We start from the raw sequence: 57022 nt of genomic DNA on the forward strand, positions 1-57022 counted from the left end.
CTGAGCCAGGATCAAACTCTCATAAAAAGTGTTTGAAACAATCTTGCGATTGTTAAGCTCAATTTTAAAAATTGACTTGCTAGCATATTGCTTGCTATGTTTTGTTTGTTTCTATTAAAAGAAACGCCCTACACATTTGGTTTGTTTTATTCGTTCAGTTTTCAAAGGTCTACATTGTTTGTTGCTTTGTTTCAGCAACTTTTATATCTTAACAGATTTAAAAGTTAATGTCAACAACTATTTTGAAGTTTTTTTAATTTCAAAAGTCATTGTTCGGTTTTTGCTGCATCAGCAACGTTTATTAATTTACCATGTTATTAATGATTGGTCAATAGTTTTTTTCATAAAAAAAAGAACTTATTTTCATAAGCTCTTTTCTTAATGATTATTCAAATAAAGGTACGCCCTCAATTTCAATAGTTCCAAGAATCTTCCGAACGCTTTCGGGACTTTCCCATGCAAATCCTTCTGGCAATTCGGTTGCTTCTGAACTAACCATTTCAAAAACGTATAAAGGTAAATTACTTCCTTGTGACTGAGTATTTGTTAACTCAACCAAGCGGATGTCGTTTACATCGATATGCAATGTACTCTTTAAAAAATTTAAAAAACTAGCTAAAACTGTATTCTCTGCTTTAGTATCAGTGCGAGCAAATTCTCTCTCATTTCCAATTTCGTGAACTAAAAAACGTTTTGATCCATCTTCTAAGTGCAACATGATTGTTCCAGATACTTGTTTTGTCACAATTTTCACCTCTGCAAAAAGCTAATCATAAATCGCCATCATTGTATCATGTTTTCTGAAAAAAAGATATTTTTTGCATAAAACCTATATTAATTTTCCACTCGTTCTTTCAATAAATAATCAATCGCATCTTCTGTCCAAATAGGCATATTCTTTTCAATCGAACGAAAACCAATATTTTTATTACGGTTGGTAAAGTACCGTTTACGATGATAAGGTATCTCTGTTTTATGATCCGCTAATGTACGCAAGGACAAACTGATTTTTTTCGTATATTCATCAATATCAATAATCTGTACTTTGATCGTTTGACCAATTTCTAAAAAGCTGTGGATGTTCTTAGTAAATCCTGATTGAATCTCCGAAACATGAATCAGTCCTTGAGTCTGCTCATCTAGCGAAATGAATGCGCCATATGGCTGGATACCTGTTACACGTCCTTCAATAATATCTCCAATTTTATATCCCATTCGTTTCCCTCTTTTCGTATGATTCATTATACTGTACTTAGTAATAAAATAGAAGTTTAGACATTGGAGGAAGATGTATGACTAATTTTGATCAGCCAATTGATCGTTTAGGAACCAACAGTATCAAATGGGACACCATTTTAAAAACCTATAATGAAAAAGAGCTTCTACCTTTATGGATCGCTGATATGGATTTCAAAACGCCGCCCGCTGTTTTGGAAGCTTATCAAAAATTATTAAACGATGGTGTTCTTGGCTATAGCGATATTTCAGACAGTCTCTATCAAAAAATCATCGCTTGGGAAAATAGACAGCATGAATTGAATCTCAATAAGGAAGAAATTCTCTTTTTCTCCGGTGTATTGGCAGGGATTACTACTGCTATCCAAGCATTGACAAAACCAAATGATGCCATTCTGATTCATGATCCTGTTTATCCACCTTTTGCTACGATCATTACTAATAACCGGAGAAAATTAGTTCGCAGTCGTTTGATTGAAAAAAATCACCGATTCGTCATTGATTTTGGTGATTTAGAAGAAAAATTCAATAAGCAACAAGTAAAACTGATGATCCTATGCAATCCGCATAATCCTGGAGGTCGTGTCTGGTCTGAAACGGAATTGAATCAGCTAGGAAAACTATGTAAAAAATATAATGTTCTTGTATTAAGCGATGAGATCCACCAAGATCTAGTCTTTGCACCTAAACGTATGACTTCATTTTTTAATGCCGGAGAAAATTTTAGTGATTTTAGTATTCAATTTACTTCAATGACCAAGACATTTAATTTGGCTGGAATAAAAAACTCACTGGCTTTTGTTAAAAATAAAAAGCTGCGTGACTTACTATTAAATAAGCAACAAGAAAATTTCCAACAAGAAATCAATACATTTGGGTTAGTTGGTATGGAAGCAGCTTATCAAGCTGGCGAGCCATGGTTAAATGACTTATTGAGCTACCTCCAATCAAATATAGCTTTTACTTTAGAATATTTCCGTATACATTTACCGAAAGCAATAGTAATGGAGCCTGAAGCTACGTACTTATTATGGATTGATTTTTCAGCGTATGGTTTTTCAGATAGTGAATTGGAAGAACGTTTCGTCCATAAAGGAAAAGTCGTATTAAATACTGGTGTCAGTTATGGATCTGGTGGTAAACAACATATGCGATTAAACGTCGCTTGTCCACGTTCTATTTTGGAAGAAGGATTAAAACGAATCGTTTTGGCTTTAAACTAAAAAAAAGAACGGCCGCTTGGCCGTTCTTTTTTTAGTCAGAGATTTCGATTGATTCGATTACGATATCATGTACTGGTTTGTCTTGAGCACCGCGTTTAGCATTGCCGATACTATCAACAACATCCATACCTTCTGTCACTTGTCCGAAAACTGTATGACGGAAGTCTAGCCAAGGAGTTCCTCCTTGTTTATATGTTTCGATGATTTCACCTGGAAAACCGGCTTCTTCTAATTGAGCCATCATGTTGGCTGGAACATTTTGGTTGTTTACGATGAAGAACTGGCTGCCATTTGTATTAGGACCAGCATTCGCCATTGATAAAGCACCGCGTAAATTGAATAGGTTACGTGAAAATTCATCTTCAAATTTTTCACCATAAATACTTTCACCACCCATGCCTGTACCGGTTGGATCGCCACCTTGAATCATGAAATCCGGAATCACACGGTGGAAAATCACGCCATCGTAATAACCCTTCTTCGCCAATTGTACAAAGTTTTCAACTGTTTTTGGTGCTTCTTCAGGGAATAGTTGAACAGTAATATCTCCCATATTTGTTTTGATTGTCGCTTTTGGACCTTTTTCTTCTGTTAGGTTTAATTGTGGAAATTGAGACACTTCAAATTCCTCCTTTATTTTTTGCTCCATCTATCATAACAAACTTTTACCGTTTTGCCACCTCCTTAAGCTAAGCGGTTCTTTCTATTTAAATTATTTGTTACAATTGAGTAGGAAAGAAAGGGTGAGGATATGGAAATTTTTGATATAACCATTGTAGGCGCAGGCCCCGTTGGGATGTTTGCTGCCTTTTATGCAGGGATACGTCAAGCAAAAACAAAGCTGATCGACAGCTTACCGCAACTTGGCGGACAGTTGACAACACTTTACCCTGAGAAAAATATTTATGATATTCCTGGGTTTCCCATTGTTAAAGCGGCAGACCTGGTCAGCAATTTAGAAAAACAACTACGGACCTTCTCACATACGTATTGTTTGGATGAAGAAGTACTAGAATTAAAGCAACATGATGATTATTTAGAGTTGATTACTAATAAAGAGAGTCATTATACCAAAGCCGTCGTGTTAGCGATCGGTAATGGCTCGTTCCAACCTAGACGCTTACAAATCGAACAAGCAGACAAATTCGAAAATCATGGGATAGATTATTATATCAACGACTTGATGAAATATGCCGGCAAAAAAGTGGCAATTGCAGGCGGCGGGGATTCTGCGATTGATTGGGCCTTGATGTTAGAACCGATAGCCGATGAAGTCTCACTGATCCATCGTCGCGATCAATTCCGCGGTCATGAACACAGTGTTGAAAAGTTGAAAACTTCTTCCGTCAACATTTATACACCATATATTTTGACAGAATTGAACGGTGAGCAAGAATTAGATCGTTTAACTTTGCAAAAAACGAAGAGCGATGAGACAATTAATCTGAATATTGATTACTTGATTGTTAATTATGGGTTTTCTTCTTCACTTGAACATTTACGTTCTTGGGGACTCGAAAGTACTCGTCAAGCAATCCTAGTGGAACCAGATATGCGTACTTCTATCCCTGGGGTCTATGCGTGCGGCGATATCGCAACCTATGATGGAAAAGTAAAATTGATTGCGACTGGTATGGGCGAAGCTCCTACAGCTGTTAACAATGCTCTCCATTACATCAACCCGAAAAACCGGACACAACCAGGACACAGTACCAGTCTATTTCCACAAAAATAGATTTGATGGAGGCAAAAGAATGGTCTACGAAACAACCACATTAGAACAAAACGCCCGTGACTTATTGGAAGAACGCGGTGTAACGATTAAAGATATCGCTGAATTGGTTTTCTTTTTACAAAAAGATTATATTTCTGAATTGGATATCCAAGTATGCATGGACAGTGTTGATCGTGTATTAACTAAACGTGAGGTTCATAACGCAATCATCACTGGGATCGCATTGGATAAATTAGCTGAACAAAAAAAATTAGATGATCCATTGCAAAAAATTCTTGAAGAAGACGAAGGGTTATACGGTATCGATGAAATCATGGCACTATCGATCGTCAATGTTTACGGTTCGATCGGCTTTACTAACTATGGGTATATCGACAAGGTAAAACCTGGAATCCTAAAAAAATTAAATGAACATGATGGTATACATGTTCATACTTTTTTAGATGATTTAGTCGGGGCAATTGCAGCTTCAGCTGCTAGTCGTTTAGCACATGAAGATCCGGGCAAGTTGGATTCTATCGTCAAATAAGAGCATTAAAAAAAGAGCTTACTGCTCTTTTTTTAATGCTCTTTTTCCAAAATAAATTGGTAGAAAGTAAAAAGTTTCTAACAAAATAAAAAATAAGATAAAACAGTGTAAGAAAAAAGTCTCCGGTAAAACATTGATAATTGGATCGGTTGCAGGATTAAAGATCCACGCATCATTATTAAAGAACAATCCATGAAATGTTATAAAGAATTGATCAAAATTAACTGCCATTAAAAAAGCGATAACGATTGGTACGACCATCGCCAATTTAAACGGCTGAATCAATGTCCAAAGTCGCTTTTGCTTAATGAGTCTTCTTACATAAAAAACGCTTGGAACAACCGTCACAATCAAAAGACCATAATTCAAAAGAAACAACCTTTTGACTTCATAGAAATGCAAAGCTCCACTCGCTGAAACTGGAAAATCATCCAGCTTCAAGTTATGGATCCAAGGCATGTTCAAATACTGCATCAACTGATCAAAATTATGCAATAACTCCTTGTCCGATAGCGTCGTATAATCTAATAAGTTTAAGTGCATGATATCAAACTGATACAACCAACGGGCATTGATCGTCAACGTGATCGCCAGTGTTAATAAAGCTACAATCAGACAAACCAACCCAACTTTATCGAACCATTTATTTTTCATCAAAGCTCCACTCGTCTAATGAATCGACTAAATGAGTCGGTTGCACTGGCAGATCAGGTACTTCTTCTTTTTGCGTAAAGCCGGATAAAACTAATAAAGAATCGATTCCATTATTGATACCCGCAAGAATATCCGTCGTATAATTATCGCCCACCATCAACACTTCTGATTTAGCTAATCCTAGTATTTCTAAGCCTTTTTCCATGATAATCGCTTCAGGTTTACCGATATAAATTGCTGATCGCTGTGTAGAAGCTTCGATCAAAGCGATCACCGAGCCAGCACCAGGTAATAATCCTCGTTCTGTCGGAATATTTTTATCGGGATTGGTTCCGATAAAAGTCGCTCCCTTTTGAATTGCTAACGTTGCTGTCACAAATTTTTCGTAGGTGACTTCCGTGTCTAAGCCCACGACAACATAGTCTGGATTTTCAGTGTCCCATTCATAACCAGCAGCTAAAATTGGATCGATCAAACCCGGTTCACCAATCACGAATACTTTTTTACCTTTGTCTGCATCGTTCATATAATCAATCGTTGCCAAAGTCGCCGTATAAACAGTCTCTGGGCTAACATAGATTGAAAATTCATTTGCTAAACGATCTGCTACCGTTTGCGGTGTCTTTGTCGTATTGTTCGTCAAAAACAAAAAAGGAATTTGACGTGCTTGAAGCCGCTCGACAAACCGACGTCCTGCAGGGATTGGTTCGCTTCCACGATAGATCGTTCCGTCTAAATCAATTAAATATCCTTTATACATATATCTACTCTTCTCTTTGACGAATCACAAAGCGTTCATCTTTTTCTTTGGTTTTCGCTGGAGCGGCTTTTTTCGGTTGACGATTTTTGATCACAGGTTTCTTTTTCTGTGTTTCCGAAACAGTCGCTTTTTTCTCTTCTACAAATGCTTGCGGTTTATCTTTACGTTTTCGTTTTCGTTTTTTACGATTTTGCTGACGTTTGCCGTCCGTCCGTTCCAATACAAAATACGCACAACCAAAATTGCAATATTCATATAAATAATCTTCTAAAGCATCGATCCGTTGCTCAGGCATGCTCTTTCGATCATCTTCTCGGAAAAAGCCCTTCAAACGTAATTGGTCATATCCCCAATCTCCTACAACATAATCATAGCGCGTCAAGACCTCACTAAAGCGTTCACCTAAACGTTCGGCATCAAAGCCCTCACGGTAATTTCTAACTAAACGATATTGGCGTTCGCCAATTAAAAGATTGCTGTCATCTACAAAAATGACATGCTCACCTTTTTTCTTTTCTTCAGCGGGCGTCTCGACGATTTCATCTAAGACTTCAGTCATTTCTTGTGTAACTGTTTTTTCAGTTGTTTGTTGCTGCTCTTTTTGGTCTTTTTTTTCTCTTGTCATCGTCTCACCACCTGTTTGTTATTATACCTTGTTTTTATTTGATTGGATAGTGAGTATACAGATAGTCACCCACAACTGTCCGAATAAAAGCCGGAAATAAAAATTCATACCGACCAGCAATTTCGATCGTCGGAAAGAAGGGAACAAACATGAAATGATCCACTGTTGCAATCGTATATTCTAACTCAGGATCAACTAATTCCCCGAGCCAACGAACTTGATGATTGATAGCATCGTATTCAATTCCGTCATATACGAGATGGCCAAAAACTTTTCCACGAAAGCCCATCCCCATAACTGGGAAATTAATCAAAAAGTGGCGGTTTTTTTCCATTTCTAAAACCAACCGAATCAAATCATTTCCTGTCAAGGTTACTTTGATCAAATGCATCGGATGTGGCAAGGCAGTATGCAGTTGATCTTGATTGATCACCCCCGCCGGAATATCTGTTAAAAATAGACCCGAATTCAGAACAGCCGCTTCAGTCCCCGCAGCTTCTTTAACGGCCTTTAAGGCGTAGTTGATCATTGGGTGTGCAGAAGCGATATCTGTTTCTAAAACAAAAGGTAGTTGCGCTACTTTTTTTTCCGATAATAAGCGATGGCCTTCGTCTAGATAGCCTGCGATCTCCGCTCGATCCTCTGGGATATCCAACATTTTTTCTGTTGCAAACGTTCGAGCAACAGTTTTTTGGATCTGATGATTCTCATCTATCATCACTTGTACTTCACCAACGTAATAACCATATTTACCGGCAGCAGCTAGTTGAACGTCACCGATTTTTTCCCCGTTTTCAAATAAATGATGGGTATGGGACCCTAAAATCACATCGATCTCAGGCAGTTCTTTAGCGATCAAGCGGTCAGCACTGATACCTAAATGACTCATCAATACGACAACATCTACTTTAGATCGCAGGTTAGAAATCAACTCGGGTAAAATATCCATTACTTGACGGATATCCCAACCATTGGGATTGTACGTTAAAGGAAATGGTGCTGTAAATGCTACTAATCCAATTTTTGTTCCTAATTCAGTCGTGATGATTTTACAAGGTTGGGACCAAGCTGGCGGCTGCAATGTTTTTTTATCAAATAAATTATCTAGCACGATATCAAAATTAGCTTGATCGTATAAATGGTTCAATTCCTCTTTAGAATTTCCTACACCTTCATTATTTCCGATCGTTGCTGCATCGTAATGAATCTGATTCATCAGCTCGATATTGGCTTGACCATTCGTTGCTTCGGTCAACGGATGCCAACGATCGACAAAATCGCCTAAGTCGATCGTGATCACAGTTTGATCAGCCGTTTCCTCTTGTTTACGTTCTGTTAAAAAACGACGAATCTTAGGCCAATTTTCTAAGTGGGAATGTAGATCATTGGTATGTAAAAGGATAATTTTTTCCATTGTTCTACCTCTTTTCGACTCTTTACGTTCCATCTATAGTACCATAGAGCTACACTAGAAGCGTTGACAGAAGTATTCAACTTCTGCTTTTGTCATCTCCAATCTAAAAAAGTAGGTGGGTACATGAAGTTCGAATCTTCCCTGGGCACTATTTGGTTAAATGCTGATCCACATTTTTTGACTCAGATTTCTTATACACCAATCGATGAACATCCTTTAGCAAATCAGACTCTTTTGCTCCAAGCACAAACACAAATCTTAGAATATCTAAATGGCGAACGAAAAGCATTTGATCTTCCCTATGCATTTGAACATGGTACAGTTTTTCAACAAGCAGTTTGGCACGCGCTGGCAAAAATACCTTATGGATCAACTTGCAGTTATCAAGCAGTAGCTGAAAGTATCCAACGACCAAAGGCGGTACGAGCATTAGGTCAAGCCAATCGTAAGAATCCGTTGCCGATTTTGATCCCTTGCCATCGGGTGATTGGAAAAAGCGGTCAATTGGTCGGTTATTCTGGCTCAAGTGCAGAAGGGTTAAAAATCAAACAACAATTATTAGCTCTTGAAAATCCCGAATTTAAAATAAACGACTAATCGATCACAAAAAAAGCACCGCAACTTTAATCAGTTGCAGTGCTTTTTTAATCTGAAGATGACGAGGCATTAGAATTTTCGTCATCTTTCACACAGTCGATCGCGATGACTAGCGAAACAATCAATTCCTCTAATGAATCATTTAAAATCGTGATCTCATAAGAATCGCCCCACGAAATCCAGCGCTTATGAATTTCAGCAACTTTGCGGCCTTTTTGGGAAACCTCAAAATCCATATCCCACCAATTGCCTTCTACTTTGATGTCTTCTGCTGAAATGACATATTTCGCCTTGAAGACACTCAAATGTTTTGAAATTTCAATCGCGTCTTTACCATCTATTTCAACAGTAAATTTAGGTAGAAGACTAATCACTTTCTTAGTGATTTTACTGACTTCGTTACCTTTTTCATCTTCAATCCGAAAAGTTTTAGGAATCTTCAAAAAGCTGCCTTTGACAAAGTATCGAGGGTGTTGGTCCTCATCTACAACGGTAAATTTTTCACCAATACTAAAGACTTTTTGTTTGATGTACAGTTTTTCCATTTAGGTTCCTCCTTATTATTTTTCAGACAAATCGCCTGTATTGATCACAGGTTGTGTTCCTTTATCCGTGATAATAGAAACAAGCAGATTATTGATCAATTGGACTTTTCGATCATCTGTAAAGTGAATATCTTGCCCGTTTTCAATTTGTTCCAGAGCCATTTGAGTCATCGTAACGGCCCCTTCTACAATTGTTTGACGAGCTGATAAAATAGCTCTTGCTTGTTGTCGTTGCAACATTGCATTAGCTATTTCAGTTGCATAAGCTAAATGATTCAAACGAGTCTCGATCACTTCTACTCCTGCCATCGCTAGGCGTTCTTGTAATTCTTTTGCTAACTCTTCCGACACTTCTGCGGTATTGCCTCGCAACGTCAAATCATCTTCGTTGAAAGTATCATATGAATATTGCGTAGCGATATGGCGAATCGCCGTTTCACTTTGGATCTCAACAAAATCCAAATAATAATCAACATCGAACAAGGCTTTAGCTGTATCGACTACCTTAAAAACGACAACTGCTGAAATCTCTACTGGGTTCCCATCGGCATCATTTACTTTGAGTAACGAGCTGTTAAAGTTTCGAACCTTCAAGGATATAGGGATTTTCCGAGTCAAAGGAGTCGTAATAAACAAACCATTCTCTTTGATCGTTCCTAAATATTTACCAAAAAACAAAACAGCTTTTGCGTTGTTGGGTCCTACGATCGTCAATGAACTAAGAAATAGTGCAGCGATGATCCACAATAGAATACCTATAATGATCAGACCAAAACTAGCTCGGTTATCTCCGGTTGCTACACACCATAGACCAGCTAATAAAACGAGGATCAATCCAACTAAACCAAGATACCCATTGATATGAAATGCGTTTTTCTCTTTCATCCTTAACACCTCCAGGATTTGCTAGCTTTAGTTTACGCTTTATTTAAAATCGCTTCAATTAATTACGTTCAATACTAAATAAACATCGTTGAAATTTTAGGTAAAAAAAAAGCAGGCGCTCAGCCTACCATTATCGTCTCTATAACAGACACATGCCGGATCCTGCTTAGTGCTGCTTCCTTCCGGATCTGACACAATTCACAAGCCCGACATTGTCCTGCCTTTCGGCAAGAATTAGTATAACAAATTCTATTCTTTTTGACTAGTCTTTTTTTTGCGAGCTCGCAGTTGCCGGAAAAAATTAGTCAATAATGCTCCGCATTCAGCCTCCAAGATTCCGCCTTCCACATACGCTCGATGATTAAAACGCTCGTCTGTCAACAGATTCATCAACGTACCCGCAGTTCCACCTTTAGGGTCATACGCCCCAAAATAGACTTCTTCAACTCGTGATAAAATCATGCCGCCGCTGCACATCGGGCATGGCTCTAACGTCACAAAAATTTGACACTTTTCCAACCGCCAATTATCTAATTTTTTACATGCTTCTCGAATTGCAAACATTTCCGCATGACTCGTAGCATCTTGACTGTGCTCTCTCAGGTTATGTCCTCGTCCGATGATTTCTCCATGGTAAACAACGACAGCACCAATCGGAACCTCAGCAAGTGCTTCCGCTTTTTTCGCTTCCTCGATCGCAGCCTGCATAAAAAAATTTTTTTCTTCTTCGGTTAGTTGACTTTCACGTTCCATGTCTTTCCTCGCTCACTTTTTTAACTTAAATCGTCTTTTTACTCTATCATAATTACCACGACAAAAAAACTACCCATTGTCACCAATAAGTAGTTTGAAGTGCGAAAATAGCAGACTTACAGAAAGTACCGCTATATTTTTACATTACTTTATCAACAAAATCCATCAATTTACTTCTTAGATCTTCGGTCGTATCTTTGATGGAATCACCATAGACCGATACGCGCTTTTTTCCGCTTTTAATTTTATCCAAAATATTCATCATATTGTCTAGATCGTCATCAGATAATTTATCAACGATCGATAACAACGTTTCACTACCATCAAATTTATCATTCACAAAACGTTTTACTTTATGACGATTCGTAGCATGACGCGCCTTCTCGATTAGCTGTCCGGAAATAACCACGGCGGTTGCTGTACTGGCTGCAAAAATAACTCCTACTCCAATTTTTACTTTAGTTGATTTTTTCATGGTATCAGCTCCTTTTCTTCATGATAACACACTCTTAAAATTTAAAATAATCAAGTGCATCCTACTAACGAAAGCGTCATCATCAAATTGGTCAGAAATAAAAAAAAGAACCGACAACTGTCGATTCTTTAATCACGATTGCGATTTCCGCCGAATAATAAAACTAGTCGCAATAACTGTAAAAAGGTTGCTAAGGCAGCCGCTACATAAGTCAGAGCTGCGGCTACTAATACTTTACGAGCTGCCGCAAGCTCATCTTCTTGCAACAGACCACCTTCTCTTAGAATAGCTAATGCTCTGCGAGAGGCATCAAATTCTACTGGCAAAGTCACTAATTGAAAGATCAAGGCTAATGAGAAAGCCAAAATCCCAATATTAATCAAAGTTTGGTTCCAACTCATAAATACCCCGATCATAATCAATGGGAAAGATAATGTTGAACCAATATTTGCTACTGGGACGATGGCTGCTCGCAAACGCAAAGGTAAATAATTTTTAGCATCTTGAACCGCATGCCCACATTCGTGAGCTGCTACTCCGATCGCAGCTACCGATGTAGATTGTGCTGTCGCTTCTGATAAACTGAGCATCTTATTCCCGCTATTATAATTATCCGTTAGATTCCCTGAAATCTGCTGAACACCGACATCCGTGATGCCTTGACTACGCAAGATATATTCAGCAGCAGAAGTTCCAGTCACACCTTTACTGCTACGGAATTCATCATATTTGCGAAACGTTGAATTTACATAAGCAGAGGCTAAGCCAGAAATGACTAATCCTGCGATCACTAATAAAAATGTGGGGTCAAAAAAATTGTAATAGGATCCGTACATAAACATTCTCCTCTGATCAAGAAATTTTACTGTTCACTAAATCAGAACAGCTTCTTAATATAAGTGTAGCACGAAAGATGTATTTTTTTATGAATGTCTTGCTAAATTTTGCTCTCTTTTAAAGCTTCTTAACGAATTCTGATTTTAATTTCATCGGGCCAAAGCCATCGACTTTACAATCGATGTTATGATCGCCTTCGACCAACCGAATATTTCTGACTTTTGTTCCTTGTTTGATCGCACCTGAAGCCCCTTTGACTTTCAAATCCTTGATTACTGTCACGCTGTCTCCATCTTGCAAAATATTTCCATTACTATCTTTAACAATTAGTCCTTCTTCGATTGTTTCACTTTCAGACCACTCATGACCGCATTCCGGACAAACAAATAATCCACGATCTTCATATGTATACTCTGATTGACACATTGGGCAGTTTGGCATGCTCTTCCTCCAATAAACTATTTTTATGAATATTTAGTTTAACGGAAATCAACGTGCTTGAAAAGCCTTTCTCAATAAAAAAGACTGTACAAAGGTCTTTTTACCTTTTATACAGTCTCATTTCATATTATTTATTTTCTTGATAATCCGCACACAGTACTTGAATTTTTTGATAAATTTCTTGGCACATTGCTTGGTCTTTAGCATTCGCTCCACTAGCTAACGGATGCCCCCCACCGTGATATTGCTTAGCTAATTCATTGATTACCGGGCCTTTAGATCGCAAGCGAACTCGATAATAACCTTCTGGTTGTTCAACAAAAACAGCCCACGCTAATACAGTATCGATCGTCCCTGGTAATGGAACCAACGCGGCTGTATCAGAATCTTTGATCCCATACTTATTTAAGATTGCTTGATCCAAAATCACATAACCCGCGCCCTGCTCATCGATCTGTAAATTCTGATAAAGATAACCAGAAAGTTTGGCCACTTCCAATGAAATTTGGTCGATCTGACGATTCAATTTAGCTGAATCAAAACCATGATCTAATAATTTAGCTGCTACCATCAAGGTATGAGAAGTAGTTGCCGGATACAAGAAACGACCCGTATCACCCACTATTCCGCCATATAAAAGACGCGCAGCATTTTCTGTGATCACCAAATCTTCAGTAAAAGCTAAATCGGCAATGATTTCACTACAGCTGCTGGCTTTTGTATTCACCCATAGAAGATCACCATACGGATCATCATTCGGATGATGATCGATTTTGATTAATTTATCGCCTAATTTGTACCGCTCATCACTGATTCGCGGCGCATTTGCGGTGTCGGTCACGATCACTAATGCGCCTGTGTATAAATCATCCGCGATTTCATCCATTTCAGCTAAAAACCCGAGTCCTTCCACCGGACCACCAACTTGATAGATGTCTTTTTCTGGATATGTTGCTCGCAAGATTTCAGCTAATCCACACTGAGAACCCAAGGCGTCTGGGTCTGGGCGCATATGGCGATGAATAATGATGCGGTCATATTGCTGGATCATCGCAACGATTTTTTCAGTTATTGTCATATAAAATTCCTCTTTCTACGAACGTTCCATCACTTGGCAAACAACGATTGCTTTGGCCACGATCACATTATCGATATAAACTTCTAAATCAACTTTTGCTGAACGACGCCCCAATTCCAATGTTTTTGAATGGATTTCGATTTCACTTTCTAATTGGATCAAACGTAAATAATGCAAGTTCATTTGTTCAATCAACGTATTACGGCGTTGGTCCAATAAAATACTTCGTTGCGCTACATTAGCAACGATTTCACTTAAAACACCAAAAGAAATCGTTCCCACGCTGTTGACCATCTGCGGAGTAACTTCAAATCTAAAATAGGGATTTTCTAACGGGTTATCCTCCCGGTCAGTATCGATCGTAATGATGTCTCCTACGATTTGATCAGAAATCGTATTCGACATTTGTGGTTGTCGTTGGACTAGTTGCATCGCCTTCATCACATCTTGACGACTGACCATCCCAACAAGTGATAGATCATCTTTTACCACCGGCATCATCTCTAAGCCATCCCAAATCATTTGGTGACTGACTGAAGCCACGCTCATACTTTGCTTAACCACATTAGGCTCACGAGTCATTACCCGATCGATCAATTGATTATCCGCTTTTCCTAAAACATCTTTTGCCGTTACTACACCTAAAACACGCAAACTTTTATTTACGACCGGAAAACGCGAATGGCCTGTTTGTTCTGATAAACGGTGATAGCTGGAAATCGTATCCCCAGATTGCAGATACACGGTTTTTTCTAATGGCATATAGATATCACTGACTTGCATGATGTCTTTTTTGATCAATTGATCGCTCAACGCTCGATTGATCATTGTCGCTACGGTAAAAGAATCGTACGTGGTACTTAAAACAGGGAGATTTAACTCATCAGCAAGTTGTGAGATCTCATCAGTTGTTCCAAATCCCCCTGTGATCAAGACTGCAGCGCCCTCTTGCAATGCTAATTTTTGTGCACCTTCTCGATTTCCGATAATCAATAAAGAACCTGGCGTGATATAGCGGCGCATGGCATCTACCGTCATCGCACCGATCACAAATTTATTCAGATCTTTATCTAGCCCATTAGCTCCGCCTAATACTTCACCTTCAATGATTCGAACGACTTCACCAAACGTTAAACGTTCGATATTTTTTTTCAATTTTCTTTCGATGCGGATTGTTCCCACGCGCTGGATCGTAGAAACTAACCCAATATTTTCTGCATCTTTAATGGCACGATAAGCCGTGCCTTCACTAACATTCAAATTTTTTGCGATACTGCGCACAGAGATGCGTTCACCCACCGGCAGACTCTCAATATGTTCCAGAATCAAATCATGTTTTGTCGCCATAACTTCCTCCTGTTTTAGCGTATATTTATCATAAGTAGTACAGCTTAGCAAAACTAGTATAACAGAGTGTTACAAAAAAAAGAAGTCAACCGTTACCATACACGTAACGAGTGACTTCTTTTGTACTAATATAGCAATCAATTTTTATTTGGCCGCTCTTTTTCTAAAACGAACCAATGAAAGAATGAACCCAGTTATACATAAAATCAATGAAACAATAAAGGTGACACGCATCCCAAAGATAAAGATATCTGGACGTCCTTCAATATATGTTGTGACACGTTGACCGTAAGCAACTGTCATCCCACTATATAAAATTGTTGTTGCTAAGGCAATCCCGATCACCATTCCTAAGTTGCGAGCAAATGAATTCATACTGCCAGCTACACCTAAATTGTCTTTTTCAACACTGCTCATCACGATCGTATTATTTGGCGACTGGAACAACGCATTCCCAAATCCCATGATAGCTGTTGCTAAAACATAATACCAAATAGGACTTGTTTGGTTCATGAACACATATAACAACTGTGCAATCGACAATAATGTCAAACCCAATAAAACCAAACGTTGAGGACCAATTTTGTCAGTCAAGTAACCACTTAAAGGGGAACCGATCACCATTAAAAAGGGAAAGACCATCATCAACAAACCCGCATAGCTGGCTGTTAAGCCACGTGCATTTTGTAAATAGAATGGTACAACGACATTCACAAAAAAATTGGCTGAAAAAATCAACAAAGCCGTCAATAAACTCATTGTAAACATTTTATTTTTTAGAATATCAAACACTAACAACGGATTTTCTTTGCGTTTTTCGACTTGAATAAATACCACAAAAAAGACGATCGCAATAACTAATAATACCAAGGGTACCGTATGGATATATCCCACTTCTTGACCGATAAAAATCGCACCAAAAAAACTCATGATCGTCACGGCAAAAGTAACAAATCCCAACCAATCGATTTTCTTTTTCGACATCGTGATATCTTTCGGCAAAAATTTCTCGCCGATCAAAATCGTTAAGATTCCGATTGGAACGTTGATCCAAAAAATATACGACCAAGAAAAATGCGCTAAGATCAGCCCACCGATACCAGGACCCGCAATTGCTCCTAAAGAAACGAAAGCTCCAACTGCTCCTAATGCTCTTCCGCGCTCATTCATCGGGAATACTTCTGTAGTAATACCCGTATTAGTAGCCATCGTCATACTTGCTCCAATTCCTTGGACCACTCGTCCAAAAAGCAGCATCGACAAAGAATGATTGAACCCACATAATAATGAGCCTAATGTAAAAATGACTGTACCGATGCGGTAGACTCGGATTTTCCCGAAACTATCTCCGACTTTTCCGAAAAGAAGCAGACACGCACAGACGATCATCAAATAAATTGATACGACCCATTCTGCTTTGTTCATTGGTACAGCTAAATCTTTCGAAATCGTTGGCAGAGCGATATTGACAATGCTTGAATCTAACGTCGACATAAAGGTAAACATTGCCACGGAAACTAAAATCCACCAGCGATTTTTTTGAACCTCTGGATTATCTTGATAACTTTTCATATAAAACTTCCTTCCACTAGAAAAATAAGCCATAGCTATTCTAGCGGATGGACGGATAAAAAAGCAACTTAAAATAAAAAACGAGGAATAACTCCCTCGCTTATTTCATATATTTACCATTTTTTCCATCTTCAAATGTTGCAAAGTAGCCATTTGAGATTCTTTTTTCATATACATGGTGACAATTTGGACATTCAATCGGCATATTGTCTTTCGGATGATCCTCAACGTTCAATACTTCTTCAACAAAAAAATACGTGCCACAATTTGGGCATTTCAATGGTTTCTCTAACATATGACCAACCCTCTCTACATTTACTTCTATAATTATCATACTCCATTTCTATCAAAAAACAGAATGATAGCTATTGAAAAAAAGCCCTCCAAACATTCTTTTTGTTTGAAGGACTTTTTTGTCTTTATTTACGGCGGCCACGGCGTTGATTCGCTTCCATGATAACTGGAAGGATCACGGGGCGACGTTTTGTTTGCTCAAATAGATAGCGGCTTAATTGATCCCGGATATCTTGTTTTAATTTGCTCCATTCAAAATCGTCTGAATGCAAATGTTTTTCTACAATTTCGCTGGTTGTTTCAGCACTTTCTTTGATCAAATCACGGCTAGCTTTGATATAAACAAATCCACGTGAAGTGATTTGTGGTGCAGAAACAATTTTTTTCAACTTACGATCGATCGTCACAACAACTACAAAAATACCATCGTCTGACAATACTTTACGGTCACGTAAAACAATATTCCCGATATCACCAACACCAATACCATCAATCATGATATTGTCAGCAGGTACGCTTCCAGCAGCACTCATGTGTTTATTTTTATATTCTAAGACATCTCCTCGACCTGTGATAAAGATATCTTTGAATGGCATCCCCAACTCATTCGCTAAATGCGCATGGGCTGCTAATTGACGGTATTCACCCTGAACTGGAATAAAGTATTTAGGCGACATGAAATTTATCATCAATTGTAAATCACGTGGATTTGCATGACCTGATACTCGAAGATTTTCAGAAATACTCTTCACTACCCCGCCTGCACGATAGATCATATCTTCGGTCTTAGCAACCGTTGTTTCCATCGCGATCGTTGGTGTTGTCGTGATATAAACTAAATCGCCATCTTCGATTTTCAGATTACGATGTGAGCGATTGGCCATTTTTTGTAATGACTTGATTGGTTCGCCCATTCGTCCCGTTTCCAAAATCAGTAATTCTTCAGGTTGATATTTTTTCATTTCTTTCACAGTAATCAAAATATCTTCTGGTACTTCTAATTTTTTCAAACGCATCGCTGTTTTTAAGATGCGGTCTAAGTCTTGACCAGTCAACACTACTTTACGTTTGGCTTTTTCTGCAGCATTCAAAACTTGTTGAACTCGTTGTAAATTACTTGCAACACTGGCAACGATGATCCGACCAGGCCATTCATTGATCGTATCATAGACTTCTCCAGCGATTTCTTGTTCTGAAGCTACTTGGATCGGATTTTCGGCATTCGAAGAAGAACTTAGTAACGCCAAAACCCCTTCTGAGCCCACTTCCGCCAAACGACGATAATTCGTCGCATACATCGGAATCGCTGTCGGATCAAATTTGAAATCACCTGTATAGACGATCGTCCCTTCATCCGTTTTCAAACTAATTCCGACAGAATCAGGAATTGTATGCGTCGTACGGAAAAAGCTGATCAAGGCTGTTCCAAAATCGATTTCTGTATGTTCGTCGATCACATGGAAATCTTTAAAACCTTTGCTTTCATCGTTTTGATTGACTGTCAATTTCGCTAACTCAACTGTTAATTCAGTCCCAAAAACAGGAACAGCGACTTCAGAAACTAAATATGGTAAAGCGCCAATGGCATCCGCATGACCATGAGTCAAAAAGACACCCGCTACACGTTCTTTATTTTCTATTAAATAGGTAAAATCTGGAATCACAACATCGATTCCTAACAACTCATTTTCTGGATACTTTAGTCCACAATCTAGGACAAAAATATCATTATCCACTTCGACTGCATACATGTTTTTACCATTTTCACGCACGCCACCGAAGGGAATGATTTTGATTGTACTCAAAATATACACCTCGCAAATTATTTTTATCTATTATATTCAGCTTACTCAGATCCCGTAATCAGTACGATCTGTGCTTTTATACTCACTAGCTATTATACATGATTTTTTTTGAAAAACCATCGATTGGAAAGCCTCTAGTTTTAGAGGAAAAGAAACAGTCTAAAGCAGCTTTTGCTTTAGACTGTTTAGTTCTCTATTCAAAAAGACCCATTTCATACATTGTTTCTGCAATTTGTAATGAATTCCAAGCAGCGCCTTTTAGCAAGTTATCTGAAACGACCCATAAATGAATACCGGTTTCTTCATCAGGATCTTTACGGATCCGACCAACAAAAGTTTCTTTTCTCCCCACACTATTGATAGCTTGCGGATAAATTTGTTGACTAGGATCGTCTTCTAAAATTGCTCCGGGAGCATTAGCGATCAATGCTTGAATCTCCGCAACACTAGCTGCTTTTTCTGTTTCAATGTAAACTGATTCCGAATGTCCGCTCATCACTGGAATACGTACACAAGTAGCAGAGACTTTGATCGTTTCATCTTCCATGATTTTCTTCGTTTCATTGATCATTTTCCACTCTTCATACGTATAACCTGCTTCTGCAAAAACATCGATTTGCGGCAATGCATTAAAAGCTAATGGATAATGTTTTTCATCGCCACTGCATGGCAAGATCTCTGTCTGCCACTGATCAACTGGTTTATCAGCTAAATAATCACGTGTCTGTTGTCTTAATTCTTCCATCGCTTGATTTCCCGCACCAGAAACTGCTTGATAAGTAGAAACGATCACACGTTTCAAACCAAATGCTTGACGGATCGGTTCTAGCGCCACCATCATCTGAATCGTTGAACAATTTGGATTTGCAATAATTCCTTTATGTGATCGTAACGCTTCAGGATTTACTTCAGGTACGACTAATGGAACTTCCGGGTCCATTCGAAAATGGCTGGTATTATCAACCACGATCGCACCTCGTTTGACCGCTTCAGGGGCAAACTTAGCAGAGATACCTCCGCCAGCTGAGAATAAGGCCAGATCCACTCCTTCAAATGATTCAGGAACCAATTCTTCAATTGTTTTTGACTCGCCTTTAAATGAAAGTTGCTTACCTGCAGAACGCTTTGAAGCTAAAAGTTTAACAGTCCCTAAAGGTAGTGAACTACTTTCTAATAACTTGATCATTTGTGTTCCTACAGCGCCTGTAGCGCCAACGATTGCAACATTCATTTTTCTCATCATAATCACTCTTCCATTTCATATTTTTAAACATTTTATCATACAAAAGTAGAAACGCAAGTCCTTTATCATTTATTAAATAACATATACACTTTTAATAAAATATAAAAATGTATGATAAATAAAAATTAAATGCGCTAAATAATATATTTAATATAACTAATATTATCTTTATAAAACTATAAAAAAAATTAAAAAACAGATATTTATTCGGTATATTTGTTGTGATTTTTTAATAGACCCTTTAGAATTAACTTGTAAGCGTTATTTATAGGAGGCCATTCATGAGAGCTAACGGATTTATGATTAGACAACAACGTGAAGCACGACAATTGACCTACGAAGATCTCGCATTCATTTGTTCAACAGAGGATTTAATACTGCTGGAACAAAAAAATGAGGGTATATTAGAAATTATTTTGGATCTTTGCCAACGATTAGACATTCCTTATCACAAAGTTTTTCCTAAAACGACTTTGGCATCGGAAGTCTTTATGTTACAGCTGATTCGTTGCTTGCATTTACGCCAAGAATTTGCAGCAATTCTCTTCTTATTAGATACCTTTGGAAAAAGAATAAACTATGAGAGCAGACGAATAATCGGTCATCTCTTTTATTTTCGTGCCTATGCAACTTTGTTTTATCGTCAGGATACACAAAAAGCGGTGTACTATTTTCAACGGGCAGCGACTTTTTTAAGTGAAGAAAAACGGTACGAACTTTTAGTTTTAAAAGGATTAGCTACTTGTTATCAAGCTAATCAAGAAAAACAGCGGGCCCGGATTTTTTTTGAGCGCGCTGAACAAGTGGAGGAAAAAATGATAAATTCAGAAAAATTAGGAACATCTTATTGCCAAGCCGCTCGTTTTTTTGCCGAAAAAGGCCAACATCAGCAAGTCAACGACTTGTGTGATGAAGGAATCCAAACGTTATTAGAAATAAATATCACCGAAGGTCTGGAAGAACTCTTTTTTGAAAAAGCGATCGTCCAATCAGAAGATACTCACCAAATCGAGCTTTTGAAACAAGCAAATTACTACGCGAACATTAATCAAAACCATGTTTTAGAACAACAAATCACTGATCAATTACTACGGGTATAAAAAAAGCCTTGTCTCTAAATTCAGAGACAAGGCTTTTTCTTTATATTAATGATTCACTTTCACTTTTTTATTTGGATGATAGAAAATCATATACAAGACAGCAACAATGATCGGAATCACTGCGCAGAAAATATAGATATGTTGATACGTACCTAGGATGCCTTTGATCCCACCTAATAAGTATGGTCCAACACCTAATCCTAGATCTAAACCGATAAAGTAAGTCGACAAAGCCACACCAATTCGTTCTTGTTCGACTAATTTTAAGGTCACCGCTTGACCATTAGCCATGAATGTTCCATAGCCTAAGCCCACAAAAGCACCAGCAATCAGTAATACGGTAGCAGTTTGGGTAAAGGCTAATAGAATCAATCCGATAGTCAAACAAATAAAACTTGGATACATAACTGCATTTTCACCGCGTTTATCAAAGATACGACCTGACATTGGACGCGTCAATGTCACAACTAAAGCATAAACAACAAAGAAGAAGGCCCCTGCCGTCACTAGATGTAATTCATCTGCATAAATCGATAGGAATCCTAATACACTTGAGTAAGCAATCCCAATCAAAAAGGCAATAGCCGCAATAAACAAGACCTTCATTTCGACAAAGCTCTCAAGACTAAATTTATTGATTCGTGCTCGGTGTTCTTCTGATAATTCAATGTTAACGACTTTAAATCTAAAGCAAGCAATCATCGTTAAGAAAGCTAAAACGATCGCAATAATAATGATCGCTTTAAAGCCAACGATCGGTAGTAACAGCAAGCCGATAAATGGCCCGATGGCTGCTGCTAAACTAGTACTCAAACCATAATAATTAATTCCTTCACCATATTTAGACTCAGGAATATAGGCAGTAACGATTGCATTCGCAGCCGTTGAAACAGCTCCGTAACCAAAACCATTCAAGAAGCGAACGCCATCTAAAATGAAAATATTCGAACTTACTAAGTAAGCTGCTGTAGTGATCAAATAAAATAAGGCTCCGTAACGTAGAACCGCTCTTCGGCCGAATAATTCCAATTTCTTTCCGATATATAAACGAGCCAATAATGTTCCGATGATATAGATACCGACTGCAAATCCAGCTTGTGCGGTCGTGGCACCTAAACTTTGTGTAGCGTATTTTGCCGTAATCACGACAAAGCAATAGTAAACTAAAAATACGATAAAGTTGATGATCGTAATGGTGATAAATCCTTTATTGAATAATTTTTCTTCTTCCTTGATTGTCATTACCCACTCTCAATTAATATGCGATACTTTCATTTAATTTCTTTAGATTAGAAATCTTCTCTGCGACTTTATTGTAGTTTGATGGATAGCGATCCACTGCTTGACTGACGAATAAATCCCGCGTGTAGTCAAATTCCGCCAAAAAATCATCTAGTGTTTTGTCTGTTTGCGCATAGTCTTTTCTAAGCATCAACGCATTTTGGTAGGCATCATTTAGAAAGACCAATACCGCTTCCTTTTCAAACCGTACCTTATAAGCTGATTCTAACCGTTCGATCATTGCGCTTGTCCATTTTTTCATAAATAACCACTCCTATTATTTCCAAATTTTCTATTCACTAGACTATTTGGTTTGTTTGACTTACTTGATTGATTATACGGATATAAACAAATCGCGAAATCGTCTTTTATAATAAAAAAAGAAGATATAAATTTGAATTATCGCTTTTTAGTAGAAAAGAGGTGTAACATTTGTTACTATCCTTTTGACATATATTTTTTATCCATGTGAATTAGTGATTATGATAAAATAGCTATGAATTCAAGTATATTGCGGAAGGAACAATGATAAATTGGATAATACGGCCTTAACAGACTACTTAGAACAAAAAAAATTCCCTGTCGTCACGAAAGACTACAAGAAATATATTCTCTATGAAGGAATTCAAGACCACCATGTATATATTTTGAAAAGTGGAGTTATCAAAACAAGCGTCATCTCTCGCGATGGCCGTGAATTTAATTTGGAATATATTACGGATTTGGAAGTCGTTTCTTTGTTAAAGGATGAGTATTCACAATTCATCGATGCCCCTTTCAACATTCGAGTCGAATCAGAAACAGCAGAACTTTATCAAATAGATCGGGTCGAATTTTGGAAAGATATCAATCAAAACATCGATCTTCAAATTTACGTTAAAAACTATTATCGTGAACGATTACTCAAATCAATGAAACGAACACAACAAATGCTGATGAACGGAAAATTTGGTGCTGTCTGCACGCAGATTTATGATTTATATGACAAATTCGGGATCGAATTCGAAGATGGGGTCTTGATCGATTTTGTTGTTACAAATGAAGATCTCGCTCATTTTTGCGGCATCAATGCAGCCAGCAGTGTTAGTCGGATCATGCATCAGCTAAAAGAATGTGGTGCGATCCAAATGCACGATCGAAAAATTTTTATAAAAAACATTGAACTTATTAAAGATAATATTATATTTTAAACTTAAAAGACCTATCAGCCAATTACTGATAGGTCTTTATTTATACTTCAGTGCCATGTTCAACGGGTTTGTCAAAAACACCCGGCGCTTCATCATAGATATGACCATAAATAAAAACCGGCATGCCAATAAAACTCGCTTCATAAATTTTAGCTACTTGTTCTTTTGGAGTATTTACGCAACCATAACTTCCTAAGTCTGTTTGATAGGCATTCGTAAGACCAAAATAATCCAATTTATGATCCGCATCGTGAATGCCAATCTCAGTGATCGTCTGGCCGTAACTCAATAAAGGCATCCAATAATCTACGGGCACATTATACATCCCATCTCCAGTGGTCAGTACTCCGGTCAAATCAACATTTCTCAATTTATCCATGATAGTATGAAATCCCGGTACAGTCGCGGTGCCTTTGGCATAACGTCCAGTGATCACGGGTGTTTCTACCACGAGTTTTCCATTTTTGAAACAATACATTTTTTGATTATCTAAATCGACTTCAACGTAATTTTTCTTCACATGAAGCGGTTGATTTTTAGTATCCCCCTGCAATACTAATTGAATTGTCTTAGTCTTCTTCCTTTGCAAGGCCTGAGCTATCTGCTCGGCTGATTGTTGAATATCAATAAACCAACCATAATTACCAATATTTTTATACTTCAAATGAACCCCATGGACATTTGTAAAATGAACAGCTTTATGAATTGTAGAATATTCCTGTTCTAGTTCTGCTACCCACTCGGCAATCACTAGCGGATCAAATTCACTTTTATCATTTAATGAATCCGCTAACATTTTTCCGTTAAGCAGAACTGTCTTTGTATTTACTTTAAGCTGAATTTCACGTTCAAGGATAGTCGTTAAGTGTTGAATAATTTTTCGATCAATTAAATCTGCCTTTGTTACTTCTGCTTCTCGATAGTACTTCGCCAGATTGTAGGTTGTTTTCAACTCTCCGATTTGCATTGCACTGGCTAGTTCCTTTCTAATGCGTGCAGAATCGATCACAGTGCCACTTTTTTCTGGTTGAATCTCGAACTTTTCGTGGCGATAAATGATTTTTGCATTTTGAGCTTCTTTACCTACAGGAAATGACGTTCGGTCAATTACCGCTAACACTTCTTGCTGAGCCTTCTTTTTTAAAGGCAGTCCTGTAGCGCCATTATGAATCGCTTGTTTCAAATAATTTTTATTGATTTTGTATGGATCATTGAGAGTAATTCCTACTTTATATGTGTTTGATTGTAATTGTACTTTCACTTGTTGTGTTTCTTGCTGTATTTTCTCTGCTGCAGCTTCGATCGAAAGACCACTTACATCAACTCCTGCAATAGTGGATCCCTGATAAAAATGCGAACTATAATAAAAATACAATAATAAAAAGCAACTCATTGCTCCAGCAACGATAAGCAGTACTTCGAGGATTCTTCGATTTCCATAGCCTTTAATTGTATTCACCTACTTCAACTTCAATGTTAGCTTTAGTATAAAATACAAAAATAATCCCGAGGTCAAAAAATAAAATTATAAATTTTTTCTTGCTTTTTTGGTTCAAAAAAAGCTAAAATCCAAAGGATTTTAGCTTTTTAAAAGTTTACATTCTTGTATGGTCTGTACGAGAGATCACGTCACGACGTTGTTCTGGAGTTAGGTCACGGAATTTAACCGCATAACCAGAAACACGAATCGTAAAGTTAGCATATTTTGGATTGTCGATATCTTTATCCATTTCTTCTAGCAATTCACGGCCAAAGACATTGACATTTAAATGGTAGCCGCCTTTATCAAAGTAGCCATCTAAGACTTGACGTAGATTATCAATCTGCATTTCTTCATCATCTGTCCGTCCTAATGCACCTGGATTGATTGTTTGTGTATCAGAGATTCCATCTTGAGCACAAGAGTAGTTCAATTTAGCTGTTGAATTCAACGATGCCAATAAACCATTTTTCTCACCTAAGAACTTACCATCTTGATAACTAGGGTTTGCCCCTGGCGCCAATGGTTTTCCTGCACGGCGACCATCTGGTGTATTCCCAGTATTTTTTCCGTAAACGACGTTGGAAGTGATGGTCAATAATGACAATGTTGGCGTTGAATCACGGTATGTGTGTTGACGTTTGATTTGTGTCATGAAGTACTCTAAGATCCAGTTCGCCATTTCGTCCGCTTCATCATTATCGTTTCCGTAAGTCGGAAATTCATTTTGTGGAATATAATCGATTGCTAAACCATTCTCATCACGAACAACTTTTACATTTCCATGTTTGATCGCCATCAATGAATCTGCCGCATGGGAAATACCCGCAATCCCTGTTGCAAAGGTACGTTTCAAGTCTGTATCCATCAATGCTAATTGTGGCGCTTCGTATGCATATTTGTCATGCATGTAATGAATCACGTTCAACGTATTCACGTAAAGTTCAGCTAACCAATCTAAAACATCTTTATAGCTATCCATAAATTGATCGAAATCAATACTGTCACCTTCTATTGGACGGAAACGAGGACCTACTTGCATTTTTGTCATTTCGTCTACGCCACCATTGATTGCGTAAAGAACTGCTTTTGCTAAGTTGGCACGAGCACCAAAGAACTGCATATCTTTTCCGATTACCGTTGCTGATACACAGCAAGCGATTGCTGTATCATCCGAACCCCAATGTTGACGTAGTAAATCATCATTTTCTAATTGGATCGAAGAACTCTCTTTCGCAACTTTTGCTGCGTATGTGCGGAAGCCTTCTGGTAATTTTGAAGAATACAATACCGTTAAGTTTGGTTCTGGTGATGGTCCCATATTTGTTAATGTATGAAGGATTCGGAAATCATTTTTTGTAACTAATGAAGAACCGTCCATGTTCATGCCTGCTAATGACAATGTTGCCCAGATTGGATACCCAGAGAATAATTGATTGTATTCAGGTGTACGAGCAAATTTAACCATACGTAATTTCATGATCAAATGATCGATCAATTCTTGTGCTTCATCTTCTGTGATCACACCACGCTCTAAATCACGTTGGATATAAATATCTAAGAAGGCTGAGATACGGCCAATCGACATTGCTGCTCCGTTTTGTGATTTGATTGCTGCTAAGTAACCAAAGTACAACCATTGGATGGCTTCTTGCGCATTGCTAGCCGGTTGAGAGATATCATAGCCATAGCTTGCAGCCATTTCTTTCATATCTGCCAAAGCACGATATTGTTCAGAAACTTCTTCCCGTAATTGGATAACGTCATTAGTCATTACTTTACTGCCGACATTTTTCCAATCTTTTTTCTTTTGCGCCATTAAAAAGTCGATTCCATACAATGCTACACGACGATAATCGCCAATGATACGACCACGACCATAAGCATCAGGCAGTCCAGTAATAATTTTATTTTTACGTGCTAAACGCATTTCGTCTGTATACGCATCGAATACACCTTGGTTATGCGTTTTACGCCATTTGTTAAAGATAAATGACATTTCATCATCTACTTCATAGCCATTTGATTCTAACGCTTTGTTCGCCATGTTGATACCGCCGTAAGGCATAAATGCTTGTTTCAACGGAACATCTGTTTGTAAACCTACGATTTTTTCTTCATCTTTGATCAAGTATCCTGGTTCATGAGAAGTGATCGTCGCCGGGATGTTCGTATCCATATCGTAAACGCCATTCTTCTTATGCTGTACTTCAAATAATTCTTGAAGCTTATCCCATAATTTTTCTGTACTTGGTGCAGCTTCAGCTAAAAAGCTATCATCGCCTGTATATTCTGTATAGTTACGTTTAATAAAATCAAGTGTATTTACTTCATGTTGCCAACGCCCTTCGTTAAAACCTTCCCAAGGGTTCGTTGCCTGTTTAACAGTTTTATCCATTGTATTAGTAGTCATAATAACACTCCTTTGTATAATTGTTTCACAATATTTAAAGTGATTATAACAGAGGAAACTTTTTAAAGAAAGGGCTTTTTTTATTTTTAAGACTGTTAATAATTGTAAAATAATGGCGATTATTTTAATATTGATAAAACACTGTTACATTTTAAACTATAACAGATTAAAAAACAGAAAAAAATGATTTGTTTTCAAAATAGCAAAAAATGATTAAAGCAATCATCAAATACCCTAGCAATTGAAAAACAGTTAACTAATACAGAATTTTCTCTAAAGAAATTTTTTTATATTTTCTCATAAATACATTCGATTTATTTTTTTAAAAAATTTTTTTAATTGCTTGGAAATGTTCGAAGTCAACAAAGAAGCTGATCTCAAAGGAGTTAATTCCTTAAGGATCAGCTTCTTTGTTACATGCTGTATTCTTCGATATGCTCTTTGATCAAGCCACTTGGAATATCATGTAGGCGATAACCATTGCCCCAATAAGTAATGATACGAACATTATCGATATGCGCATGCGCTATTTTCTTACGAATATTTCCCACAGCGGTAGACATTTGAACAAGTCGAGATTTACTGACATCATTGTTCCAAACTTTATTGCATAACTCATCCCTAGAGATGATTTTTCCACCACCTTCGGCTAAGGCATTGATGATTTTCTTTTCAATATTATTCAACGAGCTATATAGTAGGACCAAATCTTGCTTTTTCATCTCAGATTGTCTCATCAATCCTTTAGCAATTGAGTCAGCTTGCCCTTCACGTGTATCGCTCATCAATAAGAACTCTCTTAGCTCGGTTAGTGAACAATCGATCGATAAACAATGATTATCATCGATTGTTGGAACAGGTTCATCTGTTCGGCGAAGATAGTGAAGCTCTTTTTCAACGACGATTGGCAAAATTTCAGTAAATTCTTGATTGGTCAAGGTCTCACTAAAGATCACGATATCAAAAAGAGACAAAATGTCTTCAAAATATTGCGGTCGATCAACATCATAAAATTCTTTCAAAACAAATACTTCATAATCTAATCGTTGTAGCTCATTCTGAAAATCTTGTTCAATAATAATATTCCTAGTTAAAATAATTACTTTTTTCAATCCCACTCACTCTCCCACCTTTAATTTGATTCATTTTATAATTTGCTGATTTAGCCAATTGTCATCCTTATACTAGCTATTTTTCATTAATATGCCCGGTAGTCCTGCATTTATTAGCTGGCTCTTCATCTACATAAAATTTCTTCGGCTCACTACTTATTAATCGTACTTGCTGCTCCGCTTTTTCAATTAGCTGCCGGCTGATTTTGGTTGCATTTAGCAACATATCTATTGCTTCCAGCTCTTTTAGCAACTGCGTGGTCTCACTTTTGTTATCCGTCTGAATCTCAACACAGCACTTCTGAGCTTTCCTATCTAATTGCTGTTTTTTTAACGTTTTTTTTCTTTGGGTCATACAAGTATGTTTCTCCATTAACTGTTCTTTATAATCGTTGACTGTCACATTTAATGACTCTATTTGTTGATAGTTTTTATTCCCCATATCTCGCTCCTCCTTTCTTTTTGCTTATCCGTAAACGTTACCCCCGCTTATGAAAATTAATATATTCTTTTTAGGTACTTCTCTTCCCGTTTTGCTCGCCCATTACTGACTTAAACCAATTAATAACTATTTAAAAAATTTTAATACCCTCTAAAGCTCAAATCTCTTAGAAACCGCTTTTATTTTTTAATAACTCAAGTTATATCAATTGTAAAAAAATATTATTAAACTGTATTAATAGAAATAAATATTATTTTGATTTACAAAAATAACATTTATGTTTTATTATACAACTATTTAAAAAAATTATAAAATATTCTTTGTAACAAATCAATATTTTATCAACATTTATTAAAACCTTTTTTTTAAGATGTTTTTGGTTAATCGATATTTTTAATCTATTATTTCAAATATGAACTTCAATATTTTTTCATAATATCAGAAAAAGACTGCTGCTAATAATCATTCTCTGTAAATAAAAAAGAAGCTATTTTTAAACCCTAAACTTAAACAGCATTGAACAATATTCTTAAATTATTTGTTTTACATTTTTTTGCGAATATCTACTTATTTTCTTATTCTACATTTTTGTTTTTTTATACATTATTTTCTTTTTATATTTTTTTGAAAACTATTTGGTTTTTATATTTCATTCTTAGATTAGGTTTTTGATGATCTAAAATCATGACTAATATAACTTGAGAGTCATTCTAATTAAGCTATTAGTCATTACTGCTTCAAACTAATTCATTGATCAATATTTTTTTATTATTTAGTTAGAATAATTCTTTTATAATCACTGAAATAGACAGCATTTTATCCTTACCTTTTTATCTGATTCAACTTATTCAATTTTTATTGATTTAGAAACTATCATTTGAATTTATATACTAGAACAAAAAAGCGAGGTCTTGCCGATACTTATTATACATAAGTATCGGCAAGATCCCGCTTTACTAGTATTCAGATAGTTCTATTGAATCCCAGCACTTTCTAATTCGATTACATCATTTTCAATATAATCAAAAATCTTTTTATTCAATCGATAGCCTTGTCCCCAAACCGTTTGGATGGCTTCATCGCCAAATTCTCCTTGAAGTTTTTCATTCACTTTTGAAACAACTTTTGACAAACTAGCTAAAACAGATTTTGTTGGAGCTTTTTCCCAAATTTGACGACTAATTTCTTCACGAGGAACGGTACGATCACCCGATTTGATCAAATAGTAGACTATTTCTTTTTGTTTAAGTTTCAAATTCATATTAGACAATTTTTGTTTAACAGATATTTGTTGCGCACGATCGGCCTCTTGAAAAGATAGATGAGCTATTTCTGCAACTACTAATAGTTCTCTTAGGCGTTCAAGACTAGCTCCGATAGGGATACAAGCATCAAAAATATTATTTGTTTCTTCTCCAAAAGTTGTTTCTACTGCTCGACGGAAAAGCTTGAAATCACCTTGAGGCAATTGTTGTACTAATTCATTTGTTTCATTATCATATAATGTTTCACTGAAGATGATTCCCTCAAATTGATTGATAAATTGTGGAGTGATCACTTCTTTTTTTATCATTTCTACCACGTTACTAGAACAATAAACTTCATTTCCTAATTGTTTTAATTGAAGTTCAAAACTTTCTTCGTATAAAGGTACCTTCGTCAAAAGTAATAATCGCATATTTTTCCCTCTCTTTGGATCTAAATTTTTAGATAATTCCAAAAATCACTTGTCATATGTTAACAAATACATATTTTCTAACTACACATTCCAAATGATAAGTTTATTTGTCATCAAAATAAAAAAAACAGTTATTTTCAAAGGTAATTATAATATGATGATAGCTCGAGGTCAATTGAATATCGAATATTTATGTATAAATATTGCTGAACTACTCAGTTTATACAAAAAAAGCTATCTGATTCTACTAAATAGAACCAAATAGCTTTTATGAACTTCTCTATTTTACATTTAAGATCCACATAAAACCAATGAAAACAAAGAACAAGGCATACATGATGATCGATACTTCTTTTCCTCGTTTAGCAGCAATCATTGTAATTGGATAGAAGATAAAGCCTAACGCAATACCATCTGAGATGCTGTAAGTTAAAGGCATCCCAATCAAAATTAAGAAAGAAGGAATTGCGATTTCTAATTCTCCCCAATTGATTTGACGTAATGATTGGGCCATCAATACGCCCACCATGATTAAAGCCGGTGCTGTAACTTGTGAAGTGACCACTGACAATAATGGAGAGAAAAATAATCCGAAGATAAAGAACACACCCGTTGTAATAGCAGTTAATCCTGAACGTCCACCAACAGCGATACCAGCAGATGATTCAACGAACGCTCCAACTGGAGAAGTCCCTAATAATGAACCAGCAAGCATTGCAGTTGAATCAGAGGCCAATGCTTTACCTACACGCGGCATTTTATTATCCTTCATAAAACCAGCTTGATTAGCTAATCCAACCAGTGTCCCCGCAGTATCAAAAAATGTAACTAATAAGAATGTTAATACGACTACCCATAATTGTAATGTGTTGATATCTTTTACATGTTTCAAGGCAACTAAAAATGTTGGCTTCAAACTAGGTGCAGCTGAAACGATATGTGTTGGGACATCGATCAATCCTGTTACTAAACCTAATAAAGTTGTCGCAACCATCCCGATGAAAATTCCACCAGGTACACGACGAACCATTAAGATTGCTGTCACGATCAAACCAAAAACGGTTAACCATGTTGAACCAGCATTCATAGAACCTAAACCAACCAAAGTTGACTTATTTGCAACAATGATTCCACCTTCGCTTAAGCCAAGAAAAGCAATAAATAAGCCGATCCCACCAGAAATCGCATATTTTAAATCAGCTGGAATCGCATCAATAATCAATTCACGTAACTTAAAGATCGTAATCAAAATAAAAATCAGTGAAGCAACAAAAACACCCGCTAAAGCTGTTTCCCAGCGAATACCCATACCGACACAGACGGAATAAGAAAAGAAGGCGTTTATCCCTAATGCTGGAGCAGTAGCGATTGGATAGCGAGCTAGAACGCCCATCAATATACAACCTAAGGCACTTGCTAAGGCTGTAGCTGTAAACACAGCTCCTTCGTTCATTCCTGATGCACCTAATACACTAGGATTAACAAAAAGAATGTAGGCCATTGAAATAAAAGTCGTGAAACCAGCTAAAATCTCTCTTTTTACTGTTGTATTCAATTTTTCAAGTTCAAAATAGGAACTAATTTTCCCTTTCATGAATCTTCCCCCTATAATCTGAATAATGTTCGTAAAATAATCATTTTTTTTCTAAACAACGTTGATTATCATATAATAAACTGACGAATAAGTAAATAGCAATGTACAAAAACAGCAAAACACGAACATTATTTGATAAAAAGACAAAAATAAAAGAAAACCTTTTCATCATTTAGGGGCAAACTAGTGGACATTCTTTAAAATAATCGATACCTTTGATATTGACTGAAATGAAAGGAGAATTACATTGAAACAACTTAGCTTTAAACAATTTTGGGAGTTATCTGAAATCTACACTGCTCCATTGAACTTATTTATTATTTTATTAGGATATGCTATTGCTAAATTTCAACTGGATAGTTTACCAAGTCCGGCATTCTTTCTCTTTGTTTTGATTATTGTAATGTTTCATATTACTGTAAATATCTTCAATAACTACATGGATTATAAAAATGCTTCTGATGAAAATTACAAACAGCAAACCAATATTATTGGACGTGATCATTTAGATATCACATTTGTAAGAAATCTCTATTTGTTTAGTTTAGCGATCTCATTTCTGCTAGGGCTAATCTTAGTGTGGAATACTAACTGGGTTATTGGCGTCTTAGGTATCATTGGTTTTTATATTGGACTGTTTTATTCCTATGGCCGGCGACCTTTGAACAGCTTACCGATCGCGGAAGCATTAACAGGAACTGCGAGCGGCTTTTTCATTCCTGTGATCAGCTATTATTTAGCCGTTTATCAAAACCATACGCTTACTTGGTCAATGATCGGTAAAGTATTTTTAATCAGCTTACCGCTCGTATTGATGATGTTTAACAATCTTTTAGCCAACAATACTTGTGACTTAGAAGAAGATATTGAAAATCATCGCAAAACATTGGTTTATTATTTAGACAAACCCTTAGCTGTAAAAGTTCTGCTGAGCGTTTATGCTTTCAGCTTTATTTGGCTGTTAGTTCTTGTTTTTACTGGATTAGCGCCTTGGACGGTTCTATTCCTGCTGTTACTATTTCCTAAAAATTGGATCCAACTGAAACAATACCGAGCAGTTCAAGATAAGAAAAAAACATTTCCGATCGTTTTAAAAGCAATGTCAGCCATCATGGTACTTTATCCGGTACTTTATTTTATCGGATCACTGTTTTTATAAATAAAAAACCGTCTGAATCAGACGGTTTTTTTCTATGCCTTTAGCTGACTAAAGAACGATACTCTTCAATAATTTTTATACCAGAACTAGTTCCTAAACGTTCCGCTCCTGCTTCAACCATTTGTAACGCCGTAGTTAGATCACGGATCCCTCCAGCTGCTTTGACTTTCACCTTAGATCCAACTGTCTTTTTCATCAATGAAACATCAGCAACCGTAGCTCCAGCTGTTCCAAAACCAGTTGAAGTTTTGACAAAATCGGGTTTCACTTCTTTGGCGATTTGACAGACTGTGATTTTTTCCTCATCAGATAGGTAACAGGTTTCTAAAATCACTTTACTTATTATTTTCCCTTCACGAGATGCCGCTACGATAGCTTCCATTTCTCTTTTTATATAAGCTAAATCACCCATTTTAAGTCGACCAATATTTATTACATAGTCAATTTCATCGGCACCATTTTTAATCGCATCTTGTACCTCGAATACTTTCGCTTCGATCGTTGTTTGTCCTAAAGGAAATCCAATAGCGGCCCCCACATGTACCGGACTATCTTTTAAAAAAGTGTGGCATATCTTTACTGGATAGGAGTTGATAGCTACCATTTTAAAGCTATACGTATCTGCTTCTTCACACAATTTTTTGAATTCAACTTCTGTAGCATCTGCTCGCAATAGCGTATGGTCGATCATGTTAGCTAGTTCTTCTAAGGATATCATCTGCAGTTTCCTTTCAATTAAATTTTTTATTTACTAAGTTCTCCTGGCCAAGCTGTTGTACCGCCAGCTACACTGATCACATCGAAACCTTGGCCGGCTAAATATTCCTGAGCCATTGCTGAGCGTTTACCTGATTGGCAAATCAAATAATATTTCTTATCTTTCGCTAGTTTTTGTTCTGCAATATCCAAATTACTCAAAGGCCAATTTTGAGCCATCGGTATATGTCCTTGTTGATAGTCCGTTTTTTCTCGGATATCAAAAACATCAAGTTGCTGTTTTTTTGTTAATTCATAAAATTTTTCCATACTGATTGAGTCATCCATCTTTTTTCTCTCCTATCTCCTAGACACTTTCTATCTCCTATTTTTCATGACTTCATTCTTTTTGTCAAAAAACTGGTTTTAATACAAAAAATCTCTCTCCATGATTTAAGGAGAATCATGGAGAGAGATTTCTTATGCACTAATTTTACGATAAACATCGATGATTTCTTTTGCTAAATCGGTAAAAGCAATCGAGGTCATCAAATGATCCTGACTGTGAACTGTTAAGAGGTTCAGATCTAAGTGTTCACCTTGGGCTTCCTTCGTTAGTAATCCTGTTTGTGAATGATGAGCCTCAACAAGCGATTCTTCAGCTTCTTTGATTTTTTCATCGGCTGCTGTGAATTCCCCATTTTTCGCTTCTTGGATTGCTTCCATGGCATTACTTTTAGCATTACCGCCATGAATAATCAATCCCATAACTGCTTCTAAATTTTCCTCTTGCACATTGTCACTTCCCTTTTTCATAGTCGATTTATTGAATCATTGCGATCGCTTGGCCTAAAACTTTTTCTCCATTCATCATTCCATAATCCGTCATATTGATAACATCAATCGGGATCCCTAATGGTGTTAATTTTTCTTCAAATTGTTTTTGCATAAATCGGACTTGTGGTCCTAACAAGACCGTGTCGATTTTTTGTTCTTGCAACTTATTTGTCGCATCTGCCGCTGCAGTTGCAAAAATAGCAACATCCATTCCTTGTTCAACTGCTGCTTTCTGCATTTTTGTTACGAGCATACTAGTACTCATTCCAGCATTGCAAACAAGCATAATCGTTTTTTCACTCATAGAATAATATCTCCTCTTTAATCGAAATGGATTTACAGTTTTTCTCCATTTGTCTCAATCACTTTTTGGAACCAATGGAATGAATCTTTTTTACTGCGATCGAGTGTGCCATTTCCTTCATTATCTTTATCAACATATATAAAGCCATAACGTTTTTTCATTTCACCTGTTCCAGCAGAAACAAGATCGATGAACCCCCAGGGCGTGTATCCCATTAGATCAATACCATCATAGATGACAGCTTCTTGCATAGCTTCGATATGTTCTCGTAAATAATCAATGCGGTATTCATCATGGATCTCTCCATCTTCTGTAATTTCGTCAATCGCTCCGAAGCCATTTTCTACAATAAATAAAGGTAATTCATAGCGATCATTAAACCAATTCATTGCATAGCGCAAACCAGTTGGATCAATTTGCCAACCCCAATCAGAAGCTTTGACATAAGGATTTTTTACTAAGTCATTGGCTTCATCATAATCATAAGCCGGGCCTTTACCGTGATCTTTGACTGTAAAGGACATGTAATAACTAAAACCAATATAGTCTACTGTTCCTTTAGTTAATTGTTCTTCATCTTCTGCTGTGATATCCAAATTAAATTGTTTGCGTTCAAAATACGTCTTCATATGGCTAGGATAACGTCCTTTACAATGAACATCAGTAAACCAATAACGACGTTGCATCGCCACGGTTGCTGTCATCATATCTGATGGGCTACATGAGTAAGGATAGATTGGGCACATAGCGATCATACAGCCGATTTCAAAATCATGATTGATCGCATGACCAATTTCGATTGCTTTAGCACTAGCGACCAATTCATAATGCGCTGCTTGATACATAATTTTTTCACGATTATCGCCTGCTTCAAACTTTAATCCTGAATTTGTGAATGGGGAAAAATCTTCTTGATAATTTGCTTGATTATTGATTTCATTAAAAGTCATCCAATACTTCACTTTGTCTTTATACCGCGAGAAGCAAACTTCTGCGAAGCGGACAAAGAAATCGATCATTTTACGATTACGCCATCCGCCATACTCTGTAACTAAATGATATGGCATTTCGAAATGCGATAATGTGATCACTGGTTCGATCCCATATTTCAAGCACTCATCAAACAGATCATCATAAAATTGCAGACCTGCTTCATTAGGCTCTTTTTCATCACCGTTAGGAAAAATTCGAGTCCAAGCAATCGATGTCCGAAAACATTTAAGTCCCAATTCAGCAAATAATTTTACATCTGCTTTGTATCGACCATAAAAATCAATTGCTTCATGATTCGGATAATTCTCGCCTTCGATCACACCGTTAGTGATCCGACGTGGTACACCATTGGCACCGACGGTCATTACGTCAGCAACGCTGACGCCCTTCCCGTCTTCTCGCCAGCCACCTTCTAATTGATGGGCAGCAACAGCGCCGCCCCATAAAAAGTTCTCTTTAAAAATACTCATTTGTCTACCCCTTTAATCCCGTCATTAAGCTGGTGCATTGCTTTCAGCTTTATCATTACCAGTTTCTAGATCTTTTTCGATTTGCTCCATGCTTTCACCTTGTTCTTGTAAATAATTCAATGAATCTACTTTTCGTACAAACGGTAAATAGATGAAGAAGCCCATAGTTAATACGATTGCTTGCAATAACGCTGCTTGCCATCCACCAACTAAGAAACCTGAAATAATCGGCGGTGTTGTCCAAGGTACCTGGACAGCCGTGAATAGCGGTACTAATCCTGTATACAATGAGAAATAGGTGATAGCGCCCGAAAGCATCGGAGTCAAAATAAATGGTACCGCCATCAATGGATTCATTACGATCGGTGTAGCAAATAAAATCGGTTCATTAATATTGAAAAAGGCGGGTAATAATGCTAAACGTCCTAATTGTTTAAATTGAGCAGAACGAGCAAACATGACCATGAACATAACGATACCAATCGTCATCCCAGCACCAGTTACTGTCATAAATTGATCTAAGAACTGTTGTGTTACGATGTGACCGCCGTTTGCTACCGTCAATTCTTTACCTGAATTTAAAATAGTCGTATTCTCGATTGAATTCGCTTGTAAAATCGGTCCCATAATCCCGCCGACCAAGGTTGAGCCATGAACACCAAAGAACCATAAGAATGGAACCAAGAAACCAAGCATCATCGCTCCGCCAAATGTATCTGTAACACCTTGCATTGGTGTTTGAATCACTTTATAAATTGCTTCTACTACAGTTGTATTGAAAACTTTATCAAAAATAATATAAACAATTAATGAGAAAGTTGTAATCGCTGCTGCCGGAATCAATGCTGTGAACGAGTTCGCCACATTTGCTGGAACTTGTTCAGGCAATTTGATTCGGATATCTCGTTTTAGGAACCATGAATATGCCCAACCAACAAAAAGACCTACCAAGATCGCGCTGATCATTCCTTGTCCGCCGGTCCAAGTTTTGTCGATGACATTTGTGACAACTGCATTTGTTTCTGCATTTGTAGCACTTGAATGCTGTGTTAATAGGAAGACTACTAAAGCAATCATTCCAGCAGGCAATCCTTCAAAGCCCTCTTCTTTTACGTAAGAATTCGCAATCCCCATTACGGCAAAAATAGACATAATAGCAAATGAAGCACCAAAAGCTTCATTAAAATAAACATCTAACCCACTATTCGCTACCCAAGTCGAAACTGCTGGAATAGGAAAGTTGGCTAATAATAGAAAGACAGACCCTACGATCGTAAAGGGCATTGTGTAAAGCATCCCATTACGTAACGCTGTAATTGCTTTTGTATTTACAAATTTTAAAATAGGGGGCAATAATTTCTCATTAATAAAATTGTTCATGCTTAATTCTCCTTAAATAAAATATTTTATTGCAGTGATTGGCCATCCACATATTGTGTATCCGTTTACATATTTATCATAAAAGATATTTCCAATAATAGATATAGTTCTGAAACAGACAGAAACATGTTCCAAACAAAAAAACAAAATCTTCATTCCATTTGATTTTTTTAGCAATTTCCAGCGTTTAAGCGCAAAAAAATGCTAAAGGTGTCATTCGCCTTTAGCATCATTTTCTCTTTGATAGGCTTGATGAGCTAAAATTTCTAAAAGAGCTATCACAGGTACTTGTGTGGTCAAATTGATTGCTTGATCGGTAGGATCGGGACCAGAAACATCTGGCATGTAATAAGAAATATTTTGATCTGCCATCTTCGCAATCGTTGAATGCTGATCATTGGTAATGCTTAGTACTTTGGCTCCATAACGTTTAAAATCCTCGATTTGCTTGATCAGCTCCTGTGTTCGTCCAGAAACGGATAAAACGATTACGAGTGTCGTATCCAGACCACGTTTAGGAACAGGGATAAAAGGATCCGTGATCGAATAAGCGTTGAATTGTAAGTTTGAAAAGTAGCGAGCTCCATATGTTCCAAGAATGCCACTCGTCCCGATTCCAGTAAAGACAAGGTGCTTGTTCGATAGAATCAGATCAATTGCTGGGTCCAAAACAACGTGATAACTCTCATTGTTTACTTTTTTCAAAAAAGCATCCACATGGACATTGGCTTCATAAAAAGCTTCAAAAGATTGACGATTTTGTTTCAGTTTGTTTTTTAAAGCAAACTTAAATTCCGAATATCCTGAAAAACCCAACTTATTCAAGCAACGAAGAATAGTTGAGGTCGACACATGACAATTATCAGAAAGTTCACGGATCGTAAAACTGTTGACCTCTTCTAGATGTTCAATAATAAAGGTATACACTACGAGTTCTAACTCGTTTAATTCTTTCACTTTTTCTGAATCAAACAATACTTTCAACTCCTAAAAAATATGCAATCGGTATTATTATCCCATATAAAACAAAAATAGCACAGCCAATCGATGCTTTCCTATCTCTTATAAGTAGAATCAGGTACACTATTCTTAAGAAGAAATAAAGGAGGCGTTATAATGATCCAAGCAATTGCTGTCGACATGGATGGAACCTTTTTAAAATCGGATAATACGTATGACGAAACTCGTTTCAAACAAATTTTTGAACAATTAGAAAAGCGTGATATTCATTTTATTGTCGCTAGCGGGAACCAATATTATCAATTAAAATCTTTTTTTCCAACGCTCCAAGACCAAATCACCTTTGTCTCTGAAAATGGTGCGTTAATTTTTGAATCTGATCAACTTTTACGTAGTAATCAATTTTCTACTGATGTTGTCCAAAGAATGCTAACATTTTTAGCAAATCATGATTTAGATTTGAATGTCATTGTTTGTGGTATTCATTCTGCCTATATTTTGAAAAATACTCCAAAAGACATCCATGATATCGTAAAAATTTATTATCATCGTTTAGAAACTTTGGATTCTTTTGATCAATTACCTTCTGATCCAATTGTAAAATTTGCCTTGAATCTTTCTGTAGAAAAAGTGGCAGATTTTGTGACTGAGATCAATGAAGCTTTTCAAGGAGAAGTCAAAGCGGTGGCTAGCGGACATGGTAGCGTGGATATTATTATTCCCGGGATGAACAAAGGCCGTGCACTTGAATGGCTGCTAAATCGATGGAACTTAAAACCGGATCAATTGATTGCTTTCGGTGATGCCAATAATGATCTTGAGATGCTAGCTTTGACTAAAAATAGTTATGCGATGGCAAGCAGCAGCCCTACCCTAATCGAGACTGCTAAATACCGAGCTCCGTCAAACAATGATTCTGGTGTACTAGAGGTTTTAGAAAAGGAATTATCGATTAAAACAAAAATAAAGAGAACCTGATAAATTTATCAGGTTCTCTTTATTTTTGTTTACGCTTGATAGCTTTTTTGATTCCTACACGATAAACTTTTGGAATAGCCAAGAAAAAATTCTCGGTGAATTGATAATTTTGATATTTATCAATAATAAAAGGAATCAATTCAGCATTTCCATATTTTTTTTGGTGGAATAATTCAAAACTATGAATTTTTCTTTGAGCTTTTTTTGGCTCTTTTAAACCTAATAAAAATGAAAGCAAGTCATCAAAGTAGCGTTGTTTAGCTTCTTCATAGCTTTCAGTTCCATAACGTTTCAATTGAATGAAATCCGTCAATTTATGACCCCAAAATTGTCGTTCGTAATAAATCGGCGATTGGATGTCACGTTGAAAATCATCCAGATACGCTTCAAAAACTTGTTTATCGGCTAGAAATTTCTTTTCTTTACGATCAAAGACTTCGCGATCTACTTGATTGATTTCTGTTAAAACACTCAGATAATCACCAATAAAAATTGGCATATCTGCTTGACGGAAATGTAGGATTCGTTCAGCTAACTTTTGATTCAAAGGCAAAGGTCTGCGTAAAGTGGTATTTCGATAATAAGAAAATACATAACGTTGCCATAAATCTTCCGGAAAATGATAGCCGTTTTCTGTCAACCAGAGCAATTCATCGAGTGCCAAATCTACATGGGCTACGCCTTTTTTGATTTCTTCAGCTACCTGTTGCGAAATTCCTAAATGATCTTTAAAATGCTGGATCCCTAAACGAATTTCTTGGTGCTTGATTTTTGATTCAATTACAAATTGATACTTCAACGGGCGTCCGCAAGCACACTTTAATTGACTGCGAATACCTCTTTCATATTCGTCATCAATATTCAAGGCAACAAATTCCCAATCTGACGTTTCCAAATAGTGCTTTTGTAAAAACATTGAACGAACTTGATATTTACGTTGTTGATTAACTAACTCTTGCTGTTTTTCTGTCAGTGTTTCAAATAGTACTTTTCGTTCTGTTCCCGAATAAGTTACATGACATTCTGTCGGATAATCATCCAAGCCATAACTTCTTGGATACCAATGCTCATAAATCTCTAAATAATTATCCATGATCAAACTCTTTCGTGCTTATTTTTTTGAATCGAATTTCTCTTCGATTTCTTTGATTACTTTTTTCGCTTCATCTTTCAATGAAGTATGAGTTGTTTCTTCTTCGACCGCATTTGATCCAGATTGCGCAGGCTCTTTCTCTCCGCCTGCCATCTCACCAGCTAAAGCTTCTGGCTTATTCTGTGTATCACTTGAGTTAGTTCCAGCTAATGCAACATCCTCATCTGTTTTCGGTGCCATTGAACCGCGCAAGCGTGGTTCTTTTTCATTATTGTAATTTGTCATTTACTTTCACTCCTTTTATTTCATCAATCAAAAATAGAACTTCTTGTTTTTGTATTTTAACCGAAAGCCGTCTAGAAAGCCAAAGTTATCATTTTCGTTGCCAAATTCGATACCCACACCATAAGAATAGCGAAAACCAGCTCAACGTACAAAATGCAAAAACAAACATCATATAGCTTGGTGGATCATAACGCAAATGAATGGTGTTCTTTCCAACTTTTTGTTGAATTGTTGGTAAGCCGATATTGGATAGTCTTATTGGCGTAAGCTCTTTTTCCCCTGAAATTAATTTAGAATTATGATACAAGACTACCGGTAGTTGAATTTCTCCTACCTTTTCTGCTTGCCAAGCTAGTTCTAAATGATTATCAGTGATTGTTTTAGAAAAAATTGGCGATTGCTCCAATATTTGTTCTTCATAGCTGACATATTTATTGTTCGCATCACCATGATAAATCGGTAAATAGTCTGGACTAGATTTTTGAATGCTAAGCAAAGCCTTCCCTAAATCATTCGAAAAGAAACTTTGGCGTGCTGCTTTTTCAGAACCTTTAACAAAGGTATGTTTGCTTACTAAGGAACGGCTTCCCCAAAGGGACAATTCTTGTTGATTACTTTTTAAATTTTGCCCAATACTTAACACACTTAAAGCCACTAAAACAAGCGATAAGATTTTTTTGGCTCTCAATTCATGGATGACAGAGGCAAAAAAGAATAAGTAGAGAACCGTGAATGGTGCAAAAAAACGAAAAGGAAACTGAATCAAAGATACAAAAGGGATTTGATGCGTCACCATCCAGGTCCAAGGAATCAAACTAGTCGAAAAAAGTAAAAATAGTCCACTCAGTAATAGCAGCTGCTTCGTAAATTTTGAAATCCGTTTCCAGTAGATTAGACAAATTATCAAGCCGATAATTAAGATCAAATAAAGGCTTTTAGGATATTCTAACCAATACGATCCTTTCAGATCAATCGCTTTTTCACTCATTTGCTCATTGATAAAAGGCATCTTTAGTTGGTCACTTGTTTCTATCATAATTAAGCTGATCCATACGTTTATGGATAAACATAGATAAATCAATATTGCTTTAAATACATCAAGGAAGGCTTCTTTCCAATGCTGTCTAGCGTAGGAAATAAAGAATGGGAGATAAATCAAACCTAACATTATAGCAGTCAACATGTGGACTTGGGTCATCAAAGCCATCGAGACGCCCATTTTAATAAAAGGAAATCGTTGATTCTTCATATCAACGATAGAAATCAAACAAATAGGTAATAGGGCTGTACCCCAACTAGTAAATCCCTGATTCAAAACCCAATAATTAATACTATATGTAGTCATAAAAATTGTTGAAGTGAATAGGGCTATATTTTGATTTATCTTAGCATATGTCAATAATTTAAAGAATGAACACCCAGCGATTGCATAAACTAGAAAATTGGAAAGTAATTGATAACGAAACCAACTTCCTGCAATCAATACGATGAAGCCTTGGAAATAAGCAAATAGTGGGCCATAAACAGCATTGATGATCCTCCCCGATTGTTGAAAGCCGAAAATCGAAATGAAATAACTAAAATGCCCAGTTTTTATCTGCTGCGCTGTTTCGTAAAAACGATTATAGTGAAAAATAGCATCGGCACCCAAAATCATTTTGTGCATCCACAATTGCGGTAAAATAAACAAACCCGCAACCAATAGAATGATAATATAGTAGTGATGTTTTTTCATAAATAACTTCCTAACTGATTATTTTTAGGTTAACTTTACCCCATTAGGAAGATGAATTAAAATAAAACGGCTATTTATGAGAAAAAAATAGCCGTTTCTTAGTAATTACTTTTTTCAATTGTCAGACAGACAATCACTGTGCCCACTAAAGAGATGATTGTTCCAATCACCAACATCATTGAAACAGATAAAAAGCTCAACAGTTGCCCACCTAAAAAAGCGCCTACGATGCCTCCAACTGTATTGGCTGTAGCCATTAAAGTCTGTCCTTTAACTAAATCTTTTTGTGCAACGATTTGGTTAGTATAATAAACCGATGCCATCGTATGTAACGCAAAACCAAACATTTGCAGACTCTGGGCCACATTGATCAAAAAGATAGAACCAGCAAATAAAATCACAACTGCTTTGATTGAGAAAAAAATCGCTGCAAGCTGCATCAATGAATGAATCTTAAAGCGGCGAAGCAAGTAGAAAAAAAAGAACATTGTCGGTAATTCACTGATCGCCGCTACAGATAAAGAGGAACCGACATTACTTTCCGTTCCACCTAGTGGCTGCATGATTTGAAACATATAACTGTTGATGATGGTATGAAAAACAAATAAAAGTGCGACTCCGACCAGCAAAAGCATAAAACGCTGATATTTTTTTGCAAATGCAATCAATCCAATTGGTGCTTCTGATTGTTCAGTTTGCTTGAAATCTTCGACCAAGATCGAAGCAGAATACCGCCCGCCCTGTTTACGTGTATCGATTGCTAAGGTCACAACTATAAAAAATAAAAAAATGCCGATCAATAAATATAGAATGATCATCGCTGAAAAACGTTCGATCAGTAAGCCGGTTCCAGCTGCTGCTCCGGCAAAAGCAAGTGATCCTAAACCACGGGCCAAACCAAAATTCAATCCATATCCACGACTAATAAAGAAAGTCCCGATTGCAATTGTTAACGGCTGCAAAAGGACTAAACAGGCATATAATAAGAGATAAATAAACGCTACGATTAAAAAGACTTTTGGTAAGATGATTAAAATGCCGGAGAAAATAACCAAAAACAAGGCCATCACTGCGGCAAGTTGAGATAATCGTATCCGTTCCATTCGGTCTGCAAATGATGCTAAAAATGGTTGGAGGACCGCTGCCAATAAATTGGCTAAAGACAATACGATCCCTATTTGACCATTTGTAAACCCTCGTGATAATAAGAAGACCGAAGTAAATGTTCCTAATACTGAATACCCCATCCAATAAGGAACTTGCATACTAATGTACTGTAAATTCAACTTAACCTGATTCGACTTTTCCATATACCCTCCTTAATTCCTATTTATTTCTTTATTATACCTGATAAAAATAGAGATGCTTATTCTCCCGAGAATTTCTGCTAACATTTGAATAAATAAAATAGAAGCTGGAACAAAAGTTTTTTCTACTTTTGTTCCAGCTTCCAATCATTTTATTCGCTTACCCAAAGTTTTGAATCCTCTTTATATGGCCATTTCTTTGCACCATTTTCAACAATAAATAAACGGGATTCATCGATACCTTCATCGATCAACAATGAAATTGTGCGTTTTGCACCCCCGCCTCCGCCAGGGCAAACAACATAAATCGGCTGAGTACTATCTTGAAATTGATCTGCGCTGTCAACAACTAATTTTTCTAATTCTTCTGTATCGACTGGATAAGCCGGAACACTGATCGAATGAGGTAAATGACCTTTTGCATAATCTGCTTTGGGCTGAATATCAATGATTTGATACTCTGATGCATCATCTTTCTCAAGTACTTCTTTCATCTTCTCGGGTGAAATCATTTGCCAATCAATGTCTGCTTCCGCCCGATCTTCTTGAGCCTCATTTTTTTGACAACCTGTTAACACCAACATAAAAATAGCTAAAACTACAACAAACAATCCGCTAATTCTTTTTTTCATCATAGACTCCTTCTCTTATTTTGATTTTTATTTCTCCTTGACTAGATGAGTCTGTACACGCTAAGTAGTAGTTAAAAACCCTTTATAGTTACTACATTCACAAATATTTTTATGAGGAATAGCAGTGTACAAACCCGCTTAGAACCTCTAAGTAAAGCTATGTTTCAGAATCACCATCGCTTGAACAAAACTATCACCTCCTAAAATGTAAGGGGTATCTCAATTACGAGTATATAAAAAGAAAGCGCTATTTTCAATAACTATTTTATTAGCTGATTATTGTTGCAAAAGCTTTTAAATAAACGGAAATTATTTAATAAAATCACACTTTTTAATACTATGATTCCCGCCTCAATTTATCATTTTTTAATATTGAGTTCTGCTATGAATCTAATATGTAATCGCTTATAATTTTAATATAGTTATCTATTTGAAAGGAGGAACTTATGTTATTACTATCGCGTAAAGACATTACAGGTATTTTTACGATGCACGATGCCATCGCTGCGGACAGAGTGGCTTTCCAATTATTTACAGAAAACAAAACCGATGTGCCTTTAAGAACACAAATTGTTGCAGAAAAGCAAAATGGTACCTTTCTTTTTATGCCTGCCTACGCTGCAGATATAGATGCTGCAGCTCTAAAAATTATCAATATTTTCCCAAATAATATTGATAAAGACCTTTCTTCAGCACCCGCTCAGGTTTTATTGATTGATGGTAAAACTGGATATGTGAATGCTTTATTAGATGGAACGACCGTCACTCAACTACGGACAGGCGCGGCTTCTGGTGTGGCTTTTGATGTTTTGGCTCGAAAAAAAGCCAAGATCGGCGCATTGATCGGAACGGGTGGGCAGGCTGCTACACAATTAGAGGCGATGCTCTGTGCACGTAAATTAGAAACCGTCTATGTATTTGATCAAAATCCTGAACGAACAAAAGCTTTTGCTGAGCAGATGAATTCAACTCTGAATAACTACGGTGCACAAATACTCCCGGCAGATACTTCAGACCAGGCGATTTCAGATGCCGATTTGATTATCACTGTAACACCAGCGACCTCACCAGTTTTTGATGGATCAAAAGTTAAGGCCGGAGCGACGATCAGCTGTGTAGGTTCTTATCAACCCCATATGCAAGAAATGGATCCCGTAATCTTGCAGCGTGCAGCAAAAATATTTTTCGATTCTGAAGAAGCTGTTCTTTCAGAAGCTGGGGATATTTTGATTCCTTTAGCAAATGGAATGATTACTAAAGAAGCTTTTACTGGTGATATTGGTGAAGTGTTAACTGGAAATACGACTGGTCGTGAAACAAAAGATGAAATTATTGTCTTTAAAACGGTGGGAATCGGCGCACAAGATTTAGTGACTGCTCAAAAAATTTATGAGCTTGCGCTAGAGAAAAATGTAGGAACGAATTGGGACTAAGCAAAAATAAAAAGCTAAAAACATTTATTGGAGGAAAAAAATATGCCGCATTTATCTGTAAAACTATATCCAGGTCGTACACCAGAAGTAAAACAAGCTTTTGCGAAAAAGCTGCAGGATTTTGTTGTAAAGGAATTAAATTGTGAACCTAATGTCGTCTCTGTCTCTTTTAAAGAAATCGAAGCCGATCAATGGAAAACGGTCATCGCAGAAGAAACCGTCGGGGAAGAAATCGTTATCGAAGCGGATTTCTAGCTTACCCGTACTTGATAGTGCCCTATTTTTTCAATCTAATAAAAAATTACATAAGTTTTCTTCTTTAATTATTGGTATAATCAAGAAAAATAATTAAGGAGGACTTATGGCACAGATTATCTTTTTTATTTTAATAGGTTTGATGGTTTTTCAAGCGATCATACTTCTATGGGATGTATGGACGCATCGTGGGGACTTAGGTCCGGGCAATTGGTTAGTCAGTGGAATTATTGGTTTTATTGCTGACTTCGCCGATACGATCGGAATTGGAAGTTTTGCTTTAACCACTATGATGTTGAACGCAACGAAGCAAAACAAAGATGATCGAAAACTTCCTGGTATTTTGAATGTCGGTCATGCCCTTCCCGTTTTAACGGAAGCAGTCATTTTTGTAACAGTCATTAAAGTGGATGCTATTACTTTAGTCACACTGATTGTTGCAGCAATCGTTGGTTCATGGTTTGGTTCAAAATTTGTTACTAAACTTTCTGAAAAAGCCATCCAGAAATGGATTGGCTGGGCGTTATTGATCACTGCTGTTTTAATGTTATTGCGTCAAACTCAAGTTATCGCTTTATTAGGTGAAGGCAATACCGCAATGGGGCTAAGCGGAATAAAACTGATCGTAGGAATCATCGGAAACTTCTTTTTTGGTGCTTTAATGACTGTCGGCGTCGGCTTATATGCTCCTTGTATGGCAATGGTCTACATGCTAGGAATGACACCTCTAGCGGCTTTCCCAATCATGATGTGTTCATGCGCTGGTCTCCAACCCGTTGCAAGTATCAATTTTATTCGGGAAAAAGCCTATTCAAGAAAAATTGCGCTGGCTATTACTATTGGCGGAATCCCTGGGGTGATCATCGCCTCACAATTCTTAATGAACTTAGATATCTCTTTAGTCACCTATCTAGTGATCATTATCATTTTCTATACAGGCATCCAATACATTCTTAAAGCACGAAAAACTATCGCAGAATAAAGAAACAGCACAACTAAAAAAGTTGTGCTGTTTTTGTTTAGCTATAGATTTTTCTTCTTATATAATCAAGAATCAACGCTATCAACAATAAACCAAATCCTGTACTGAAAAAAATCATTTTCCCACTTCCTCCTGTATGAGGCAATGGAACAGAAATAGGCTTTTCTTCATCAAATTTTTGAAAATAAAGCCGGTCGTCTTTTTGATACAATTGATCATTTGAACTGATGGCCTTTTTTTCAATCGTTGATTGCCAAGTACTTACTGCTTTACCGTTGTCAGCTGTTACTGCTCCGTCAGCATCGATAGAGAAATCATATTTACTATCTTCTAATTTATAGCCTTTAGGTGCAGCTATTTCTTTCAATTCATAATCATAACCAGGGGTCAATTCAACTAAATAATCTAATATATTTGTTCCGGTAATTTTTGTTGTCTTGATCGTTTTACCATCTTTTCCAATTTCAAATTGTGTAAGTTCAAATGACAAATCGGTTAAATCAGACAGTTGTTCTTTTGTCTTCTTATCGTACTTAAAAATTTGAAACGTTAATGGTTTTATCTCATCAAATTTTTGGAAATACAGTTGATTACCTGATTGATACAAACTGTCTTTATTAGTTTCTACGTGTGTTAATAATGCGTTCTTCCATGTTTTTATCGATCCATTAGCTGTAGTTACCGTTCCATCTTCATTGATTGTAAAATCATAACTAGTGGTATCTAGTTGATAGCCATTTGGAGCTGTCAATTCCTTGAGTGTATAATCAAATCCATAGGATAACGAAGCAGTGTAGTCATTAAGCTCATTCCCTTTGACTACTACTCTTTTTAGCTCTTTATGATTTTGAGACTGAATAATCTCAAATGACAAATTAGTCAAATCTTTTATACGATTTTGAGATAATTTATTATATTTCAATAATTGAATCTTCTTTGTTTTTTGTACATCAAATTTTTGGAAATACAGTTGATCGCCTGATTGATACAAACTGTCTTCATTAGTTTCTGCGTGTGTTGCTAATGCTTTCTTCCATGTTTTTATCGATCCGTTAGCTGTAGTTACTGATCCATCTTCATTGATTGTAAAATCGTAGGGGGTATCTTCCTTTTCATATCCCTTAGGTGCCGCAGACTCAACCACCCGATAAGAACCGGCTGATAACTTAGTCGTATAGTCAGACGTAATTTCTTGAGTATCTACAATTTGTTGATACGTATTATCTAGATACCGAGTAATGGTAAACGTTAATCCAGCTAATTTATCAATTTTTGTTTGATCACTTTTGTCGTATTTTAATAAGTTAAGTGTTTTACTGATTTTTGGTTTTGCGGGCGCATCAAATTTTTGAAAATATAATTGATTCCCGGCCTGATAAAGAGTATCTGTATTTGTTTCTGCTTGAGCGACAAAACTATTTTGCCAATTTGTTTTTAATTTCTTATCTTTTTCTTTTGATATCACACTGCCATCGTCTGCCACAGTAAAATAATACAGATCATCATTAACGGTATAGCCTTTAGGTGCACTTATTTCTTTAATACTATACGAACCTGCTGCTAAGGTAGTTGTAAAATCTTCAGAAACTTCCACGTTTGAATCGACTACTTGGTTAAAGGTAGCATCTTGATATTTCTTTATTTCGAATGCTAACCCAGTTTTATCATCAATTGCTTCTTTCGTTGACTGATCATACTTCAATAAATTTAATGACAAGTTTACTTTTGGAACAATCGCCGTATCGTACTGGCGATAAACTAGTTGAGCATCTTTTAAATAAAGTCCCGATGATGTAGTCGGGGCAGCTGAGGACACAGCTTGATTATTGCTTTGTACTTGATTGTTTTCATCGATCGTAAATTGCTGCGGCGTTGGATCGACAGTATAGCCTTCTGGAGCAGTTTTTTCTTCGATCGTATATGTTCCAGTTAAATTTTCTGCTGTCCAATTATTCGCTGCGGTCAAATCTATACTTTCGCCAGTTGCTGTATTAGTCAAAGAATACGTGAGTGATGCTAATGATTCAGTCTCTGAGATCAGCTGTTTTGTTTTAGCATCAAATTTTTCAATCGTTAGATTTATGCCTTGATTATTCCTTTCTTTAGGCGAAAGTGTCCCTTGCCAATCCCAACGATACAAAGAACCCGAGCCTACATAAGTATCGACCATCATCGAACCTTGTAGATTTACACCAGTACCATTAAGTGTAGCCTTAGGAGCTAGGATACTTCCGATCCAAGGAGAATGTATATTGATATTTGTTACATCCTCAGAATCCTTCCCATTTGTACTAGTAAAACTCCATAAGATCGTACTATCGGTAAAACTCATCAACTCCGTTTCTTGTCGAGCATGCTCGGTCTTTCCAGCATTATCTGTTTTGGCATCTCCTTGATCATGATTTTCGGTTGCCGTTTTAGAATCAGCATAATAAAGTTTGACTTTAGCACCGATATCAATCGTTTTGCTGCCTGCTCCATCAACTACGATGAAGACTTCTTTCCCGCTACCATCCGAATTAGCCGCTTCTAAGCCTAGGATATTCAATGATAGCGTATCTTTGAGTACTTCTGCGTTAATTTTTATAACAACTGCTTGTTTATCGATCGTCGATACATCGATTACCCGATTATTTTGATCACCATAAACAAAATCTGTTCCTTGCTTTCCTTGGCCATTGAATTGATCATTACTATCCACTGTGACATCTACTGGATATTTGGCTAATTCTTGGTTAGCTGCTTCTAATTTAGAGAATTCTTGATCGAAATCGATGTATTCTTGATCAGTATCTTGATAGATTTGACTCGCATTGATTTGGTCATTTTTCACTCCATTGATCGTTGGTTTTCCATCAGTCCCCGCCGGATTATAAAGAATATTTTTTCCTAATGCTAAATAGGAAGTCTTATTATTCCCAGTATTAGGTGAGACCCCAGAACCAGTTGCTGCCGGCTTCCCGTCTTCTCCTACCATATTTTGAATGTAATCATCATCATTGTTTAACAGATCTGCTTCATTACGACCACGCCAAATATCAAATGCTTGTTGCGTTGGATAAAAATTTTGCGCAGCGACATTCCCATTTGTGTCGGTGATTAAATGGACGTTACGAGCAAAGACATTAAAATGAGCGGCTGCTCCTAAAAAGCTGTCCACTTGTTCTGGATGACGGTCATAATACGTTTGTGTATTTGTATCTGCTGCTTGTACATTTTTTAAAGGTATGACGTTTAACAGTACCAGGGTTAACATGATGTAATTGATTATTTTTTTTCGATTATTATTAATGCTACTTTTCATTTTTATGTGCCCCTTTCTGTAAATAATCAACCACTGGTATTTGATGTTCGTCTTTGTTTAATTGCATTTGTTTATTTTTTCTATAGCTAAAGTACTCTGAATTTCTTTTTTCCAAATAAGCTTTTAAAAATATTATTTTTTCATTACCGTCAGCCAGTTTTAATTGGTAGGTCCCACCAGCTAATAAACCAAAATCTAATAAGCCTAGTTCAACTGTCATAGCACTGAGAATCTCATCATCACGTTTGATCGTTTTTTTCTTATTTTTACTGTAGACCGTCACTGTTTTGCCGATCATCGGTTCTCCATCAGCTAACAAGTAAAGCACCATTCGATAATTTTTTTGTGCCAAAAAGCCTGCCATAAACCAGCGATAAATCGCCCAAACGAATAAAAATACCCCGCTTAAACCTAAAATTCCCCATACAAAAATCAGGTGCGCGTTCCACCAATTAACCGAGTCATTTTTTTGTGCCTTTTTATTGTCATATGGAATGCGATGACCAGTTACCAGTAAGCGATGTGTATTGACCATATACGGTGTACAAGTCATCAAGGTCACTAAATCTTTTCCTGGCTGGATTTTTAAAGAGGCTGTATTGGTTGGTTCAATGGTCTGAATTTTATCTACTTGATATGCATGGTGTTGGCGATTGATCTCGATATAAAATTCATCACCGATTTTCAATTTCGGTAGATTAGTAAATAATGTTGCTTGCGGCAATCCGCGATGCCCTGAAAGGACAGTATGCGTATTTATTCCTCCGATAGGATAGCTCGTTCCTTCTAACAGCGTGCTTCCTTTTTGTAAAAAATATTCATTGGTTTGATCGAAAATCGGCAGTGATAGATGGATCTTCGGGATCTTTAAAACAGCAATCGTATGTTTTTGATAATAATTTTTAGTCGCTTTAACTTTTTCTTTTGCAGCTACCGCTGCAGTATAGCTACTTGCTCCAGGCTCGACTTTTGCTTTTACCAAAGCAGCATTTTTTTTCTTTTGTTGAGCAACTTGCTGAGCAACTTCTTTTTCATTTTCTAAATTCGCTTTTTTTTGGTAAATCGTGATCAATTGCTGATCTAAAAAATCATTTAACGCATCACTGACAAAAGGATAGGCTAAAAGTAAAATACCACCAACTAAAAAAAGCAGCATAAACAGATCCAATAAGCGAAATGTTTTGTGCTTTTTAAGTGGTTTTTTTTGCATGCTAAGCCCTCCTTTTAAAGAAATCTATATGTATATATTGTTTTTACTTACTATGTAGATGAAACTTAAAAGATAGTTGGAAGAATCCTTCTGGATCCTTCCAACTACAAATGGTGTAATCGATTAAATCAGCGGTTTAAACAAGTTGTTCTCCGCGACGCTTTTTAAAATAGATCACTGAAACTGAAATAATCGCAAGACCAGCGACCACGAAAGCAATGATCCCAGTACCCCCAGTATGCGGTAAGATACCTTTTGAATGGTTAGCTACTTCTAATACTTCTTTCCCATCATCGGCAGTAAAACTAGTAGCATTTTTTAAAATCACATGTCCCGTTGGTGCTTTTGTTTCTTTCAATTCATACGTTTTATCATCACTATCCCCTAGCAGTTCTATTCCCTGTACACCAAAACTACCTTTGTCATCAGAGACCAATTTAGTTGCGTCATCTTGTTTATCGACCCATTTTACATTGTATTTAGCTGTATCCGCGTAACCGGTAATCGAAGCTACACGTTCTTGCTTGTCATCAACGTATTGCAACCATTCTGTTTTTACCTCACTTTTCGGATTTTTCGGCACTTTTTGAACTACAAATTCGGCACCAGCTAATTTATTTCCCGATAACCATTCTGTTTTTACAAATTGCTTACCAGAAGTTTTTACCGTTTCTTTGTGTTCTTTTGGTGTAAAATTATTCTCAAAATCGACCGTATTCGTTATGTCTTTTCCTAAAACGCTACCTGGTTTAACAGTCATTTTCACTTTAAACGAAATTGTTTTCCCGGCATATTTGACTAGCTCACTTGGCGTAAACATAACTTTAAAATTCGCTTTAGCAGCATCAGCACTATATGTAGCATCTACATCTTTAGCAGATTCTCCATCAATCAAAATTCCGGCTAAAATTTCTTTTTCATCTGATAATAACTGTAATTGTGAATCATACGTATCACTTAAGACAAATGATTGATAATCCGTTACATCTGTGGGAATCAATTGTGAAATCGTGTAAGTTAAATTTTCTGCTACATCCACGTCAGAATCATCGACGGTTTTATTTGGCTCTGGTACTTGTGTATTGTAAGCTTTAACTTCTGCTTTATCTTCTTTAGTCCCCGTTACTTTTACGTAAGTATAGCCTTCACCTTTTTCATCTGGAATGGCGGTAACTGTCGCTGGGGTTTTATAATCGGCTTCAGTATACGTATATGTCAGCGTCATTTTACTTTGATTTGCTTCACGCTTAGCCTCGACTGTTACGATTGGTTTATCAGCTACGTAATGATATTCTCCTTTCGCTGCATCTGATCCTTTCTCAGGCTTAACTTCATAAAATTCATACGTTTTACCGCTAGTTAATGAGATATCTGGAACGCTCACTTTACCGTTCTTATCTGAAGTAAATTGTTTTGCGCCTTCTTTATTTGCTTCAAATTTATTGTCGCTACTTAAATAACTGCCACCTTTTTCCTTTAATATAAAATTTGCTCCTGGTAATACTTTCGGAGCCATTAATTTAGTAAGATCCTTCTCGTCTGCTGCGATTCCGTATTTAGTGAATTCTAAAGTACTTGTATCAAATTCATTTTTAGGATAAACATTGACTGTTTTTTCACGCTCATCATTTTTATCTTGGTCATCGCTTTCTCTATAGACAGGCAATCCTAAAATAAAATCCGCTGATTTTTGATTATTTACTCCCTCTGGTGTGTTAGTTTCTTTAATCAAATAAACCGCGTTTTGTTTTCCACTCAAATTATTCAAATCAAGTGTCGCTGCTCCAGCTTCATCTGTGGCAGGGAAGGCAATTCCTTTTTCATCCGTTTTTACTTCTGGATCAAGGACAGCCGCTTTACCGGCTTCACTTTTCGCTGTTTCATTGCCTTCGGTAGTGTTATATTTGTCCCAATACACATTACTGAGATCATAAGCCGTAAAAGTAACATTTTTGATTGGTATAGAACCTTTTAGAGCATCTTCGCTTAGTAGATCCCCTGTATTGTCGATTTCTTGTGTCGGATAATTATCTTTATCGTAACCCAATTTATGGATCGTCACGGTCGTTACATCATCTGCTGAAACTTCATTAGTAGCTGCTGAAGCTGTGATACCAAAATTGATTGTAACCAATGCCCATACTAAAAATATTAACCCGATTAATCCTTGCTGCTTGTTCCCACTTCTTTTCATCTTTTTTCTCCTCGTCTTTTCTGTGCTATAAAGCTTAATATCTCCAAACAAATGATGATGATTCCGATAACAATAAAAATAATTTGCTGCTGATCGTTGGTTTGAGGCAAATAGCTGCTCTTTTTATTGATAACTTTTAAAAGATTATTTGCAGCCGAAGTTTTTTTATCAATTGAAAAATCAATTCTTTTTGTACTGCGAATGTAACCAGACGGAGCTTTGACTTCAACCAAATGGTACTTGCCAAAATTCAAACCAGTGATATTAAATGCTCCTGTTTGATCAGCAGACAAAACGAACAATTGCCGTTGCCTTATTTGATTTTGAATAGCTCCATCAAGAGTAAGCCAATCATTTTTATGATTTATCCGGCTTAAATACTCTCCTTTGTCATTTTGAATCACAAATTGAGCTCCGACTAAACCTTTTGAATGGTTAATCAAATCAACTTTGATAAATCGTTGATTACCTGTATTGATTTTTGTGCTTTTTTTTATTTGTGGATGATTTCCTGGCACTACCGTAGCTGTATTATTCAAAATATTTTTTACTGATTTTAGAGCATTTATTTTCATTTGGTACGTTATGACTAGCTTCTGCCCGGCAAACTCTGTAAAATCTTTAGGATTCAACTTCAAAACAAAATGATTCGAATTTGTTTCAAGCTGGTAATCAGTCAGTTTTTCGCCATTTAATTTGACTGTTAGAGAACGTGAGTCTAACAGTAGCTCAGGATCTGCAGTATCGTTTATTTGATACTTTTGATAGTTCCAAGCATCTACGGGTACCGTTGTTGTGATTTGATATGCGATTGTCTCACCATAGGAATAGCTATCCTTTTTATTTAGCACTTTTTTTTCTACATTCGGTGTTTGATAGGCGATTTCCTCGTTTTTGGGATAAAGATTGATTGATGTCAATTCTTTGTTTGATTGTTCAATCGGTAAGGTGACTAAAAGCGGCGCGGCTTTTTCTTTTACGATATCAGGTGATTGTGTCTCTAAAATCAAGTAGACAGCATACTGACCGCGATAGCTCCCAGAATTGACGTATTCGGATACAGTAAAATCGGCGATCCCAGCTTCACCTGCTTTTGTCTGTGTCACTTGAGTAGTTAACGCTTGCTTTGGGGTTAAATGACTCGCTTTACTTCTCGCTTTTGCTTGATTTAGTCCTTGTTTTTGGTAATCATAAAATTGTTTAGAGACATCATAGATCGAAAACGTCACACCGTTTAAGCCTCGATAATCTTTCAAACTTCGAGAATCAACATTCGTTCCATCGTTTTGGATCGAACTAGGAACGGAACCCGCTTGAAATAAAATTTTATGGACCGACAGAGTCACCTGAGCATCTAATGTTGCGGCATTTACTGATTTAGCAGAAAACAAAAAAAATAAAATAATTGGCATCAGCAGATAAAATACCTGCCTTATTTTCACCAACGCCACCCCCTTTTAAAATAACTAAAGCTATCGAAATAAGCTCTTTACTATTTATGCTGTTCATATGTTGACCCATTCATAAGAAAACAGGGCCAACTTTAGCATAAATTACTATAGTTCTTCTCATTTTTTTTATAAAGGTCAATTTTTATGATCGTCCACGATAAAAAAAGAACCTTATTATTTCTAACGTTATCTTTTGAATCCCTTTTCATAAAATTGCTTGTTTATATTACAGCGTTTTCTATATTTATAAAAAAACAATGAATGGTATTTAAACATCTTAAGAATTATAGTAAAATTTATATTATTTTCTAAAAAAATAAAATTAATAAACATAACTATAGTTGTATTTATTAAATTGAGGTGTTTTATGTACGGCTTAGAAGCACATACATCATTAAAATTTAGAATTATTGAACTACTAGATAAAACAGCCATGCCTTTGACATCATTAGAGATTCAGAAGGCAATCGGTCTGGCTAGCCAAACAACTATCTTAAATTGCTGTCATGAGATCCAAGAAATGATTTCTCAAATATATTCTGAAGAAGCAGTCTCTTTGCTCATTTCACCTAAATACGGAATTCAATTAATCCGCAATTCTTCTAGTCTGCAATATCTATATGATGCATTTTATTCCTCAGATTTATTGTGCGAAATTGCAGAGAAATTGATCCAAAAAAGACAATTCTCAACAAATGATTTTTGTGAAGAACATGGGGTCAGTGTGTCAAAATTAAAACGTAAAGTAAAAGAAGCTAACAAATTATTAGCTGATTATCAAATCCACGTGTCTGTTTCTTCTCAAGTAACGATCAAAGCAGACGAGATCCAAATACGGATGTTCAGCTATGGGTTTCTTTATGGTGTTCATCGACAGTTCTCACAAATAAGTTGGATCGATATGGTGTTAGTATCAAATCTTAGACAACTTTTCGTAGAGACAGAAATAAATTAAACTTATCTACGAGAGGATGGATTTTATGACCCGATACGAAGAAAATTTCAAACAGATGATTGTTGAGCTGA

General features: G+C 36.5%; 55 protein-coding genes and 1 other RNA gene. 12 read left to right on the forward strand and 44 right to left on the reverse strand.

The genetic code is table 11. The features are described from left to right. Positions 1 to 385: 385 nt before the first annotated feature. Positions 386 to 748, reverse strand: coding sequence for a hypothetical protein (locus tag ACKTSC_RS10415; RefSeq protein ID WP_332581232.1), 363 nt, complete (start codon positions 746 to 748; stop codon positions 386 to 388). 86 nt (positions 749 to 834) lie between these two features. Further along, positions 835 to 1215, reverse strand: coding sequence for a CvfD/Ygs/GSP13 family RNA-binding post-transcriptional regulator (locus tag ACKTSC_RS10420; RefSeq protein ID WP_332581203.1), 381 nt, complete (start codon positions 1213 to 1215; stop codon positions 835 to 837). Between the two features lie 77 nt (positions 1216 to 1292). Here ACKTSC_RS10420 and ACKTSC_RS10425 point away from each other — a divergent pair, with 77 nt between their 5' ends. Beyond that, positions 1293 to 2459, forward strand: a complete 1167-nt coding sequence (locus tag ACKTSC_RS10425) for a MalY/PatB family protein (RefSeq protein ID WP_407857553.1) — start codon at positions 1293 to 1295, stop codon at positions 2457 to 2459. A gap of 31 nt (positions 2460 to 2490) precedes the next feature. On the opposite strand, the gene ACKTSC_RS10430 is transcribed toward ACKTSC_RS10425, so the two are convergent. Continuing rightward, positions 2491 to 3078 (reverse strand): peptidylprolyl isomerase, encoded by a 588-nt coding sequence (locus tag ACKTSC_RS10430; protein WP_332581205.1) that lies wholly within the window; start codon positions 3076 to 3078, stop codon positions 2491 to 2493. A gap of 132 nt (positions 3079 to 3210) precedes the next feature. Between ACKTSC_RS10430 and ACKTSC_RS10435 the strand changes: the two genes are divergently transcribed. Further along, entirely contained in the window at positions 3211 to 4194 is a 984-nt protein-coding gene (locus ACKTSC_RS10435) for an NAD(P)/FAD-dependent oxidoreductase (RefSeq protein ID WP_332581206.1), read from the forward strand. A 19-nt stretch (positions 4195 to 4213) separates the two neighbouring features. Beyond that, a complete protein-coding gene (locus ACKTSC_RS10440) occupies positions 4214 to 4723 on the forward strand; it encodes a phosphatidylglycerophosphatase A family protein (RefSeq protein ID WP_332581207.1) in 510 nt (169 codons plus the stop codon). A gap of 18 nt (positions 4724 to 4741) precedes the next feature. Here the strand turns inward: ACKTSC_RS10440 and ACKTSC_RS10445 are convergent, their stop codons facing one another. Genes ACKTSC_RS10445 through ACKTSC_RS10460 form a run of 4 tightly spaced genes read right to left on the reverse strand, consistent with a single transcriptional unit; the run spans position 4742 to position 8176 of the window. Beyond that, on the reverse strand, positions 4742 to 5377 hold the full coding sequence (locus ACKTSC_RS10445; RefSeq protein ID WP_407857554.1) for a TIGR01906 family membrane protein: 636 nt from the start codon (positions 5375 to 5377) through the stop codon (positions 4742 to 4744). Further along, on the reverse strand, positions 5367 to 6137 hold the full coding sequence (locus ACKTSC_RS10450) for a TIGR01457 family HAD-type hydrolase (RefSeq protein ID WP_407856279.1): 771 nt from the start codon (positions 6135 to 6137) through the stop codon (positions 5367 to 5369). The genes ACKTSC_RS10445 and ACKTSC_RS10450 overlap by 11 nt, the downstream gene beginning before the upstream one ends. A gap of 4 nt (positions 6138 to 6141) precedes the next feature. Then, a complete protein-coding gene (locus tag ACKTSC_RS10455) occupies positions 6142 to 6762 on the reverse strand; it encodes a YutD family protein (RefSeq protein ID WP_407856280.1) in 621 nt (206 codons plus the stop codon). Positions 6763 to 6796: 34 nt separating this feature from the next. Beyond that, positions 6797 to 8176 carry a bifunctional metallophosphatase/5'-nucleotidase gene (locus ACKTSC_RS10460; protein WP_407857555.1) on the reverse strand — a complete coding sequence of 460 codons (1380 nt, stop codon included), beginning with the start codon at positions 8174 to 8176 and terminating at the stop codon, positions 6797 to 6799. A 123-nt stretch (positions 8177 to 8299) separates the two neighbouring features. On the opposite strand from ACKTSC_RS10460, the gene ACKTSC_RS10465 reads away from it, so the two are divergent. Next, the gene (locus ACKTSC_RS10465) at positions 8300 to 8773 is read left to right on the forward strand and encodes a methylated-DNA--[protein]-cysteine S-methyltransferase (protein ID WP_407857556.1); all 474 of its coding nucleotides are present in this window, start codon (positions 8300 to 8302) and stop codon (positions 8771 to 8773) included. A gap of 47 nt (positions 8774 to 8820) precedes the next feature. On the opposite strand, the gene ACKTSC_RS10470 is transcribed toward ACKTSC_RS10465, so the two are convergent. The 13 genes from ACKTSC_RS10470 to ACKTSC_RS10530 all read right to left on the reverse strand — a co-directional run bounded on the left by ACKTSC_RS10470 (position 8821) and on the right by ACKTSC_RS10530 (position 20048). Next, entirely contained in the window at positions 8821 to 9318 is a 498-nt protein-coding gene (locus tag ACKTSC_RS10470; RefSeq protein ID WP_332581213.1) for an LURP-one-related/scramblase family protein, read from the reverse strand. 15 nt (positions 9319 to 9333) lie between these two features. Beyond that, positions 9334 to 10203, reverse strand: coding sequence for an SPFH domain-containing protein (locus ACKTSC_RS10475; protein ID WP_407856283.1), 870 nt, complete (start codon positions 10201 to 10203; stop codon positions 9334 to 9336). A 140-nt stretch (positions 10204 to 10343) separates the two neighbouring features. After that, positions 10344 to 10425, reverse strand: an RNA gene (gene ffs / locus ACKTSC_RS10480) — signal recognition particle sRNA small type. Between the two features lie 27 nt (positions 10426 to 10452). After that, positions 10453 to 10956: a tRNA adenosine(34) deaminase TadA gene (gene tadA, locus ACKTSC_RS10485; protein WP_407857557.1), complete on the reverse strand. Its 504-nt coding sequence runs from the start codon at positions 10954 to 10956 to the stop codon at positions 10453 to 10455. A 139-nt stretch (positions 10957 to 11095) separates the two neighbouring features. After that, positions 11096 to 11431, reverse strand: a complete 336-nt coding sequence (locus ACKTSC_RS10490) for a hypothetical protein (RefSeq protein ID WP_332581216.1) — start codon at positions 11429 to 11431, stop codon at positions 11096 to 11098. Positions 11432 to 11559: 128 nt separating this feature from the next. Continuing rightward, complete coding sequence (locus ACKTSC_RS10495; protein WP_407856285.1) at positions 11560 to 12267, reverse strand: zinc metallopeptidase; 708 nt, start codon at positions 12265 to 12267, stop codon at positions 11560 to 11562. A 118-nt stretch (positions 12268 to 12385) separates the two neighbouring features. Then, the gene (locus tag ACKTSC_RS10500) at positions 12386 to 12709 is read right to left on the reverse strand and encodes a zinc ribbon domain-containing protein YjdM (RefSeq protein ID WP_407857558.1); all 324 of its coding nucleotides are present in this window, start codon (positions 12707 to 12709) and stop codon (positions 12386 to 12388) included. Between the two features lie 127 nt (positions 12710 to 12836). Further along, complete coding sequence (locus ACKTSC_RS10505; protein ID WP_407857559.1) at positions 12837 to 13787, reverse strand: DHH family phosphoesterase; 951 nt, start codon at positions 13785 to 13787, stop codon at positions 12837 to 12839. A 15-nt stretch (positions 13788 to 13802) separates the two neighbouring features. Beyond that, positions 13803 to 15134, reverse strand: coding sequence for a DRTGG domain-containing protein (locus tag ACKTSC_RS10510; protein ID WP_407856287.1), 1332 nt, complete (start codon positions 15132 to 15134; stop codon positions 13803 to 13805). Positions 15135 to 15278: 144 nt separating this feature from the next. Then, the gene (locus tag ACKTSC_RS10515) at positions 15279 to 16706 is read right to left on the reverse strand and encodes an MFS transporter (RefSeq protein ID WP_332581221.1); all 1428 of its coding nucleotides are present in this window, start codon (positions 16704 to 16706) and stop codon (positions 15279 to 15281) included. 100 nt (positions 16707 to 16806) lie between these two features. Continuing rightward, positions 16807 to 17001: a hypothetical protein gene (locus tag ACKTSC_RS10520; RefSeq protein ID WP_332581222.1), complete on the reverse strand. Its 195-nt coding sequence runs from the start codon at positions 16999 to 17001 to the stop codon at positions 16807 to 16809. A 124-nt stretch (positions 17002 to 17125) separates the two neighbouring features. Further along, the gene (locus tag ACKTSC_RS10525; RefSeq protein WP_407857560.1) at positions 17126 to 18805 is read right to left on the reverse strand and encodes a ribonuclease J; all 1680 of its coding nucleotides are present in this window, start codon (positions 18803 to 18805) and stop codon (positions 17126 to 17128) included. Between the two features lie 193 nt (positions 18806 to 18998). Further along, positions 18999 to 20048 (reverse strand): aspartate-semialdehyde dehydrogenase, encoded by a 1050-nt coding sequence (locus ACKTSC_RS10530; protein ID WP_407856288.1) that lies wholly within the window; start codon positions 20046 to 20048, stop codon positions 18999 to 19001. 281 nt (positions 20049 to 20329) lie between these two features. On the opposite strand from ACKTSC_RS10530, the gene ACKTSC_RS10535 reads away from it, so the two are divergent. Then, positions 20330 to 21148 carry a hypothetical protein gene (locus ACKTSC_RS10535; protein WP_407857561.1) on the forward strand — a complete coding sequence of 273 codons (819 nt, stop codon included), beginning with the start codon at positions 20330 to 20332 and terminating at the stop codon, positions 21146 to 21148. Between the two features lie 45 nt (positions 21149 to 21193). Here ACKTSC_RS10535 and ACKTSC_RS10540 read toward each other — a convergent pair whose 3' ends face one another. Then, positions 21194 to 22390 carry an MFS transporter gene (locus ACKTSC_RS10540; protein ID WP_407857562.1) on the reverse strand — a complete coding sequence of 399 codons (1197 nt, stop codon included), beginning with the start codon at positions 22388 to 22390 and terminating at the stop codon, positions 21194 to 21196. Between the two features lie 13 nt (positions 22391 to 22403). After that, the gene (locus tag ACKTSC_RS10545; RefSeq protein WP_332581227.1) at positions 22404 to 22691 is read right to left on the reverse strand and encodes a hypothetical protein; all 288 of its coding nucleotides are present in this window, start codon (positions 22689 to 22691) and stop codon (positions 22404 to 22406) included. A 271-nt stretch (positions 22692 to 22962) separates the two neighbouring features. On the opposite strand from ACKTSC_RS10545, the gene ACKTSC_RS10550 reads away from it, so the two are divergent. Then, entirely contained in the window at positions 22963 to 23619 is a 657-nt protein-coding gene (locus ACKTSC_RS10550; RefSeq protein WP_332581228.1) for a Crp/Fnr family transcriptional regulator, read from the forward strand. 40 nt (positions 23620 to 23659) lie between these two features. On the opposite strand, the gene ACKTSC_RS10555 is transcribed toward ACKTSC_RS10550, so the two are convergent. From ACKTSC_RS10555 to ACKTSC_RS10580, 6 genes are all read right to left on the reverse strand, one after another. Next, on the reverse strand, positions 23660 to 25078 hold the full coding sequence (locus tag ACKTSC_RS10555; protein ID WP_407857563.1) for a L,D-transpeptidase family protein: 1419 nt from the start codon (positions 25076 to 25078) through the stop codon (positions 23660 to 23662). A gap of 136 nt (positions 25079 to 25214) precedes the next feature. Then, a complete protein-coding gene (gene pflB, locus ACKTSC_RS10560; protein ID WP_407856291.1) occupies positions 25215 to 27512 on the reverse strand; it encodes a formate C-acetyltransferase in 2298 nt (765 codons plus the stop codon). A 413-nt stretch (positions 27513 to 27925) separates the two neighbouring features. Further along, on the reverse strand, positions 27926 to 28630 hold the full coding sequence (locus tag ACKTSC_RS10565; RefSeq protein ID WP_332581230.1) for a helix-turn-helix domain-containing protein: 705 nt from the start codon (positions 28628 to 28630) through the stop codon (positions 27926 to 27928). Between the two features lie 70 nt (positions 28631 to 28700). Then, a complete protein-coding gene (locus tag ACKTSC_RS10570; protein WP_407856292.1) occupies positions 28701 to 29066 on the reverse strand; it encodes a hypothetical protein in 366 nt (121 codons plus the stop codon). A gap of 973 nt (positions 29067 to 30039) precedes the next feature. Further along, positions 30040 to 30744 carry a helix-turn-helix domain-containing protein gene (locus ACKTSC_RS10575; RefSeq protein ID WP_332654071.1) on the reverse strand — a complete coding sequence of 235 codons (705 nt, stop codon included), beginning with the start codon at positions 30742 to 30744 and terminating at the stop codon, positions 30040 to 30042. A gap of 280 nt (positions 30745 to 31024) precedes the next feature. Then, positions 31025 to 32338 (reverse strand): NCS2 family permease, encoded by a 1314-nt coding sequence (locus tag ACKTSC_RS10580; protein ID WP_332654073.1) that lies wholly within the window; start codon positions 32336 to 32338, stop codon positions 31025 to 31027. A gap of 247 nt (positions 32339 to 32585) precedes the next feature. On the opposite strand from ACKTSC_RS10580, the gene ACKTSC_RS10585 reads away from it, so the two are divergent. Continuing rightward, entirely contained in the window at positions 32586 to 33497 is a 912-nt protein-coding gene (locus ACKTSC_RS10585) for a UbiA family prenyltransferase (protein ID WP_332654075.1), read from the forward strand. A 40-nt stretch (positions 33498 to 33537) separates the two neighbouring features. On the opposite strand, the gene deoC is transcribed toward ACKTSC_RS10585, so the two are convergent. The 7 genes from deoC to ACKTSC_RS10620 all read right to left on the reverse strand — a co-directional run bounded on the left by deoC (position 33538) and on the right by ACKTSC_RS10620 (position 39152). Continuing rightward, complete coding sequence (gene deoC, locus ACKTSC_RS10590; RefSeq protein ID WP_407857564.1) at positions 33538 to 34215, reverse strand: deoxyribose-phosphate aldolase; 678 nt, start codon at positions 34213 to 34215, stop codon at positions 33538 to 33540. Between the two features lie 26 nt (positions 34216 to 34241). After that, positions 34242 to 34541, reverse strand: a complete 300-nt coding sequence (locus tag ACKTSC_RS10595) for a rhodanese-like domain-containing protein (protein WP_407857565.1) — start codon at positions 34539 to 34541, stop codon at positions 34242 to 34244. Positions 34542 to 34673: 132 nt separating this feature from the next. Beyond that, positions 34674 to 34988, reverse strand: coding sequence for a PTS lactose/cellobiose transporter subunit IIA (locus tag ACKTSC_RS10600; RefSeq protein ID WP_407857566.1), 315 nt, complete (start codon positions 34986 to 34988; stop codon positions 34674 to 34676). A 28-nt stretch (positions 34989 to 35016) separates the two neighbouring features. Beyond that, positions 35017 to 35334: a PTS sugar transporter subunit IIB gene (locus ACKTSC_RS10605; RefSeq protein ID WP_407857567.1), complete on the reverse strand. Its 318-nt coding sequence runs from the start codon at positions 35332 to 35334 to the stop codon at positions 35017 to 35019. A gap of 32 nt (positions 35335 to 35366) precedes the next feature. Next, positions 35367 to 36797 (reverse strand): 6-phospho-beta-glucosidase, encoded by a 1431-nt coding sequence (locus ACKTSC_RS10610; RefSeq protein WP_407857568.1) that lies wholly within the window; start codon positions 36795 to 36797, stop codon positions 35367 to 35369. Positions 36798 to 36821: 24 nt separating this feature from the next. Then, the gene (locus ACKTSC_RS10615) at positions 36822 to 38177 is read right to left on the reverse strand and encodes a PTS sugar transporter subunit IIC (RefSeq protein WP_407857569.1); all 1356 of its coding nucleotides are present in this window, start codon (positions 38175 to 38177) and stop codon (positions 36822 to 36824) included. Positions 38178 to 38390: 213 nt separating this feature from the next. Further along, complete coding sequence (locus ACKTSC_RS10620) at positions 38391 to 39152, reverse strand: MurR/RpiR family transcriptional regulator (RefSeq protein WP_407857570.1); 762 nt, start codon at positions 39150 to 39152, stop codon at positions 38391 to 38393. Between the two features lie 141 nt (positions 39153 to 39293). Between ACKTSC_RS10620 and ACKTSC_RS10625 the strand changes: the two genes are divergently transcribed. Then, positions 39294 to 40115 carry a Cof-type HAD-IIB family hydrolase gene (locus tag ACKTSC_RS10625; protein ID WP_407857571.1) on the forward strand — a complete coding sequence of 274 codons (822 nt, stop codon included), beginning with the start codon at positions 39294 to 39296 and terminating at the stop codon, positions 40113 to 40115. Between the two features lie 19 nt (positions 40116 to 40134). Here ACKTSC_RS10625 and ACKTSC_RS10630 read toward each other — a convergent pair whose 3' ends face one another. From ACKTSC_RS10630 to ACKTSC_RS10650, 5 genes are all read right to left on the reverse strand, one after another. Further along, positions 40135 to 41208, reverse strand: a complete 1074-nt coding sequence (locus ACKTSC_RS10630; RefSeq protein ID WP_407857572.1) for a hypothetical protein — start codon at positions 41206 to 41208, stop codon at positions 40135 to 40137. 18 nt (positions 41209 to 41226) lie between these two features. Further along, positions 41227 to 41493, reverse strand: coding sequence for an rRNA processing protein (locus ACKTSC_RS10635; RefSeq protein ID WP_407856295.1), 267 nt, complete (start codon positions 41491 to 41493; stop codon positions 41227 to 41229). Between the two features lie 88 nt (positions 41494 to 41581). Then, positions 41582 to 43228, reverse strand: coding sequence for a hypothetical protein (locus ACKTSC_RS10640; RefSeq protein WP_407857573.1), 1647 nt, complete (start codon positions 43226 to 43228; stop codon positions 41582 to 41584). 98 nt (positions 43229 to 43326) lie between these two features. Continuing rightward, complete coding sequence (locus ACKTSC_RS10645; protein ID WP_407857574.1) at positions 43327 to 44538, reverse strand: MFS transporter; 1212 nt, start codon at positions 44536 to 44538, stop codon at positions 43327 to 43329. A gap of 149 nt (positions 44539 to 44687) precedes the next feature. Continuing rightward, positions 44688 to 45167 carry a rhodanese-like domain-containing protein gene (locus tag ACKTSC_RS10650; protein ID WP_407857575.1) on the reverse strand — a complete coding sequence of 160 codons (480 nt, stop codon included), beginning with the start codon at positions 45165 to 45167 and terminating at the stop codon, positions 44688 to 44690. Positions 45168 to 45613: 446 nt separating this feature from the next. Between ACKTSC_RS10650 and ACKTSC_RS10655 the strand changes: the two genes are divergently transcribed. The 3 genes from ACKTSC_RS10655 to ACKTSC_RS10665 all read left to right on the forward strand — a co-directional run bounded on the left by ACKTSC_RS10655 (position 45614) and on the right by ACKTSC_RS10665 (position 47837). Beyond that, positions 45614 to 46600, forward strand: a complete 987-nt coding sequence (locus tag ACKTSC_RS10655) for an ornithine cyclodeaminase family protein (RefSeq protein WP_407857576.1) — start codon at positions 45614 to 45616, stop codon at positions 46598 to 46600. A 42-nt stretch (positions 46601 to 46642) separates the two neighbouring features. Continuing rightward, a complete protein-coding gene (locus tag ACKTSC_RS10660) occupies positions 46643 to 46855 on the forward strand; it encodes a tautomerase family protein (RefSeq protein WP_332654095.1) in 213 nt (70 codons plus the stop codon). Positions 46856 to 46961: 106 nt separating this feature from the next. After that, positions 46962 to 47837 (forward strand): TSUP family transporter, encoded by an 876-nt coding sequence (locus ACKTSC_RS10665; RefSeq protein WP_407857577.1) that lies wholly within the window; start codon positions 46962 to 46964, stop codon positions 47835 to 47837. 37 nt (positions 47838 to 47874) lie between these two features. Here ACKTSC_RS10665 and ACKTSC_RS10670 read toward each other — a convergent pair whose 3' ends face one another. The 4 genes from ACKTSC_RS10670 to ACKTSC_RS10685 all read right to left on the reverse strand — a co-directional run bounded on the left by ACKTSC_RS10670 (position 47875) and on the right by ACKTSC_RS10685 (position 55987). Further along, a complete protein-coding gene (locus ACKTSC_RS10670; RefSeq protein WP_407857578.1) occupies positions 47875 to 51141 on the reverse strand; it encodes a SpaA isopeptide-forming pilin-related protein in 3267 nt (1088 codons plus the stop codon). Beyond that, a complete protein-coding gene (locus tag ACKTSC_RS10675; protein WP_407857579.1) occupies positions 51131 to 52351 on the reverse strand; it encodes a class C sortase in 1221 nt (406 codons plus the stop codon). The genes ACKTSC_RS10670 and ACKTSC_RS10675 overlap by 11 nt, the downstream gene beginning before the upstream one ends. A 136-nt stretch (positions 52352 to 52487) precedes the next feature. Then, on the reverse strand, positions 52488 to 54545 hold the full coding sequence (locus ACKTSC_RS10680; protein WP_407857580.1) for a pilin N-terminal domain-containing protein: 2058 nt from the start codon (positions 54543 to 54545) through the stop codon (positions 52488 to 52490). After that, positions 54542 to 55987 (reverse strand): SpaH/EbpB family LPXTG-anchored major pilin, encoded by a 1446-nt coding sequence (locus tag ACKTSC_RS10685; protein ID WP_407857581.1) that lies wholly within the window; start codon positions 55985 to 55987, stop codon positions 54542 to 54544. The genes ACKTSC_RS10680 and ACKTSC_RS10685 overlap by 4 nt, the downstream gene beginning before the upstream one ends. Positions 55988 to 56363: 376 nt before the next feature. On the opposite strand from ACKTSC_RS10685, the gene ACKTSC_RS10690 reads away from it, so the two are divergent. Continuing rightward, on the forward strand, positions 56364 to 56951 hold the full coding sequence (locus ACKTSC_RS10690) for a helix-turn-helix domain-containing protein (RefSeq protein ID WP_407857582.1): 588 nt from the start codon (positions 56364 to 56366) through the stop codon (positions 56949 to 56951). The last annotated feature ends 71 nt before the right edge of the window (positions 56952 to 57022 follow it).

It is taken from the genome of Enterococcus hailinensis (assembly GCF_045862035.1).
In the GTDB taxonomy this organism is placed as follows: Bacteria; Bacillota; Bacilli; order Lactobacillales; family Enterococcaceae; genus Enterococcus_A; species Enterococcus_A hailinensis.

Bases quoted from the DNA above. Each gene is read 5' to 3' on its own strand.
- ACKTSC_RS10420 (WP_332581203.1), bottom strand. From the start codon at position 1,215: ATGGGATATAAAATTGGAGATATTATTGAAGGACGTGTAACAGGTATC.
- ACKTSC_RS10425 (WP_407857553.1), top strand. From the start codon at position 1,293: ATGACTAATTTTGATCAGCCAATTGATCGTTTAGGAACCAACAGTATC.
- ACKTSC_RS10435 (WP_332581206.1), top strand. From the start codon at position 3,211: ATGGAAATTTTTGATATAACCATTGTAGGCGCAGGCCCCGTTGGGATG.
- ACKTSC_RS10440 (WP_332581207.1), top strand. From the start codon at position 4,214: ATGGTCTACGAAACAACCACATTAGAACAAAACGCCCGTGACTTATTG.
- ACKTSC_RS10445 (WP_407857554.1), bottom strand. From the start codon at position 5,377: ATGAAAAATAAATGGTTCGATAAAGTTGGGTTGGTTTGTCTGATTGTA.
- ACKTSC_RS10450 (WP_407856279.1), bottom strand. From the start codon at position 6,137: ATGTATAAAGGATATTTAATTGATTTAGACGGAACGATCTATCGTGGA.
- ACKTSC_RS10455 (WP_407856280.1), bottom strand. From the start codon at position 6,762: ATGACAAGAGAAAAAAAAGACCAAAAAGAGCAGCAACAAACAACTGAA.
- ACKTSC_RS10460 (WP_407857555.1), bottom strand. From the start codon at position 8,176: ATGGAAAAAATTATCCTTTTACATACCAATGATCTACATTCCCACTTA.
- ACKTSC_RS10465 (WP_407857556.1), top strand. From the start codon at position 8,300: ATGAAGTTCGAATCTTCCCTGGGCACTATTTGGTTAAATGCTGATCCA.
- ACKTSC_RS10470 (WP_332581213.1), bottom strand. From the start codon at position 9,318: ATGGAAAAACTGTACATCAAACAAAAAGTCTTTAGTATTGGTGAAAAA.
- ACKTSC_RS10475 (WP_407856283.1), bottom strand. From the start codon at position 10,203: ATGAAAGAGAAAAACGCATTTCATATCAATGGGTATCTTGGTTTAGTT.
- tadA (WP_407857557.1), bottom strand. From the start codon at position 10,956: ATGGAACGTGAAAGTCAACTAACCGAAGAAGAAAAAAATTTTTTTATG.
- ACKTSC_RS10490 (WP_332581216.1), bottom strand. From the start codon at position 11,431: ATGAAAAAATCAACTAAAGTAAAAATTGGAGTAGGAGTTATTTTTGCA.
- ACKTSC_RS10495 (WP_407856285.1), bottom strand. From the start codon at position 12,267: ATGTACGGATCCTATTACAATTTTTTTGACCCCACATTTTTATTAGTG.
- ACKTSC_RS10500 (WP_407857558.1), bottom strand. From the start codon at position 12,709: ATGCCAAACTGCCCAATGTGTCAATCAGAGTATACATATGAAGATCGT.
- ACKTSC_RS10505 (WP_407857559.1), bottom strand. From the start codon at position 13,787: ATGACAATAACTGAAAAAATCGTTGCGATGATCCAGCAATATGACCGC.
- ACKTSC_RS10510 (WP_407856287.1), bottom strand. From the start codon at position 15,134: ATGGCGACAAAACATGATTTGATTCTGGAACATATTGAGAGTCTGCCG.
- ACKTSC_RS10515 (WP_332581221.1), bottom strand. From the start codon at position 16,706: ATGAAAAGTTATCAAGATAATCCAGAGGTTCAAAAAAATCGCTGGTGG.
- ACKTSC_RS10520 (WP_332581222.1), bottom strand. From the start codon at position 17,001: ATGTTAGAGAAACCATTGAAATGCCCAAATTGTGGCACGTATTTTTTT.
- ACKTSC_RS10530 (WP_407856288.1), bottom strand. From the start codon at position 20,048: ATGATGAGAAAAATGAATGTTGCAATCGTTGGCGCTACAGGCGCTGTA.
- ACKTSC_RS10535 (WP_407857561.1), top strand. From the start codon at position 20,330: ATGAGAGCTAACGGATTTATGATTAGACAACAACGTGAAGCACGACAA.
- ACKTSC_RS10540 (WP_407857562.1), bottom strand. From the start codon at position 22,390: ATGACAATCAAGGAAGAAGAAAAATTATTCAATAAAGGATTTATCACC.
- ACKTSC_RS10545 (WP_332581227.1), bottom strand. From the start codon at position 22,691: ATGAAAAAATGGACAAGCGCAATGATCGAACGGTTAGAATCAGCTTAT.
- pflB (WP_407856291.1), bottom strand. From the start codon at position 27,512: ATGACTACTAATACAATGGATAAAACTGTTAAACAGGCAACGAACCCT.
- ACKTSC_RS10570 (WP_407856292.1), bottom strand. From the start codon at position 29,066: ATGGGGAATAAAAACTATCAACAAATAGAGTCATTAAATGTGACAGTC.
- ACKTSC_RS10575 (WP_332654071.1), bottom strand. From the start codon at position 30,744: ATGCGATTATTACTTTTGACGAAGGTACCTTTATACGAAGAAAGTTTT.
- ACKTSC_RS10580 (WP_332654073.1), bottom strand. From the start codon at position 32,338: ATGAAAGGGAAAATTAGTTCCTATTTTGAACTTGAAAAATTGAATACA.
- deoC (WP_407857564.1), bottom strand. From the start codon at position 34,215: ATGATATCCTTAGAAGAACTAGCTAACATGATCGACCATACGCTATTG.
- ACKTSC_RS10595 (WP_407857565.1), bottom strand. From the start codon at position 34,541: ATGGATGACTCAATCAGTATGGAAAAATTTTATGAATTAACAAAAAAA.
- ACKTSC_RS10605 (WP_407857567.1), bottom strand. From the start codon at position 35,334: ATGAGTGAAAAAACGATTATGCTTGTTTGCAATGCTGGAATGAGTACT.
- ACKTSC_RS10610 (WP_407857568.1), bottom strand. From the start codon at position 36,797: ATGAGTATTTTTAAAGAGAACTTTTTATGGGGCGGCGCTGTTGCTGCC.
- ACKTSC_RS10615 (WP_407857569.1), bottom strand. From the start codon at position 38,177: ATGAACAATTTTATTAATGAGAAATTATTGCCCCCTATTTTAAAATTT.
- ACKTSC_RS10625 (WP_407857571.1), top strand. From the start codon at position 39,294: ATGATCCAAGCAATTGCTGTCGACATGGATGGAACCTTTTTAAAATCG.
- ACKTSC_RS10630 (WP_407857572.1), bottom strand. From the start codon at position 41,208: ATGGATAATTATTTAGAGATTTATGAGCATTGGTATCCAAGAAGTTAT.
- ACKTSC_RS10635 (WP_407856295.1), bottom strand. From the start codon at position 41,493: ATGACAAATTACAATAATGAAAAAGAACCACGCTTGCGCGGTTCAATG.
- ACKTSC_RS10640 (WP_407857573.1), bottom strand. From the start codon at position 43,228: ATGAAAAAACATCACTACTATATTATCATTCTATTGGTTGCGGGTTTG.
- ACKTSC_RS10645 (WP_407857574.1), bottom strand. From the start codon at position 44,538: ATGGAAAAGTCGAATCAGGTTAAGTTGAATTTACAGTACATTAGTATG.
- ACKTSC_RS10650 (WP_407857575.1), bottom strand. From the start codon at position 45,167: ATGAAAAAAAGAATTAGCGGATTGTTTGTTGTAGTTTTAGCTATTTTT.
- ACKTSC_RS10655 (WP_407857576.1), top strand. From the start codon at position 45,614: ATGTTATTACTATCGCGTAAAGACATTACAGGTATTTTTACGATGCAC.
- ACKTSC_RS10660 (WP_332654095.1), top strand. From the start codon at position 46,643: ATGCCGCATTTATCTGTAAAACTATATCCAGGTCGTACACCAGAAGTA.
- ACKTSC_RS10665 (WP_407857577.1), top strand. From the start codon at position 46,962: ATGGCACAGATTATCTTTTTTATTTTAATAGGTTTGATGGTTTTTCAA.
- ACKTSC_RS10670 (WP_407857578.1), bottom strand. From the start codon at position 51,141: ATGAAAAGTAGCATTAATAATAATCGAAAAAAAATAATCAATTACATC.
- ACKTSC_RS10675 (WP_407857579.1), bottom strand. From the start codon at position 52,351: ATGCAAAAAAAACCACTTAAAAAGCACAAAACATTTCGCTTATTGGAT.
- ACKTSC_RS10680 (WP_407857580.1), bottom strand. From the start codon at position 54,545: ATGAAAAGAAGTGGGAACAAGCAGCAAGGATTAATCGGGTTAATATTT.
- ACKTSC_RS10690 (WP_407857582.1), top strand. From the start codon at position 56,364: ATGTACGGCTTAGAAGCACATACATCATTAAAATTTAGAATTATTGAA.